Origin of the sequence: Mariniflexile sp. AS56, assembly GCF_030552475.1 — a bacterium.
GTDB lineage: Bacteria > Bacteroidota > Bacteroidia > Flavobacteriales > Flavobacteriaceae > Mariniflexile.
In genome coordinates this window covers 1-57,671 of sequence record NZ_JAUPED010000011.1, presented here as the reverse complement: position 1 = coordinate 57,671, position 57,671 = coordinate 1, and the positions used below count along the sequence as shown (strand labels likewise).

Here is a 57,671-nt window from a genome sequence, read left to right as displayed (position 1 = left end):
TAACTAAAAACTCTGAATCTGACAGTGCCTTTATCATCTCCTTCATTAGTGTTGGTTTATGTTCCATGTGGGCCACTTTGGTAAATACCGCTATGGGCGTTTCAACAGTAGATAAAGATTATATAAACGTAGCCAAAGTTTTAAAACTAGGCACCTTTCAAAAAATATTCAAAGTGATATTGCCTTCAGCCTTACCTCTCATTTTTACAGGATTAAGAATTACACTTTCGGTCTCTTGGATGGTACTTATTGCTATTGAATTATTAGCACAAAGCCCAGGTTTAGGATCGTTTGTTTGGGAAGAATTCCAAAACGGTGCCATAGATTCTAACTCCAAAATTATTGTTGCCATGTTTATTATTGGTGGTATTGGATTTTTATTAGACCGAATTATGCTAACCGTTCAAAACATGATTTCGTTTGATAAGAATGATGGCATATAAACGAGTGTTTAACTGTTGAATTATTTAAACGTTTAGGCGCAACAAACAATTCAACAAATCAACAAATAAACAGTAATAACATGGCATACTTAGAATTAAATAATATTTACAAAACCTATGGTAAGGACGGCAACGCTACCGAGGTGCTTTCAAACATTAATTTATCTATTGAAGAAGGTGAATTTGTTGCCATTGTAGGATTTACAGGCAGTGGAAAAACCACTTTAGTAAACCTCATAAATGGGTTATTACAACCTACAAGTGGTGAAGTTTTGTTTAAAGGAGAACCTGTTGTTGGCACCAGTCATGAGCGCGGGGTTATTTTCCAAAACTACTCATTATTACCCTGGTTAACGGTTGGACAAAATATTTACATGGCTGTTAAAGAGGCGTTTCCTAAAAAAAACAAAGCAGAATTAAACAGTATTGTTGCAGACTACGTAGACATGGTAAGCCTATCGCACGCTATTAATAAACGTCCGAAGGAACTATCAGGAGGTATGCGCCAACGTGTTGCCGTAGCGCGCGCATTAGCCATGAAACCTGAAATGATTATCATGGACGAACCGCTTGGGGCTTTAGATGCTTTAACCCGCGGTAATTTACAAGATGAGATTTTAAACATTTGGGGGAAAGACAAACGTACTGCCCTATTAATTACCAATGATGTAGATGAAGGTATTTACATGGCAGATCGCATTATTCCACTTCGCCCAGGACCCAATGCCACTTTAGGGCCGGAATTTAAAATTGATATTGACCGCCCACGAGATAAAACAGAAATGAACGACAACCCGCATTTCAAAAAAACCAGAAATGCCATTATTGAATATCTGATGGATATTGGGAATGAACGAAAATCGGTGTCAACAACAGAATATGTATTACCCGAGTTAAGCCCAAAAGATTTTGTAAACCGATTTTAACAAGAAAAACCAATGAGTATTATAACAGAAAACAGAACAACAACTGTGCTTGATAACGGGCTTTTCCCTTCGAATGAGGTGATGTTGGATCTAAAAGGCCTTAAGAAAGTATATCCAACACCAAAAGGTGACTATGTAGTTTTAGAAGATTTGAATCTTCAAATAAGAAAGGAAGAGTTCGTTACCATCATAGGGCACTCTGGTTGTGGTAAAACAACCATGCTATCTATGATTGCAGGACTTAACCCTATTTCTGGAGGCAACATTTCAGTATTAGGAAAATACATAAAAGGTCCAGGCCCCGATAGAGGTGTTATTTTTCAGTCGCCAAGTTTAATGCCTTGGATGACGGCACTTCAAAATGTATTACTAGGAGTTAATCAAGTATTTCCAGATGCCACCAAAACACAACGTAACGATATTGCCAAATACTATTTACAAAAAGTAGGCTTAGAGGATGCCTTTAACAAACGTGCTTCAGAACTCTCTCAAGGCATGCAGCAACGTGTTGGAATTGCCAGAGCATTTGCCATAAAACCAAAAGTATTACTGCTTGATGAACCTTTCGGAATGTTAGATTCACTAACCAGAGGGGAACTTCAAGATATCTTAATTGAGATTTGGAATAAAGAAAAAATCACAGCCGTTATGATTACCCACGATGTAGATGAAGCTATTTTTTTAGCAGACCGCGTGGTGATGATGACTAGCGGCCCCAAAGCAAAAATTGGAGATGTTTTAAACATCGATTTTGAAAGACCCCGCACCCGAAAATCGGTATTGGAACACGACGATTATTACAAATACAGAAAACATCTTATAGATTTTTTAGAACATTAAAAGATTCTATGACATATATCATACAACTAAAAAACAGCTACTTATATATTTGAATATTCAAAAACAAGTAGTATTACAAACAAAGAACAACCATAACTTAAAACATAAAAAAAATGAAAAAACAATATGTAATTCTAGGACTATTATTAGGATGCTTACAATTTGCACAAGCACAATTCACCTTAGATGGAGAATTTAGACCACGAACCGAATACCGCCATGGCTTTAGTAGTATTATTCCAGAAGCAGCCGATGCTGGTTTTGGCGTATCGACCCGTTTAAGATTAAATGCAGGTTTTACTACAGAAGCTTATAAATTCTATTTAAGCATTCAAGACGTGATGGTTTGGGGTGAAAACAGACAACTCCTTCCTTACGACCAAAACAACTCCTTTGCGGTTTTTGAAGCTTGGGCAGATATTAACCTAGGCGAAGGATTCTCTACCAAATTAGGACGACAAGCAATTTCGTATGATGACCAACGTATTTTTGGAGGTTTGGATTGGGCACAACAAGGGCGTAACCACGATGCAGCCATTATTAAGTACAATAAAGGTAAATTCATGATCGATCTGGGTTTAGCCTTTAGTCAAGATTATTCAAATCCAACCGGATTTATTAATACAGGAACAGCCTACAACACTACTGGTTACTTCACATACAAAACCATGCAGTATGCTTATTTAAAACAAGCTTGGGAACATTTCTCTGGAAGTCTATTATTACTTAACAATGGCTTTCAAAAATTTGAAGCAGATAACGTAACGCCAGATGGTGTTAATAGTTTGCAAACCTTAGGTACACACCTTGATTACAAAAAAGGTGGTTTTGGTATTGCTGCCAATGCTTTTCTACAAACAGGCGATCAAGTTGAAAGCGCATACCTTTTAGGTTTGGACTTAAGTTACAAGGCAAGTTCTAAGGTCGCTTTGGGTGCTGGTCTTGAAATTATTAGCGGTAACGATACTTCTACGGCAAAAAGTGAAGCGTTCTTTCCTTTATACGGAACCAATCATAAATTTAACGGATTTATGGATTATTTCTACGTTGGAAATCATGGAAACAATGTTGGGTTATTTGATGTGCATGTAAGTGCCAACTTCACTTTAAATGAAACGTCTAACTTAACGGTTACTGCTTTAAACTTTAGCGGACAAGAAGCATTACCTAGCGGTGAAACATCCTTAGGAACTGAAATAGATTTAGTCTATGCCAAAAAATTCAAAGGTTACAGCTTGGTTTTAGGATACTCTCAAATGTTTGCTGCCGATGGTATGTATGAACTTAAAGGCGTAACAAAAGCAAACGCTGCCGATGGGCTTAATTGGGGATGGGCGATGATTGTTATGAAGCCTAAATTCTTAAACTAAACAACTCGCTTCAACTATGAACTAAAATAGCTTTGCAGCATATTATAAATCTGAAATGAATCTCATAACTTTATGAGATTCATTTTTTTTAACAGAACTAAAATTGAGTTTAAACCGATACCTTCCTAATTGAAGCTAAATAATATTATATTTACTCCATAATTAATTTCATTTGAATTCAAAACTAATAGCAAACGGTATTTTAAGAGCAGTAGCCATTATTTTAGGTATCGCTTTGCTCCTATGGTTTTTGTATCAAATTCAATCAGTTATTGGTTATATTGCTATTGCTGCTGTTATCTCTTTAATTGGCAGACCTGTAGTGCTTTTTTTAGAACGGCGCCTTAAATTTAAAAACACCATAGCCGTTATTCTTACCATGAGCATTCTTATAGGCTTGTTTATTGGCTTAGTGGCCCTATTCATTCCTTTAATAATTAAACAAGGTCAAAATTTATCATTGTTAAATATTGATGAACTTCAAAATAATATTGAAGATTTATATTTTGAAATCACAAACTACTTTAACGTACATCAAATTGATTTAGAGCAATCTATAAAACAATCTAACCTCTTATCAAAAATAGATTATTCGCTTATTCCTAATTTTTTAAATTCGGTTGTTAGCGGTTTAGGCAGTTTTAGTATTGGGCTATTTTCAGTATTATTTATCTCCTTTTTCTTTTTAAAAGACAGCCGTTTGTTTGAAAGTGGCGTACTTACCATATTACCAGACAACAAGGAATTACGCTGGAAAAACTCTTCAACAAAAATTAAAAATTTACTTTCAAGATACTTTGTAGGGCTTATTTTCCAAATCTTAATCTTATTCATTATTTACACTATTGGTTTACTCATTATAGGTGTGGAAAATGCCATTGTTATTGCCTTTTTATGCGCGTTACTAAACCTGATTCCCTATGTTGGGCCTTTAGTTGGCGCCTTTTTAATGCTTGCTCTCACCATGACAAGTAACCTAGGAGAAAGTTTTAGCAACGTTATTTTACCTAAAACATTCTGGGTATTTATCGTATTCATCATTGGGCAATTGGTTGATAATTTTTTAAGTCAGCCCATCATCTTTTCAAAAAGTGTAAAATCACATCCTTTAGAAATATTTTTGGTAATTTTAATTACAGGGATTCTATTTGGCATTATCGGCTTAATACTTGCCGTACCTGCTTACACCGCGATCAAGGTGATTTTTAAAGAGTTTTTATCTGAAAACAAAATTGTAAAAAAACTGACTAAAGATTTATAATACCTTTTGAATACCCTTCTTTTAAATACCGAAATTCAAGAATTTATAGCAGAACATTTAAATGCTAATATTGCTTCTTTATTATTAAAAGGAACAAACTTCCCAGATATAGAAACCAAAGCTATTATCGAGCAAATTGAAGCCAAAAAGCGCTGCGAAAAGAAACTAGCCACTTGGTTTAGAGGTAAAAACATATATTACCCGAACAAACTAAACATCGAACAAACCTCTTCTGAAATTACAGCAGAGTACAAATCGAGTTTAGTGAATGGAGAATCCATCATCGATTTAACGGGTGGTTTCGGGGTAGATTGCTATTATTTTTCTAAAGTATTCAAAACCGTTGAACATTGCGAAATCAACGAAGACCTTTCCGGAATTGTAGCACACAATTACAAGCAATTAGCTGTTAAAAACATAAAAACACATAGTATTGACGGTATTTCTCATTTAAAAAACAGCAACAAAACATACGATTGGGTTTACATAGACCCGTCCCGAAGACATGATAGTAAAGGGAAAGTTTTTTTTCTAAATGATTGCTTACCAAATGTGCCAGAACATCTCGATTTACTGTTCAAACATTCAAAAAATATTTTAATAAAAACATCACCGTTACTAGATTTCTCTGTTGGAATTAATGAACTGAAGCATGTAAAAACCATTCACGTAGTAGCAGTAAATAACGAAGTAAAGGAATTACTTTGGGTTTTGGAAGCAGGGTTTACTGAAGACATTTCAATAAAAACCATCAATCTTAAAAAAGACACAGAAGATGTGTTTAATTTTTCCTTGGACAATGAAAAGGAAGCCAACTCTAGTTACAGTCAACCACTCGCCTATCTATACGAACCCAATAGCGCTGTTTTAAAGGCTGGTGGGTTTGAGTCTATTTCTAGTCAATTACAGGTTTTTAAACTTCATAAACACTCCCATTTATACACAAGCAACACTTTAATTCATTTCCCAGGAAGGCGCTTTAAAGTTGAAGCTATTATTCCTTACAACAAAAAAGATTTGAAAAAACTGGCGATTGACAAAGCGAACATTTCAACTCGAAATTTTCCAGAAACAGTAGAACAATTGCGTAAAAAGCTAAAAATTAAAGATGGCGGAAATTGCTATTTGTTTTTTTCCACAGATGCTGAAGATCATAAAATTGTACTAAAGACTTCAAAAGTGGATTAATTCGAGTTACTACTCGATACAACCTAACTTATCTATAAAAAATTCTTTGTATTCAACATTTGTAACTTCACGAGACCCTTTTGTACCTCGAAGTAGTATGGATTTGATGGGCGATTTTTCTAATAAACTCATTTGCGACTTCGATAAATTCCCTTTAAAACTATAATCACCACAATTCATATCCCATGAATGGTATAGTGTAATGGTTTGGTTGTTTTCAAGTTTAACTTTAACGGAAGACCTGTTATTAGGTAAATAACTCGCACAACCCAAATCTGCCCTCAGGTTAAAAAAGACGTTAATACTTCGCCCTCTTTTAAACAATTCGATAGTTAATTTATCATTAATATCATACGGATCTGTTCTAACTATCTTTATTCTATCAATATCGTCATACTCATTCATTGCGTAATGGCACGTATTTCTTAACTCCGCTCTATCGACTTTCTCAGTATCCTTGTTTTCTTCGATAACAGGCTTACTAACAACTTCTTTAACTTGAACCTTTTCCTTTTCGGCTTTAGCCTGAGCAATAGCTGCTTGTTTTATTATCTCGATACGTTCTGCTTCATAATCCCTTACGGTCTCCTCTTCAGCTTCAAGCAATTCGTTTTCTTTCTCTACTTTAGATTTAGCAATAGCTGCCTTTTTCACCTTCTCAACACGCTCAGTTTCTAATTTTCTAGCAGCAACGTCTTTAGCTTCTTGTATACGTTTTTCTTCTTCTATTTTAGCTTTGACAATAACAGCTTGTTTTTCCTTTTCAACACGTTCTGCTTCTAATTTTATAGCAGCAATCTCTTTAGCTTCTTGTATACGTTTTTCTTCTTCTAACTTAGCTTTGGCTATAGATGCTTGTTTTTCCTTTTCAACACGTTCTGCTTCTAATTTTCTAGCAGCAATCTCTTTAGCTTCTTGTATACGTTTTTCGTCCTCTATCTTAGCTTTGGCAATGGCTGCTTGTTTTTCTTTCTCAACACGTTCTGCTTCTAATTTTCTAGCAGCAGCTTCTTGAGCTTCTTGTAAACGTTTTTCTTCTTCTAACTTAGCTTTGGCAATAACAGCTTGTTTTTCTTTTTCAACACGTTCTGCTTCTAATTTTCTAGCAGCAACCTCTTGTGCTCCTTGTATACGTTTTTCTTCTTCTATCTTAGCTTTGGCAATGGCAGCTTGTTTTTCCTTTTCAACACGCTCTGCTTCCAATTTTCTAGCAGCAGCTTCTTGAGCTTCTTGTATACGTTTTTCGTCCTCTAGCTTAGCTTTAGCAATAACTGCTTGTTTTTCTTTTTCAACACGTTCTGCTTCCAATTTTCTAGCCGCAACTTCTTGAGCTTCTTGAATACGTTTTTCGTCCTCTAGCTTTGCTTTGGCAATGGCTGTTTGTCTTTCTTTCTCAACACGTTCAGCTTCTAATTTTCTAGCAGCAGCTTCTTGAGCTTTTTGTGTACGCTTTTCTTCCTCTAACTTAGCTTTGGCAATGGCTGCTTGTTTTTCCTTCTCAGTACGTTCTGCTTCTAATTTTCTAGCAGCAACTTCTTTAGCTTCTTGTAAACGTTTTTCTTCTTCTAACTTAGCTTTGGCTATGGCTGCTTGTTTTTCCTTCTCAACACGTTCTGCTTCTAATTTTCTAGCAGCAACTTCTTGAGCTTCTTTTATACGTTTTTCTTCTTCTAACTTAGCTTTGGCTATAGATGCTTGTTTTTCCTTTTCAACACGTTCTGCTTCTAATTCCTTAACTGCCGCAACTTCAACTTCTTTAATACGCTTTTCTTCTACTCCTTTTGCGATAGAATCTACCTTTGCTTTTTCCTCAATTTCAGCACTCCCATTATTTACAATTTCTTGTATTCTTTCCTGTCTTGCTTTATTTTGTTCTATCAACTTTATTCTTTCCTTTTCTTGAAAATCATAAAATAAATCAGACATTTCATCATTGAAAATCAAATATTCAGAATCTACGTAACCTAACCAACCGTTATACTTTATTTTAAAAACGTCCTTTCCTAAATAATCAATAACAGTACATTCTTCATCCATTTTAAACTCGGTTATCTTTCGAGTGTAAGTATGGGTTGTTTTATCGTAAACTTTATAGAAAATACCATCTAAGGAAAATTCCGCAGTTATATTTACCTCTTGCGAAAATAAGTTTGAGAAAATACTCAGAAAAAATAATATGGAATAAAAATATTTAGTCATTTATAAGCAGGTAATATAGCTGGGTGCTATTAATTCTTTAAGGTTTAGGGCATTCATTTCAAGTAATATAAAAAAGAAACTACTTACTTTTCAATTTAAGAGAACAAATAAGTTGTTATCACCCTTTTCTTCGCCAAAAGAAAAAGTATTTTCTTATTACTCAATTTAAACACACTATTTCTGTTCAATTGAACATGTACAAAAATAGAATATTAAACTATTACAAAAACAAAAAAGCCTCACTAATTAAAGTGAAGCTTTTTGTGAGCCCTGCAGGATTCGAACCTGCGACCGCCTCCTTAGAAGGGAGGTGCTCTATCCAACTGAGCTAAGAGCCCTCAACACGATAAACAAAACATTTTTTGTTTTCCGGTGTGCAAATATAAAATTAACTATACATCTACCAAAGATAAAATAGATATTTTTATCACTCATTTATTTATTTTTACTAGAAGCTTAATATTCACCCAAATACATTCATTAAATTTATTAAATTCTTCTGTATTTTCATTATAAGTCAATACCTTTATCGTTCCAAATCGTATCAAAATGATTAAAGAGTTAAAAGAAAACTATGGTTACCTGTTTGAAGATAGCCTGTTAATGGAAATAAATAGCGTTGGAACTTTCAAAGAACTACCCGAAGGTTTCCAACTTATAGATATTGGCGATTATATTAAATCGATGCCTTTACTTGTTAGTGGTGCTGTAAAAATTCTGCGCGAAGATGATAAAGGCGATGAACTTTTGCTTTATTTTATTGAACGTGGCGACACCTGCGCCATGACTTTATCGTGCTGTATGGGTCAGAAAAAGAGCGAAATAAGAGCGGTCGCTGAAACCCCAACAAAGCTAATAATGGTTCCTGTTGAAAAAATGAGCGAATGGATGGGGAAATACAAAAGTTGGCAAAACTTCATCCTTCAGAGTTACCATGATAGAATGACCGAACTTTTAGAAGCCGTTGACGCCATTGCCTTCTTAAAAATGGACGAACGCCTTTTTAAGTATTTAAAGGACAAAGCCATGGTAAACCATAACGAAGTTATACAAGTTACGCACCAGCAAATTGCCTTCGATATGCATACTTCTAGAGTTGTTATTTCCAGATTATTGAAAACTTTAGAAATTGAAGGTAAAATAGAACTTCACCGAAATAGTATTAAAATTTTAGACTTGTAGTGCTGTGTAACTAATGTTACTGACTGAGTCCTATAACTAGTCTAGTTTTGTAATATAAAACAGAACTATGGCTTTAATAGATTTTTTAGGTTTTTTTGGTGCTTTCATTATTGGAATGGTTCTCGGCCTAATTGGTGGAGGCGGCTCTATATTAACCGTTCCTCTATTGGTGTACCTTTTGGCATACAACCCAGTTACAGCCACAGCCTATTCTCTTTTTGTGGTAGGAACGTCTTCTATTTTTGGAGTTTATAAAAAGCATCAAAAAAAATTAGTCGACTTTAAAACAGGTTTAGCGTTTTCCTTTCCTTCATTTATAGCTGTTTATACTACAAGGCGTTATTTAGTTCCGAATATCCCTGAAGAACTTTTCACCTTAAATGGATTTATAATTACCAAGGAAATAGCCATCATGGTCTTTTTCGCTCTTGTTATGCTTGCTGCAGCCACTTCCATGATTAAAGGGAAAAAGGATACAAGTGGTACGTTTATAAAGCAACCCTATTACAAAACATTTGTACAAGGCTTAATTATAGGTGTTATAACCGGTTTAATTGGTGCTGGAGGAGGCTTTCTATATGTACCAGCCTTAGTACTTTGGGCAGGTTTATCTATGAAGAATGCCGTGGGAACGTCCTTAGTAATTATATCTATAAATTCAATTATTGGGTTTTTAGGCGATTTACATGCCTTAAATACAGACTGGGTATTTCTACTAACTTTTTCCGCTCTCACCATGCTGGGGGTTTTATTAGGTGATTATTTATCGAAATACATTTCAAACAAAAAACTAAAAAAAGGATTCGGTTTTTTTGTAATGGTCATGGCTATTTACATTCTTATTAAAGAATTCACTCAAAATTAGAACTGTAACTTTTGTTACTATTCAAACTTAAAAAAATACTTAATTTTACACATAATACTTATAGAATTATGAAGATCGAACAAATATATACAGGATGTTTAGCGCAAGGTGCCTATTACATAGAAAGTAACGGCGAAGTCGCTATTATAGACCCATTAAGAGAGGTTACCCCTTACATCACTAAGGCTGAAAATAATAACTCAAAAATTAAATACATTTTTGAAACCCATTTTCATGCCGATTTTGTGAGTGGCCATGTAACCCTATCTAAACTTACAGGTGCTCCCATAATTTACGGCCCTAGTGCAAACCCAACTTTTGATGCTATTATAGCTGAAGATGCTCAAGTTTTCAAACTAGGAAATATAACCATAACTGCACTGCATACACCTGGGCACACCATGGAAAGCACCACCTATTTATTGAAAGATGAAAACGGAAACGACCATGCTATTTTTAGTGGAGACACCTTGTTTTTAGGAGACGTAGGCAGACCCGATTTAGCTCAAAAAGCAGAACATATAACCCAAGAAGACTTAGCAGGAATGCTTTTTGACAGCCTTCGAGGTAAAATTATGCCTTTAGGCGATGCTGTTATTGTATACCCTGCTCATGGTGCTGGTTCCGCTTGCGGAAAAAATTTAAGTAAAAAAACGATAGGAACCATTGGTGACCAGAAGGAAACAAATTATGCTTTACGAGCTAATATGACTAAAGAAGAATTTATTAAAGAGGTGACTGATGGTTTATTACCACCTCCTCAATATTTTCCTTTGAATGTGAAAATGAATAAAGAAGGCTATGATGATGTTGAAGATGTTATTGAACGCGGTACAACACCTTTAACCCCTACCGATTTTGAGCACCTTGCAAACAATACAGGCGCCATCGTTTTAGATGTACGTCATCAAGATGAATTTGCCAACGGCCACATTCCTAGATCTATATTCATTGGTATTGAAGGTAATTTTGCCCCTTGGGTAGGCTCTTTAATTGCCGATGTGGAACAACCTATATTACTTGTTACTCCAGAAGGAAAAGAAGAAGAGACCATCATTCGTTTATCACGTGTTGGCTTCGATAAAACCATAGGCTATTTAAAAGGAGGCTTTGAAGCTTGGAAAAATGCAGGGCTAGATTACGATACCGTCACCTCTATATCTGCTTCAGAATTAAAACAAACTTTAGAAAAAGAAGAAGCACCAGTTTTTGATGTTCGAAAAGATGGTGAATTTAAATCGGAGCACGTTAAAAACGCCCAACACACTTCTCTCGATTATTTAAACGAACATTTAAATGAATTCCCAGATGATAAAACCTTTTACCTACATTGCGCAGGTGGTTATAGATCTATAATTGCTGCCTCTATTTTAAAAAGCAGAGGTATTCATAACTTAATTAATATAACTGGTGGTTTTGCCGCAATTAAGCAAACTGAAATCCCCGTAACAGATTACATATGCCCAACAACATTATAATTATGTCCTTATTTTCATTTCTTTTCGGAACCCAAGTACAGAATAGCAACATCAAAGCACTACAACCCGAAACGTTCAAAGAACAAATTACACGTAATAATGTGCAACTTATTGATGTAAGAACTCCTAACGAATTTAAATCAGGACACATTAAAAACGCTAAAAACATAGACTTTTTCTCTAAAAGTTTTAGTAATGACATCAGTAAATTGAATAAAGAGAAACCCGTTTATGTTTATTGCAGAAGCGGAAACCGAAGTAACAAAGCTGCGAACCAATTAATTAAATTAGGTTTTACTGAAATCTACGATTTAAAAGGTGGTTTCTTAAATTGGAAAGAGTAATGAGTCAATTTTCAGAAATAATAAATCAGGAAAAACCTGTTTTGGTCGATTTTTTTGCTGAATGGTGTGGCCCATGTAAAACCATGAGCCCCATTCTAAAAGAAGTCAAAGATGTTTTGGGAGACCAAGTATCTATTATTAAAATTGATGTCGACAAAAACCAAACTATAGCCTCAAAATATCAAGTAAGAGGCGTCCCTACCCTATTGCTGTTTAAAAATGGCTCTCAAGTTTGGAGACAATCTGGTGTCGTTCAGAAAAACGAATTAACAACTTTATTGCAATCACACATTTAGCTTCTGTAACAATTGTTACTGTGCACTTTAAACATTTATAATACCTTTATACCGTCTTAACAGACATCCCTAATAATGGGTATTAATAGCTCTAAAAGCATTCTTTTTATTAAGAATGCTTTTTTTTTGTTTTCAAAAAATCACAAAAAAGAATAAATCTCTGTTCAAAAAATAGCACATAAATAAACATGGTGTCGTATTTTTGCACAACAAAATTCTTTTTATGGAAGACATGCTCTTTTATGATAGAATGCAGTTTGCATTTACTATCACCTTTCACTACTTATTTCCACAATTAACCATGGGACTCTCTTTAATGATTGTCTATTTTAAATGGAAATTTTTAAGAACAAACACAGAAACCTACAACAATGCAGCAAAATTTTGGATGAAAATTTTCGCATTAAACTTTGCCATGGGCGTCGTTACGGGAATTCCTATGGAATTTCAATTTGGCACCAATTGGGCAAAATTTTCTGAACTTACCGGTGGTATTATAGGGCAAACTCTGGCCATGGAAGGGATGTTTTCATTCTTTCTAGAATCGTCCTTTTTAGGTTTATTCATTTTTGGTGAAAAGTTATTAGGACATAAATTACATTTCGTTACAGGCTTTTTAGTATTTCTAGGCTCGTGGGCAAGTGGCTTTTTAATTATTGCAACCCACTCCTGGATGCAACACCCTGTAGGTTTTGAAATTTTAGAAAACGGAAAGTTTGTATTAACTAATTTTGGTGCCTTATTTACTAATGAATGGTTATGGCCATCTTATTTACACAACCAAGCCGCTTCTTTAGTAACAGCTTCTTTTGTGGTCGCTTCAATTGGCGCTTTCTATATTTTAAATAATAAGCACAGTGAATTTGGTAAGTTATTTGTGAAAACCGGTGTCATTTTCGGGTTCTTCGCGAGTGTTATCGTGGCAGCTCCAACAGGAGATATGGTTGCTAAAAACGTGGTAAAACATCAACCTGTTACGTTTGCAGCCATGGAAGGCATCTTTGAAACTGAAGATGGTGGTTCTGAAATAGTTTTAATCGGGCAACCAGACATGAAGGAAAAAAAACTTGATAACAAAATTGCAGTACCAAACATCTTGAGTTTTTTAACTTATCAAAAATGGGATGCTGAAATAAAAGGACTCAACGAGTTTGATGAAGATGTCCATCCTACAAACGTTCCTGGTCTCTATTATGCTTATCATATTATGGTTGGTTTAGGCACTATTTTTATTGGTTTAATGTTTGCTGCGGTGGTACAATTATTCAGAAAAAAACTTTACAAAACCAAATGGATTTTATGGTCGCTTATGTTTATGCTACCATTCCCTTACATTGCTAACACAACGGGCTGGTATACGGCAGAATTAGGAAGACAACCTTGGTTGGTGTATAACCTATTAAGAACATCGGCTGGAGCCTCTCCAACGGTGTCTGCAGGTAACACCTTATTCACGTTATTAGGATTTATTGGGTTGTACTTACTATTAGGACTCTTATTTTTAATGCTTGCTGGAAAAATAATTAATAAAGGTCCAGAAACTATAACACACTAATTATGGAATTATTTTGGTATATCGTTTTAATGACCATGTTAACTATTTATATTATTTTAGATGGTTACGACTTTGGTGCAGGCATTGTTCACCTATTTTTTGCTAAAACAGAAAAAGACAAAAAAGCCATTACAAACGCCATTGGCCCCTTCTGGGATGCTAATGAAGTTTGGCTAATTGCTGCTGGCGGTATCTTATTTTTTGCATTCCCAACATTGTACGCATCTTCGTTTAGTGGGTTTTATTTACCGCTAATTATGATTTTGTGGCTGCTTATTTTTAGAGCTATTGGTTTAGAATTACGCGGACAAATACACAATAAAATTTGGGAAACCATTTGGGACAAAGCCTTTGGAATCGCTAGTTTTTTATTAGCACTCTTTTTTGGAATTGCTTTAGGAAATATAGTTAGAGGCGTTAATTTGGGTATGGTTACTAACGGTGTTTCTGCCCATGAAGCACATTACTTCTTTTTACCTTTATGGAACCCTACCTTTAGCCCTACAGCAGAGCATTTAGGTATTATTGACTGGTTTACTATTTTATTAGGAATTATTGGCGTTGTAGCTTTAACCATTCATGGTGCCAACTGGATTATTTTTAAAACCAATTCAGATTTAAACACAAAACTTAAAACAGTTATTTTCAAACTTAATTTTGCTCTACTTGTGCTGGTCATTATTTCGCTACTTGTATGGCATGTTATAGAGCCGAAGCCATTTCATAATTTTATAACAAATCCGTGGTTGTGGATATTCCCGTTAATTACTTTTACGGGTTTATTCGGGCTATTCAAAATTAAAACTTTCACCAAAGATGGTACTGGTTTTATCTTTTCATCTTTATTTTTATTTGGAGGAATCGCTTCTACTGTAGCCTCGATATTCCCTAAGTTATTACCATCAACAAACAGTACAAATCCAGATTTAACTATTTATAATATGGCTGGAGAACCTTACGGTTTATCGGTTGGTTTATACTGGTTTGTTATTGCTTTTATACTGGTAGTTATCTACTTTATAATTCAATACAAAGTATTTAAAGGAAAGATGGATGATATTGGGTATGGTGAACATTAACCGTGTTAGATTTTTCTTCTCGCAATCATAATGAATAAACTCATTTAATTGCATAAAAAAGCCGTTTTGTACATAATACAAAACGGCTTTTTTTATGTAATAGATGTCATTAGATTCCTAATCCTTGTCCACCACCTACTTGAATAGTTTCAGCTGTTAAAAATGCAGCGTCATCACTAGCTAAGAAAGAAATAACAGAAGCTACTTCTTGTGGTTGACCTAATCTACCTAATAAGATATTGTTTTTCCAAGAAGCAAACACTTCTGGTTTCGTAGACTTAATTTCAGTATGGAAAGGTGTGTCAATTGTACCAGGAGATACAGCGTTCACTCTAATACCGTATTCAGCAAGGTCTTTCGCTAATGCTCTTGTAATAGCATGAACTCCCGCTTTAGAAGTACCATAGATACCAGCTCCAGGGCCACCTGCATTCCAACCTGCGATTGAAGTATAGTTAATGATAGAAGCGTTTGTTCCTTTTTTAAGAAATGGGATAGCTGCTCTTGAAGCAAAAAATGTTGAATCAAGGTTTAATGCCATTACAAATCTGTAAAATTCAGTAGTCATTTCTTCAAATCTAGATCTTCCACCAAGTCCTCCAGCGTTGTTCACTAAAAGGTCAATTTTACCATATTTTTCACCAATCTTAGTAATATTCTCAGTTACTAATTCATCTTTAGTCACATCGAAACCATAATATTCAGCAGTAATTCCTTCTGCAGTAAGTTCTTCAACTCTTTTTGCTCCTGCTTCATCATCGATACCGTTCAATACCACGGTGTATCCGTCTTTACCTAATCTTTTTGCTACTTCGAAACCAATTCCACCTGTAGCTCCGGTAATTACGGCTACTTTTCCATTTAAATTACTCATATTATTAATTTTTGATTTGTTAATTTTAAAATCACTCTAATTCTGATACTAAATTTTTTCTTTAATTGCTTCAACTTTTGGCACTAATATCCATACACTAGCCAAAGTAAGTATAGCTAAAACAGCCCCAATAACAAATGCAGGTGTATAATTACCTCCACTTGTTAACCATGGCACTAAATAAGTTAAGCCTGCAGCGGTAAGCTTAGCTGCCATACCTGAAAACCCTGCCAATGTACCCACTGTTTTTCCACTAAAAAGATCACTAGGCAACGTTTGAACATTACCGATAGCTGTTTGGAATCCAAACAAGATTACCGCCATAATAATAACAGCTGTAGTTGGACCACCTGGATTTGCCATTGCCAATAAGGCTGGTAGCATAATTAAGCATCCAAGGGTTATTACCATTTTTCGTGTTCTGTTAACATTCCAACCTGCCTTCAATCTATTTTGTGCTAATAGTCCACCAAAATAAGCCCCTAACATAGCTCCAACATAAGGTACCCAACCATAAAGTCCAATTGACTTCACGTCCATACCATACACTTCATTTAGATAAATTGGTATCCAGAAAACGAATAACCACCATATTGGATCAATCGCCGCTGAAGCTAGAATAACTCCCCAACTTTGTTTATGCCCAAGAAGTTGTTTAGTATCTGGGTTATATTCCTTATCTGGATCTACATCTCCAGCAGTACTCTCCTTTTTTTGACCTGTTAAAATATAGTTACGTTCCTCATCGGTAATCCATGGGTGTTTTTTTGGTTCTGATTTTACTACAATCCACCAAGGGATTAACCAAAGTAAACCTGCTAAACCAATCAATATAAATATAGATTTCCAGCTAAAATAGATTGTTAAATATGCAATTAGTGGAATGGAAATAATTCCTCCAATAGCTGCTCCTGAGTTAAAAATTCCTTGAGCGAAAGCGCGCTCTTTAATAGGAAACCACTCGGCATTACCCTTAGTCGCTCCTGGCCAGTTACCTGCTTCCGAAACTCCTAATATGGCACGGAATATACCAAAACTTAAAATTCCATTAGCAAAAGCGTGTAATGCGGTAGCAATAGACCATACTCCTATTGAAAGCACAAAACCCATTCGTGTACCTACCCAGTCGAAAATTTTACCAAATATGGCCTGTCCTATAGCGTAAGAAAACACAAAAATTATTGAAATTAAAGCGTAAATAGACTTTGTTTCATCGGGTGAATGCCCTGGATATAGTTCCTTAGCTATTTCAGGCCAAAGAACACTTAATGAGGTCCTATCAATATAATTAATAATTGTAGCAATAGCAATTAATGTTACTACCCACCAACGCAGTCCTTTAATTTTCATATTTATTTGTTTATGGTTATAAGGTTGGCATTATCCAATAATAAACAATGAGAATGTAAATTAAAACATCTCCTTTCATTTATTAAATTTCCTTTTTAGATTACAAAAAAATAATGTTTAAAAAAAAGGTCTCCTTTTCCTGAAGAAACTCTTTGCAAAACAACTATTGTATTATGTAATTCTACCCTCCTAAATATTTTAATATTCTATATAAAATTGTGCACCTTTATACAGAAGTTTTTAATTATTTAACGTTATAACAATATTGATATAACACTTTAAAATGCTCTTTCATCCTTTGTTTCGCTAAAACCGGATCTTGCTTTTTAATAGCTTCATAAATAGACCTATGTTCATTAATTCTTAAATTATCAAGGTCATTATCGCAAACATGATACTTCCCAAAATCTATTATTATTTGAGGTGTAATTGTGAGCATGAATGTGTTTATGGAACTATTTTTACTCGCTTTAGCTATTGATAAATGAAATAACAAATCTTCTTGAACAGCCTCCTTACCAGACAATACCTTCTCCTCATAAGCGTCTAAAGCTTCTTTGATACTTTTTAAATCTTTATCGGTACGCCTTAACGATGCTAATCTTACTGTTTTTAATTCTAATAAAATTCTTGTTTCTACTAATGACTTAAAATCTGGTTCTTCTAATCGTAAAATATCATCAACAATACCATTCATGGCAATACCGCCTACATTCGCTACAAATGTTCCACTTTGTGGAATGGATTTTAACAAACCATAAAATTCCAGCTTTTGAATAGCGTCTCTTACCACGCCTCTACTAACCCCTAATTTATCAGATAACATACGTTCTGACGGTAATTTATCGTTAGGCTCTAGGTTTTTATAATTAATTAATTCACGTATCTTATCAATTACAGCATTCTGTAAATCTTGATTTTCGTTTATTGATAATACCTCTAAATTCATAACAATTGGCTTAAAATTAGTTCCCCACCTTTACAGCTGACAAAACTAGACAAAAACTTAAACTAATGTTCTTAGAACAATGTTTTTATTCCTAATGAGACACTTCTAATTCGTAATATTTAACTCTTGCAAAAGCACCTTCATCTCGCGATTGAAAATAATTTCCTGCTTTAAAATAATTCTCAAAAACACCCCATTTTCTCATATGAATGTCTTCATAAACTTTATACTCAGAATTATTTAAAATCACCACCATTTTCCCATCAGAAATTTTTACTTCTAGCGTGAATTTTCCAAATCCAACTGCTTGTTCAAAATCAAAACCTTTATCATCATCCCAAGCGTCTTCATGCAAAAGTTCCTCACCTGTAGCACTTAAATTTTTAAGGACTTTCGTTTTAACACGAATCTTACCATCTTGCCAATAAATTTTTAATATTGGGGGTGCATTGTTATCTTTTTGACCAATTAAATCACGTTGTGCGTCTGTTAAAACTCCATGAATTTGCATGATAATTACTTTATGATATTTACCATTTGCATCTCTTGAAACTTCGCCCATAGCCAATTTCCCTTTCATGTTTGCGCCTTGTGCAAACGTCCAGTTTATTTTATTGTTGCCAGGTACCAATTGCTCTCTTAATTCGGTTCGTGAATATTTAGTATTTGCTGTTGTAGCATCACTAGGAAAAGCATGGAAAACTAAAGCACCGTTTGTAGAATCATTATACATATAGGGTATAAGTCGTTCGTCCGTTGCATAATTTAGAATGTCTGGTGGTTGTACACTCAAAGCGCTCCCTTTTGCATTTAATTCTGGAATTGTAACACTCCAATGATTTAAGTCAATCTCTGGTAATTTGTACTTTTTTTTCTTCTTTTCTGATTTGGTACCAGAATCTGTAACACTACTTGCCTTATCTTGACAAGTAGCGTTAACAGAAACAAATAAAATTGTTAATAAAAAGATTGTTGATTTTATTTTAAAAACTCCCATTATATATTAGATTGCTGGGTAAACCTTAACATTATCAACGTATAATTCGTCATTAGTTATGGCATAAATCCATATTGAAATTTCACCTGTGGCGTTTGTAGAAAACACTTGTTTTACAACTTTAAAGTTCCCTTTGCCATTGGCTTCATTTCCAATAGTTTGTACTAAAGGAGTAGAAACAACGGCATCAGCTCCATCATTAAACCAACCATCTAAAATTTCAACTATAACTCGATCACCACCTGCAATATCAGCTACATCCGTTTTAATAGCGTAACTATATTCTAAAATATAATTAGTATTTTCAGAAAGCTTCATCTCTTGGTAAGCATATCTAGTAGAACTACTTAATAAAGGTCCTGCAGAAGTAGAACTAGTCCATTTAGCACCTGGTGTTTTACTAGCACCTGAAGGTGTTCCATCATAATTATTTGGATCTCCGTCTGAACTAGCATTAAACGCATTGGTAGTACCACCTGAAAATGAATTTGGCTTCCAATTGCTTGTTCCATCATCAAAATTTCCATTTATAACACCTGGATTAAGAGCTGGCGGCACTTCTGGCTCAATAACAATAACTTCCGAGGAATATGTATTTGTTTTTCCAAGTTTATCCGTAGCCGTTAAAGTAACTGTATAAGTTCCTTCAGCAGGAAAGGTGTTTTCGCCATCTAAACTAGTAGCTGTTTTTCCATCACCATAATTCCAAACATAATCTGTTGCACTTGATGATGTGTTGGCAAAGGTATAAGTCAGATAATCCGCCGTTACTGTTGCTTTGAAACTCGCTACTGGTGGTTTTAAATCTTCTTTTGAATTTGCTTCAGCTAAATCATATGACAAAGCATCAATAGTAGGATCGCAAGACGTAACTGCAATGCAAGCTATAAGTGCTAAAGCACCTAAGCACATTCCTGATACGCGTTTTTTTAAATTACTAATTGTTTTCATATCTTTTTTATTTAATTAATTTATCTTAATTATAGCCAGGATTTTGTGTCATCAAAGTGCTACTACTTCTGCTTAAATTTATTTCATTTTGCGGAATTGGCAACAACAAATCTGTTGACGCGAAATTAAATCCATTTGCATCTGCAAATACTGAAAGTACGGACTGTGCTGCACCAAAGCGAATTAAATCGAACATTCTTTGATTTTCAAAAGCAAATTCTACACGTCTTTCTATTAATAACGCCTCTTTAGTAAGTTTTGATGGACGATCTGTTACGGCGTTAAACCCTGCTCTAACTCGAACTTGCATATAAGAATCTATAGCATTACCGTTTGAAGTTTCTATAGCACCTGCTAAAATAGCTTCTGCACGCATTAACAGAACATCTGCATAACGTAAAACAATCCAATCATTACCTGCTAGTTGTGGCAATCCAGTAAAGGTTTGACCGTCACTTCCTCCTGATGCGCCATCAGGAAAGTATTTAGTTACTTGATATCTAATAGTACCACCAAAAAGCGTAAGAGGATCTGGTCTATATGAATCTGAAATTCTAGAACCTCCATAGGTATCAATTGCAGCAACAGCATTGGTCGTAACATAATTAACACCACTTGTATTACCAACAGCATTCATCCATTCTGCAGAAAATATTTGACTATTATCTTGAACACCGCTATTGTATCCTATTGCGAATATAATTTCAGAATTTCTCTCAGTATAAAATACATCATGGAAATTAGATTTAAGCGAATACTTTGTGCTATTTATAATTTCTTCACACAAAAGTTGTGCTTTAAGGTAAGAACCTGGTGTCGCCATTGTTAAATATACCTTTGCTAATAATGCTTGGGCAGCAGGTTTTGAGGCTCTCGTTGTGTATGTGTTATTTAATCCAGAAACAGCAGTTTCTAAATCGGCCACAATTAATTCATAAATTGAATTTGTGCCTACTCTAGTAAATTGAATCTCAGTTTCAGATGGTGCAATAATACGATCAATGAGTGGTAAATCTCCAAATAATCTTACTAGGTTAAAATAAGCATACGCTCTTAAAAATTTGGCTTCACCTTCAATAGCTTTTGCTTTAGCGCTATCCTCAACAACATCCAAATTTGCTAGTATAACATTTGCTCTGGAAATAACTTGGAAAAAACTAGTATAGTAATTATTAACAAAATTGTTTGTTGGAAGCACATTTAAACTTTCAAGCTGACCTGCATCAGACGCATCTTCTGAATCGGGACTCTTTGTACTCGTATTATCGCTACGCATTTCAGTAACGTAAAATTCCCACTGTACGCCGTGATTTTCATCTTTATCATTACTATTAATACCTTTAATAGCAGCATAAACCCCGATTAACCCTGTTTCTAATTCTTCAGCAGTGGTATAATAATTATCGGTTGTAATAGAAGAACCTGGTACAGGCTCTAAAAAGTCGCTACAAGAAACAAATACATTTCCTATTAAAATTATAGCGATATATTTTAAATATTTCATAATATTATTTGTTAAATAGTTAAAAATCTAAGTTTAAACCAAGAGATATCGTACTGTAAATAGGCGATCCTCCTCTTTGGTATCCATACTGTGTAGGACTTGTTTTGTCTAAAGCCTCTGGGTTCCATCCTGTATAATTAGCAGCCGTTTTGTATACTAAATTTTGACCTGCTGCATAAACTCTTAATCCAGAAACACCAAATCTATCTAAAACGTCTTTTGGAAAACTGTATCCAATATTTACATTTCTTAATGCAATGTATGATGCATCTTGTACAATACTATTAGTAAAATATTTATCTACTAAAAATTCTGTATTAGTTGCAGTGGCTAGTACTGTTCTATTATTATTGTTACTAAACAAGTAATGATCGGCTATATTTCTTACTTCAGCACCATGAGATCCTTGAAACATAAAAGAAAAATCAATATCACCAAAACTAAATTCATTTGTAAAACTCCAAATTAACTCTGGGTAAGGGTTTCCTAAAACTGTTTTATCTTCATCGTCTAAAACACCATCACCATTTAAATCTTTCACATATACTAAACCAGCTTCTGCACCAACATGCCTCCATGGTCTATCTCTATCTTCAAAAGCTAATTCTTTATCAACAACATAACCATAAAATAATGATATAGGCTGGCCTTCTAAGTTAACCCATTCAGCAGGTCTACTTGGGTCTAAACTTGTAATTTGCCCATTAGAATCTGCAAAATCGATCAATGTATTTTTATTAGTGGTTCCTATAAGTGTTGTACTCCATTTAAACTTTTCTGAGGTGATGTTTTTGGTTCTTAATTCAAGTTCCCAACCTTCATTTCTCACTTCACCTAAATTTACCAAAGCACCCGAAAACCCTGTAGTAACCGATATTGGATTATTAAGTAATAATTGATCACTTGTTCTTTGATACCAATCAACAGAACCTGTTATTTTATTATTTAAAATCCCAAAATCTATACCTGGATTAAACTCAATTAAACGTTCCCATTTTAATTCAGGGTTAGCAATATTCACCGGTGAAAAACCAGCTTGTACACTACCATCTACAGAATAGCTAGAATTAGCAGCTCCTAATAAAGCTAAGTGTGGATAATAATCGACTAGAATATTACCTGTACTTAATGTAGGCTCACTTCCTTGTGCATCTGCATCTGTTGACCCTGTATTTAAACGGTCGTTACCAGTTACACCATAACTTGCTCTAAATTTAAGATTGTTTACAAAACCACTTTCTAATAAGAAATCTTCTTTGGCGATGTTCCAACCAATAGATGCCGCAGGGAAATTACCATATTTATTGTTAGGGCCAAAAACAGAACTTCCAGCACGTGTCATACTCGCAGATGCTAAATACTTGCTGTCATAAGCATAATTAACCCTGGATATGTATGCTATATATCGTTTTTGCCATTCGAAGCCATTAAACTCAGAAATAGCCGTTGCGTTAGTAATTTGTTGCACAACATCATTAGTATACCCAGTGCCTTTAAAACCTGAAAAGAAATAATTTCTACTTTCAACAGAAACACCTGCTGTTACACCTAAATCATGTTTTCCAAACGATTTGTCATAATTGAAAAAGTTATCAAATATTATATAATTTTCTTTTTGTGAAATCTCCTGCATATAAGCATCGGTTATACTCTCTCTTGCTTGAGTACCCATATAATCTATTCTTTTTGTGTCGTTGTAAGACCCTGCTAATGTTGTTTTAAAAGTTAAAGCATCTGTAATATTATATTGCCCGTAAAAACTTCCATATAGTTGAAATTTTTCATCTGTTCTATTACGCTCAGTAATTCTGGCATACGGGTTGGCGTTATTACTATTACCGATATTAGATAGTCTATCATTAATTAGACCGTCTCCATCTAGATCGAAAATTATAAAATGATCTTGGCGGGCATAATCACCAACTTGCATGTTTTTATAGGCTCCATTTGGATCAACAAATTGAAGAGACTGTTCTGTATGATATATAGGCAACCAAGGCTGATGTCTGGCTACATTATGAATGTTTTCTGAAAATCTTCTTCTGTTTGTAAATGCTGGACTAAAATTACCACCAATACTAAATTTATCATTTAGTTTGCTATCTAGTTTTAAACGCGCTCCGTATTTTTTATAATTATCAACTAACATAACACCTTCGTCATTTGAATAATTTAAACTTACAGTAAATTTTGTTTTATCATTACCACCTCTTAACGAAAGAGCATGATTGGTAATTGCTCCAGTCTCAAAAAATACATCTTGCCAAGAACGATCTGTACCTATTTGTAATTGTGCTACAGTATATGGTGACAGTACTAAACCAGCGTCTGTCTGTTGTTTTGCCCATTCTGCAGTTGTATAACCATAAGCATCACTCTTTCTAGGGGTTTTCATACCTGTAAAAGTGCTGTAATTAACTCTTGTTTTTCCTGCCACTCCAGATTTCATGGTAATCATAATAATACCATTAGAACCTTTTGGACCAAAAACAGCTGAAGATGCAGCATCCTTTAATATTTCAAATGATTCAACATTATTCATATTTAAAGATCCAAGAAAACTTGAATCAACAATAATACCATCTACAACAATTAAGGGTGTAGAATCTCCTGACATAGAGCCAACCCCTCTAATAGTAATAGTTGGTGCTGCACCAGCTTCACCATCTGTGGCTTGAATATTAACACCGGATACTTGACCAATTAATGCATCATCAACACGTGATGCTGCTATTTGATCTAAGTTATCATTTACTACTTTAGAAATAGCACCCGTTAAATGTGATTTTTTTTGTGTTCCATAACCAATTACAACCACTTCGTCTAACTTAGCTAAGTCTTCAACTAACGACACATTTATTGATTTTTGGTTACCTACAATTTGAACTTGTGTTACAAACCCAATGTAAGAAAACTGTAAGACATCTCCAGCTTTTACGTCAATTTGAAATCCTCCATCAAAATCGGTAGTGGTACCTTTACTAGTTTTTAATACGATAACATTCACTCCCGGAATAGGAATGTTATCAGTTGCAGAAACAACTTGACCTGTTACAGTAGTGTTTTGTGCAAATACAGCCAAGTTAAAAAGCAATATTGCAATAAGAGCCAGCTTGTTTTTTAAATTCATAATTAATTGTTTAAAGTTTGTTTAGTTTTAGCTGTACTGGCTACATGTTTAGTACAACTTAGTTTAAATAATCACCTTTCTAAACAATTTAGGGCTGAGCATATTTTTTGTACTTTTGCCAATCATGTTTTTACTAAAGTGACAACATGTATTTTGTTTTACTTCCCTCCTAAAAGAAGTAATTTACTGTAAAAAGGATAGGTGTGCACCCGTCCTTTTTTTTTGTTGGTCAACCAAATTGGTAAACCAGTTTGGTTGACCAAATATATATAAAATTTTGTTAAAAACAATACCTTCAATTAAAAAAAAATTGTGTTCACTAATTTTTTTTAGAAAAAGCCTCTTCCTGTATTTACATTATTGCACAAAATCTTCTCTAATTGGACTAGCAGATTTTTTATTATGCCTTTTTATCACCAAAATAAGATACCCCATCACCACTTAAGAAATCCTCTCTTACAGGACTAAAAGTGTCAATTAGCATCCCTTCTTCCAAACAAACTGCACTATGCAATAAATTTGGTTCGATATATACTCCATCTCCGGCTTCTACAATTTTCTTTTCTCCATTAATTTCAAATTCAAATTTCCCTGAAACACAAAAGGTAGCTTGCGTATGAAAATGTTGATGTGGAGAACCTAATGCTCCTTTTTCAAATTTCACTTTCACCATCATTATTTGATTATCATAACCTAAGAATTTTCTTGATACGCCTCCACCTAGCTCTTCCCATGCCATTTCTTTTGTGCTGATGTACTTTTCACTAAATCGTTTCATAATTATTTATTTATTTATTTATTTCTGTTAATTGATAGGCACCTAACCATTCGTAGGTTTCATCCTCTATTTTTAATTGATGTTTACTGTTTTTTGAATTGTCTATTAATGAAAATAAGAACAGACGGCTTACATTCGGTAACGTTTCTATATTGATAGCTATATAAGCATCATCACTATATACTATTTTTAGCTTTTTAATACTGCTAAATGCATTTGTTGCTATTTCGCTAACTGGGTCGTAATGCCCATGAGACTCTATTATAGATACAAAATAAGTATCTTTACTATCTTTTTTTCTGATGATTACACCAGGATCGTTTCTCAAATTAAAACTAGGATCATTAGCTCCCACACGTGTAAACAAGATCTCGTCATCAGTTGACACTACAGATGTAAGTGTGTAAAAACGTTCTTTATTAAACCAAGAAATTTGAGCATTACTTGTTTCTGATTTACCTTCCGCTTCCTTCCACAAATGTTGATATCCATTTTTTGAACCTAAAGGTTCTAAAGTTTCGGGCTTAGTGTACTTAAAATTAGTTGACATTATTTGTCCTAAATAGTAATAAGGTAAATCGTATTGATGCTCCTTTTCTGCATTTATTTTAATAATATCTAAAAGATAAGGATTCTCGAAAGCCTCTTCATTTATAAATGCCATTGTTCTATGCATTTTGGTGCCAGGATAAGCGTTTACCTCTTTAGCACTTATTATTTGAAGGTTTGTGTTTGACACATCAAACAAATATTTTTCTGAGTGATGCATGCTTCCTGTTTCAAAATCACCTGCAAAATGCGAAGTTTCATCTTGATTTATAGTGTTATGCGCAATCGTTTGTTTCGCCCATGTGGTATTTTCTTTTAAATAATTACCGCCACCTTTTTGTTGAATGTTTACAAAGCGAGACATCCCATAATCTTGAATAACCTCGTTACCTCCTTCATATAATGAATATGATAATTTATCATAATGCCCATGACTTAAGCCTTGTGCTGAATATTTCATCACTAAACTAAGTTCACTTTTTTCTGTATTCGCTCTTAATACAGCAACACCACCTTCATCACCATTTTTTCCATCAGATAAATCGATTGATTTTTTAACAAATGGAGTTTCCAAACCATCACGAACACCCATAGCTACAGACAAGCCCGTATCATCCAACAATACCTCATCTTGTGCTTTAGCAATCGTTAATAAGTCTGTTGAGTGTCCTCCAAAATGATAACCTATGTCTACTGCTGATACTAATTCTTTTGAATAATAAGACATCCCTTTTTGTCCATCATTTAATGGAAAAAAATTACCATAGGCATCCGTTAAATTCAATAAAGTGCTTATCGACTTTAACAATACGCCATCTTTATATTCAAAAATTTTAAGTTCTGGTTTTACGTTTTCTAAAGCTTCAGCAAAAACCAAGAAAGGGTACATGGCATAACGTTGGTAATAAGGCCCTTCCGTATAATAACCGTCTGGTGAAAATGGTTCTTCTAAATTAGCAAGAAAGCCCACTTTTTGACCTTCCTTTTTTATAAACCCTCCATCATTATCTTTGGCATTAGGGTCAATATTATCTGTTTTCAAACCGTATAAAGCCGTTTGTAACAACTTATCATCATCCATAACTAAAGCGATCATACCAACAGCAACATTTCCCCAGGTACTATGATTATGTACACGATTAAAAAACTGAGGATTACCAGCTGAAATAAATTTTGCGAACGGTTTAAAAAGGTCTTTTTCTAAATGCTTACGTTCCTTTTCACTTAAGTAGTTATAAACACAGTCATAAGCCTGACTTGTGTACACCAACCAGTTGGAATCGTTTAAACATTGCCAAAACAACTTCCCGCGTGCATACGATCTTGTTTGAGGATGTACAGGTAACGTTGGATACACTTTCGCGTATTCCAAAAGCATGTCTTTAACATATTTCGCATATTTTTCATCATCTAAAATTTGATATAAAACACCCGCTTTCTGTAAAATAACAAAGTTTCTTTTATGGCGTTCATGGGTATACCCTCCAGAAAAATCTTTAGGAATAGGCACTTCGATACCGTTTAATATTTCGGCATCTACTTCTGCCTTTACGTTTGCCAAAGTTTTATCAAACAACGGTACTGTACCCAATTGTGATTTTATTTTTTCGACACCTGCTTTAGTTAACACTAAACTGGGATGTTCCTGTTTGTTAGATTTTTTTGCATTAGAAGTTGCTTTTGATTGCGCATTACAGGAAGCCACCACTAATAACAAACTAACTAAAGAAGCTTGTATCTTATTTTTTAAAAACATTGATTATTATTTATTAATTAATCCTAAATCTAAATTATCTTTTCCTTTTAGAGGAGACTTTTCTGGGAATGAAGGCGTTCCTGTTACAAAATCACGTTTCTTTTCCTAAATATATTATTATTCAAAATTTCAACAATAGGTTCACAAGCTACCAAGTGCATAATTACGGCTTTTGAATGTACGAAAATATTGTTATATATTTCATTTTATTGAAGCCTACGGAATAAAAAAGATGTATTATATTTATTTTTATTCCCATACCCACTTCATCAAATTCGTGATGTTGTAATTCTAAAGAATCTACGCAGACACTTTAAATTATCCCTTCTCTATTCCACTCTAAACGCCCCTTTTGAATGTCAAATGCAGTCATTTTTTCAAAGAATATAACTGCATTCTCATTCCCCTCAATTATTAATGATAATGAATATTTTATAAGGATTGTTTTAGTTAAATAATAAGAAGCTACTAATTTCCGTTGATTAAAACCATTAGCTTTTGACAGATGAACCCCATCGAGTACCCGACATAAACCCAGTTTCAAATACAAACCAGCTTCTAGAAGCTCTGGAATATTTGCAACCCAACCTTTCCTATTCTTCCTTTCAAAACAGAAAAAGAAGCAATAAAAAACAAGGGTAACTAACATTAATTTATTATGAATACTATACATACAACAATGTGGTTCACCAGATTGGTTTACCAAATATATGTTTATTAAATAAATTGACCAAAATTAAGTTAACATTTTAGTAGAAAAACCTATGTTTAAAACTATAAAAAAGCTCCATAGACATTGCTATCACTGCTCACAATAAAAATTAAATTAATGTTTCAAATTAAAAATTAATTGGTTTCCTGGTTCTAAAGTTGTTTTACCTTTTTCCTTAACACCTGAAATTTCCATTTGGAGTGGTTTAGTGCCTAAAGATTGAATTTTTAATCTATTATTTTTAATTTCAACAAACACATCAGCTTCTTCTGAAAATGATAATTTAAGTTTGTTTAATGCTAATGAATTCACAGAAAAGAACACTGAACGGTTTTCTTTAGTCAAAGAAGTTGACATATTGCCGTTAACTTCCCATTTGGGATTAGAGACTTGCCAACCTTTTAAATCAGTATTGGTATTAACCCCATCAATAGCGGCATCAAATGTATCAAAAGGAAAAATGACTGTGATAAAACTAAAATTTGTTTCGCTGTTTTTTGAAGCAACAGCCCATTCTTTACCTCTTGTTCCCGAAACCTCAACGGCATCTATCGTTTTCAATTGATAAATATCGCTTCCAGACCCATCATTAAAAGTAGAACGCAATAAATTTGGAGCTGCTTCTAAACTATAATGGCCTTGCCAAACTTGTTTATAAGTATGTGGTTTATCCGAATTGAAGTTATCCTTGATTATCCAGAAATCGTCTTTAAGATATATAACTTGACGGCTGTAAGTCACACCTATATTTTCAAAACCATTATGGCTTCCTATATACACATCTAAATTTTCATCACTATTCCAACCAATCGTTTTTGGTTGTGGTAATTCTTTAAATTTCCCAAAACCACTACCACCTTGATTAGATGTATATGCTTTTCCTTGTAACTCTTCATCTACCAAAGCCACGTTTTTAACCATGGAATTTTTAAAAAAACCATAATCTTTAAGTGAATAGCGCACTTGGTAATTTGGTAAAATAACTTGACCATTGGCCATGGCTTGAATACCTAACATATCACCATGTTGATGGTCTGGCTTGTCTTTATCAAGTCCGTTCGAAATCACCATCATATTATCCTTCGCCTCCCAACCTTCACGCATAATGTAATAACCCGTTTTTGGGAACACAACCGATTTAAAATTTGGGACTTTAGACTCTATATTATTAAGCATTTCTAATTGCGAATCGCTTACATACCAAAACATTTTTTGTTCCACATGTTTATTAGCAAAATAGCCCATTTCGGGATCTTCAAACAACAAATACCCTAAAGTTAAAGCGCCCGATATATCATTTTTTTCGGCCCAAGGTTCATTGGTATCATCTGAAAGTACAGGTGCTGATTTATCGGGATATGCTACTTTTGTTAAGGTTGTAAATAAAGATTTTAACTTATTCTCCCAAAAAGAACTCACTTTTAAATCACTATTTTTAGCTAATTGATACACATAATAGTAATTATCAATATCGCTCATGTGGTAATGAACAGTGCGTTCAAACTGAAAACCATCATCATTTATTTCTTTATCTAAATGGGCTTCCAATTGGTTCATAGCCAATTCATACCACTTATCTGTGCCTTTAAAGTCTCGGAACAAAATGGAAAGCATTGCTAAAGCCGACATACCCCTTGTTTGATGGTTTCCAGGTACAAACTCTGCATTCGTTTCGTATAAATGGGCACCATGCTGCAATAACGTGGCAATGGTTAATAACTGGTCGCCATCAGAATAACTGGTTTCTCCCAAAAAAATAGTATGAATTTCCAACCAATTTAAAATACGATACCCCGACCGGAACGATTCATAAATACCATTTCCATCTTCAATAGTTTCAAAACTATTAGCTTCTAAGGCTGTATTTAATGATTTTAATTGATTTTTAAAATAGTCTAAATGTGCCTTGTTTTTATTTTGATAGTTGTAGTAGAAAGCAATATCTACCATTTTATGCTGACGTGCCAAATGGCGCAAAGCATAGGCATTAACAGGAACTCCGTTTTTATAATTAAAGGGGAGTTTCCATTTTGTGGTGGCTTCAAATTTTGAAAGATGATCTAACGCCCTTTCTGTATGTGCACTTTCTGCGTTTTTATAAATAGACTTGTATGTTTCAAATCTATTATTGAAATCCTTCCAATTATAAAAATAGCGTTCAGAAAATTTTTCACGAAAGTAGTTCGCTAAGCCCGCTTTTGTAACAGATGCATCACCTTCCAAAGACTGCTGAACCTCTGTTTTTAAAAAACTTCCTAATTTATTGGTTTCAATAATTTGAGTTGAAGGGATTGTTTGAGCAGTCAACTTTTGAAAACCAATAATACAAAGCGCTAATGCAACGTGCTTTAGACCATTCATTTTAAAACTCATTAGTACATTAATTTCAATTCTAAGTTTTGTACCACTTCAATTTTACCTGAATTAACAATCGTATTTTCTCCAGGTTCTTGTCCTTTTTCACCCCAAAGGATAGCAATAATTTTTACAGGGTTATTTTTAAAAGTATTTTTAGAAAACTCTACATTTACAATTCCTCTGTTTTTTATCAAAATACTATCTTTTTCAGCTTTTGCTGAATTTGTAAACGTATTATTTTTTAGCGTTAAGTTTCCACCAATAGTCGATTCATCATAACCACCGCGATAATAATCTAAAACAACTTCTTGTATGTTATCGAAAGTTGAATTGGTAATGATCACAAATTCAGCATTATAATCACCGCCATCATTCGTTTCTTTATTCAGAATAAAACCGCGTTCACAATTTTTTATAATAGAATTGGCCACCGAAACCGTATCTGCAAACGATCCTTTCGATACTTCTAAAACAGATTTAAAATTTTTAATCTCAACACCATCTATAAATAAATTATAAGCTTTACTCATGTTTTTATCTAAAGTAGTAAAGGTGTTTTGTGACTTGTTTCCAGTTAAAATAACACCCTTTAAACTTAAATGTCCTTTTGGATGCATTTCAAAAGCTGTTTTATCTGAGGAAAAAATAAGCTCTGGCTTTCTATTCCTTTTAGCTGAAACTATTGATATCTTCTTATTTATTACCAAACTAGACTTTATTTGATACACGCCGTTTTTAAGTGAAATAATATCGTTTGAATTGGCCTTTTTAAGCGCATTTACAAGTTCTTCCGAAGTTGCAACGTTGATGGTTTTAGATTTTATTTTCCCTTCTGAAGACACAAACCAATTAGTTCCAAATTTCGTTCTATCAATTAAAACAGCATTATCCTTAATAGGATTCACAATAGCGCCTATGCTATTATTGTTTGATGTTCTGCTATTGCCAAATAAATCTGAAGTTATTGTTTCAAAATCGAAACCAGCATACACGTCATTTATGTTTTCATTTGGAACGAATAAATCATTCCCTTTTCCACTCATTGAAACAGGCTTCGTAGCTAAACCTTCTGGTTTTATCTCACTTTTATTTTCATTGGTTATGATGTTGTTTTTAAAAGTAACCCCATCCACTTTATCATAATTCACTATTGGGTTTTCATCAGCAACTTCATTGTAAATCAAATTATTAGCGAGTATAACACGTTCTGGACGCGCTGAACGAATTTCAGTTGCTGGTAATACATCACTTTGACTCACATTGGAGCCTACACTAAACTGCCAAGGCGATTCACAATCTATAAACGAATTGTAAGCTATAACCGCATCTGTAACTTGGTTGTACCTGTTTAACGGTGATTTTGGAATCCCATTCATTACTGCCAAAGCACTTCTGAATGCGTTCCCTTTTATTTTGTAGAAATAGTTATTGGTAATCCAATGTCCTGTATTTATAACTCGGATACCTCCTATATTTTCTGAATTATCATTACCTATAAAAACATTCCCATCTATGGTTGCGTAATTTCCATGTCTTAGCACCAAAGAACCTTCACTTTCAAAAAACACATTGTTTCTAAACTCGTTAAAATTAGATTTACTTGAAATAATTTCAATTTCACCATTACAACGATCAAAAAAATTGTTCGCTACTAAAGTATGCGAAGGCGTCATAGATGTACCACTATCTCCCAATTGAATAGTCTCACCGTGTGGCCCACCTTTACGAGGTCTTGGTCCGAAATGGTTATTGATGATTTTATGGTAATTATAGATATTTTCATTGCCCTCCAAACGAATCATGATGGTTGGACCAAAGTTCGATTTCCCGGTGATATAGCAATGACTTAACTCGTTGTGTCTGCCCCAAAACTCAACCCAATGATCACTTACATCACGATCTGGTTGTGTAAACTCTTCAATAACACATTGTGTTACAGTACAATTATTAGCAATTAATTGACTATCTATTTTAAACTGAATAACATTTTTAGATGGCGTGTGACCATTTTTAAAGTACAAGCCATTTACAATTAAATAACTCCCTCCTATTTTCAAATTAGAAGTCCCCTCAATGGTTACTTTTCCAATTTCTTCTGCTGTTAAAGTAATAGGTTTTTCTTTAGTTCCCTTTCCGGAAAACTTAATTTCAACGTCCTTCCAAACGCCATTCGCCATAACAATATGATCTCCAGCTTTACTCTTCTTAATAGCTTCGTTTAGCTCGTTTATATTAGAAACTTTAATGCTGTTTGTTTGTGCTACTAATTGGCATGTTACTAAAAAAATTAACAGGCTTGAGATAGAAAAAATTCTTTTCATTTGTATGGTTTTTATTCTGATTATATATTTTAAAAATTCTATTATTTTAAGCATTTTTCCAAAGTTGTTGCACTTTTTTTAAATCGCTTTTCATGGCATCGAACACTACTTTTTTATCGACCGTAATCTTTCGCTCACCTCTTTCAGCACCGCCCAAATCATATTCTAAATGCAAGGATACAGGTGGCTTTAATTGGTGTTTTTTAAGCAACTTAAAGTAGGTATCAAAATCGACCATACCCTCTCCAATAGGCACGTTTATGGCTTGCCATTTCCCATTTACTTGTCCCCATTTAAAATCTTTTAAAACAATCACTTTAATGTTGGGGTGTAGCAATTTAAATCCGTTTTCCCAAGAATACCCACCTTCTACCATAGCATGGCGAATATCATATTGAGTTCCAAAATATTTAGGATTTGTTGTTTCAAGTATTTTTTGAATTTCCCAATAAGATGCGCCTACGCTTACACCTGCATGGTTTTGATAACAACCTATCAACCCTAATTTTTCATTTAAATCACCTAATTTTTTTACTTCATTTTGATAGAATAATAAAGAATCCTGCATGGATGCATCCTCTTTATATTTGAACCAATTGGTTCTGTAATAATTAATGTTTTCTGAAGCCGCAGCTTCTAGAATATCTACGTCTAACTTGTTATTAATACTTTCAATACTAGTAGTCATCATATGGCAATGAATACCACTTGCTTTAATAGCTTTCACTGCTTTTGGAAGATCCGTTTTTACCAATTCTGGTAAAACATGCCCGTTGGGGCGCACCGTTAAATCTACACCAGAAAATCCTATTTCGGCAGCCATTTCACCTGTTGCCTTATAATCTAAAAACTGAAGATGTTTTGAGAAAATATTAATATCTAATCCGCTTTCTGATGCGCTACCCATAAACTGTTGTAATGGAAAAGCAGACAATGGTAATAAACTTGCTGCACATGCTGTTTTAGATATGAAATCTCTTCTTGTTATCATTTTGTTCACTTTTAAATTGTAATATAATAAATTTAACTAGTATTTATTACAAATTAAAAAGCCTTATAAATTTATAAGGCTTTTTTATATTAATTATTAAGCTACTAATCAATTAATATCTTTCTTGTAGCGCTGCTATCTTCTGTATTTACCTTTAAAAGGTACATGCCTTTAGATAAATCTGACACATTTAATTTGTTATCTTTTAAAACTGACTGCGATTTTACTTTTTGACCAATAAGGTTATAAAGTTCTACAGATGAAATTTTAACACTATTAGATTCAACCGTGATAAAATCTTGAGCTGGATTTGGGTAAATTTTTAATTTACTATCTAAATTATTTTTAGAAACCCCTAAGGTTGGATTCGTAACAACTGATGCCCAAGTTTTACCAATTCTAATCTCATCGAAAACTGTTGTAGGAGTATTAGCATTAGACTCTAAACTCATTCTAACTACAACAATATCATTTCTTGTTCCTGTAGCTGCATCAGTAGATGTATTTAAAGTAGGAACTGGTTCTGTACTTGCAGATACTGATGCGGGATTTATCCACATATAAGATGTTTGATTTGCAATATCATAACTAATCACTATAAAATAATCTGTATTAATATTAAATGCAGTAGGAGAAAAAGCAGCAACAGCTGAACTATTCGTTTCAGACACCCCTATATTAAATTGAGTAGCACTAATTTTTCTAATATAAACCGCCGAAGCATAGTTAAACCCATTCGAATTGGAGTTAACCTTACCGAAAGAGTAAATAAAACCACCCGATGTACTCGTTACTGAGGATTGATCTGTTATTTTAAAAACAAATGAAGAGTAAATAGACCCTGTGTCTCCTTGAGCAGCAAAAGTAATTACTGGATCATCAGACCCTCCTTGAAATTCAATAGCATTTCCAGCAGCAGCAGGTAAACCTGTTGGCAAAGTCCAAGTAGGCGAGGCCACAATAACCGGATCTGTATTAATATTTGTTGTGTACGTACTAAGCCATGGCCCTAAATTACCTGTGGTGGATACTAGACTTCCTCCGACAGTATAATTAAAGCTTTCATAATAAGGCAATGAAACTTGCGCATTCATTTCACTAATAGTGAAACATAAAGTAAAAATAAAAAGTAATGTTTTTTTCATGATTTAATGTTTTAAAAGGTTTATTTATTTAACAATTAAACCATAAATAGTAGGTTGTTGGCAGTAGATTTTTTTGGCAAACAAAACTGGTTTACCAATTTGGTTTACCAAAAATAAACAAATTTTTATATTATCCAAACATTTTTAACACAAAGATGATTTTTATTACAACAGATAAAATAACCACCCACAAAAAAAGAAACAAAATCGCTATTCTCCTATACTTCAAATACATATTAACCTAATTAAACAGGCATTGAGAAACCCACTTATTTTAATTAGACAAATACCTCATTCCTTTTAGAAGCAACAAACTAAAAACAAACACTAAAACCAGTTTCTTTGAAACCCTTTATTTTCTTTCATTTAAAAACAAAAAAAAAACTAATAAATGAAATTTTATATTTCATTTATTAGTTGATATCCTTCAAACAGTTTCTATTTTAAATGCTAATGTAATTTTCCAAGCTCTACTCGTAACTTAGATGCTGAAATAGGTTTGACTATAAAATCACTAACCCGCTCATAACTTTCTGCTCTTCTAAAATCATTGGGATCTATAGAACTCGTTACTATGAATATTAATATTTCTTTTTCAACTTTAATCTTGGTGAATTCATCAAGAAAATCCCAGCCATCCCAAATAGGCATATTAAGATCTAAAAGTATTAAATCGGGTAAATTTTCTGGATTAGAACAAATATCTATCAGCCTATCGTAGGCTTCTTTTCCATTATTATAAACAAGAATAGTCTCACACAAACCACTCATTTTAAGTTCCTTCTTTGTAATATATACATGTGCAGGATCATCGTCAATAATACAAACAGTATCAATTTTACTCATATTTAAAATGTATTTTAAAAGTAGTTCCTACATTAACTTCGCTATCAACTTCAATATCACCTCCCATAGCTTCTATTTGATTTTTGGATATAAATAACCCTACACCTCGAGCGTCTTCATGCTTATGAAATGTTTTATACAAGCCAAAAAGTTTTTTGCCATGCTTTTTAAGGTCAATACCTCTCCCATTATCTTCCACATTTAAAGTTATGTAATTCTCATGACTTTCAACGCATAATCTTACAAAACTTTCTCGTTCGTGAGAAGAATACTTAATCGCATTCGTTAAAAAGTTAAGGACTATACTATCTAGATAAGCATGTATACCTTGCACAAAGACCTCATCTTTAACATCATTCACTATTTCTACATTTGCCTTTTTTGATAATGCACCTACGTTTCCTATAGCATTTACAATAGTTTGCGTTAAATTAACCGTTTCAAGTTGCTTAATTCCCGTGGCACTAAGCATGGCTACTTCTGACAGGTGTGCAATAGTATCTCTAAGGTTGTGAGCCGCGGTTACAAGAAAGTTTATCAACTCATCCCCTTTAAGTTCTGGCTTTTCTTCCAGTAAAATATCAAGTAACGAATTCATATTACCAGAATGACTTCTTAAATTGTGCGACACAATATGTGCAAAGTTTTTAAGCCTTTCGTTTTGGTTGTTAGCTAACTCCAACATTTGTTTTAGCTCATTTTCAACCTTCTTAATGGCACTAATATCTATAGCAACCCCCAGAAAACCTAAAACAACATCACCACTTTTTATAGCCGTAACATTGAGTAATACGGGTACATGACTGCCGTTTTTACGCACATAAGTCCACTCTCGAGATTCCGATTTTCCTTGTCGTGCATATTCCACAAAAGCATCGAACCCTCGTATTTCTCTATTAAACAAGTTACTAAGGTCTTCACCCCGTTCAACAACTTCATTCTCTAAATGAATTATTTCTGGGGTATTTATGCCTATCATTTCAGATTCATCATAACCCAGTAGGTCTTCTGCACCCTTACTAAAATGTGTTATGGTTCCGTCTAAAGCTGTTCCTATAATAGATACATTACTAGCATCTAAGATAGCATTCAACTCACGGTTTGCCTTAATAATCTCTTGTTTAGCTAATTTGTTCTGAGTAACATCTGCGGTAAGCATAATAATACCACCAATTTTACCATCAGCCACATACCAAGGTCTTACATCCCAAGATAACCATTGTTCTTTTCCATCTTTCCGCAAAAAACATACTTCGTCTTTTTTACTAACGGCTCCTTTTAAACAATTATTATAGATGGCTTTCCACTCATCTCCTATTTCAGGAAAAACATCATAATGTGATTTACCTAAAATATCTTTATTAACTAAGTCATAATCTTCAAGCCATTTCCCAGATGCTGATAGATACTTCATATCCAAATCGAACATCGCAATGGCCGAAGGTGCTTGTTCTATAAACAATTCGAATTGTAATGATGCTAATTTTGATTTTGTAATATCTTGTTGGGTTCCATACATCATTTCTGGCTCCCCTTGGTGTGTCCAGTTAAAAATTTTACCTCTATTATACACCCAAATCCAACGACCATCTTTATGCTTCATTCGGGTTTCTAATTCATAGAAATCTGTTTTTTTACTAAAACAATCTTTCAGCTTATTTTTAGACAACACTAAATCATCAGGATGCGTTAAGTTATACCAAGTATTTATATTTATGGGAGCTAACTCATCAAGCGTATACCCTAAAATTTCGGCCCAACGTTTATTATAAACGGTTTCACCCGTTTGTACATTCCATTCCCAGGTTCCTACATTGGTACCTTCTATTATATTTTGACTTTTTTCTTTTTCTCTTGAAATAGCAATTCTATGCGTTTCCTGCTCATCTATGTCTTGAAAGGTTCCGAATAAACGAATGCAACTACCGTCAACCATTTCTGTATCAATAATAGACCGTACCCATTTCACATTTCCTTTGGCTGTGACAATTTGAAGTTTAAGATCGTAAGATCCGCCTTCTGCCATAGCCTTCCCTACTATGCCAGTAATTAAATCACGGCTTTCACCTTCCTTATAGAAATTCATCGCTTCATCTAAAACCGGAACATAATCTGCTTCAGCCTCATGTATTTTCCTGGTGACATTAGACCAGTAGATAGTACCCTTTAAGACATCAAAATCCCAAGCACCTACCATAGCCATTTCACCAGCTCTCTCTAAAAAGTTGGTGGTTTTTTTAAGCGTGTTTTCTATGGTTCTTTGTGTTGTTATATCGGAAGCAACTCCTTCTATAATAAACTCATCCCCTTCGGATATTAAATTTATACTTCTATCATGCAACCACTTCCAATTACCAGATTTAGTCTGAATTCTATAAACAATATCTATGGGAACCCCTTTAATGGCCTCACTCAAGCTTTTACTCACCATATCGATATCGTCTGGATGTATGTTTCCAAACCACAGACTTGGGTCTTCAAATAATTCTGAAGGCGAAAATCCTAAAATTTCTGTAACTCTATTGGAGTTGTAATTTAATTTTTTATCCGACGAATAGCGGTATATAATATCTGGAGATAGATCGCAATAGCGCTGAAACTGCTCTCTACGTTCCTCGCTTTCTATATTCTTCCTTCTAAGTTCTAATAAATTAACAACCTGTTTTCCTAATAATTGAAGGGATTCTAATTGATAACTTGAGAGCTCCTTAGGCTCATCATCTATGGCACAAAGAGTTCCTAATGGAAACCCTTTTGAAGTTACTAAGGGTACACCAGCATAAAAAATAACCTTGGGACCGCCTACCACTAAAGGATTGTCGTGAAAACGCGCGTCCAACCTAGCATCATTTACCACCAAGACTTCAGACGGCTGGTTGATGGCATGCGCACAAAAAGCAAGCTCTCTGGCTGTTTCTGTTGCATCTAAACCGTGGTGAGATTTAAACCATTGGCGGTCTTTATCTATTAAACTAATTAATGAAATTTTTGTTCCACATATATCAGATGCCATTTTGGTTAGAAAATCATAATCTTTTTCTTCTAAAGTATCTAAAATATTGAAAGATTTTAATTCTTCTAAACGCTCCTTTTCATTTTTTGGGAAAATAGGTTTTTTCATCTATTGCATAATCAAATTAAAAATGTATTAAATAACTAAGGTTATAAGGTCTGTCTATTGCAATTTTAGTGAAAAAAATATCTAAATAAAAAATTATAGTCACTAACATTAAGACTTTGTCTAAATTAAAATTAAATGTAATAATTTGGCTATATAGAAGTGAAATTTATCTAACAGAAATAATATACAAAACCAAACGACAGCAAATTACAGTATTAACCCTATAAACATATTATAAAACTGCTTTTAAAGAAGCCATCTTAACTAAGGTAAATGGTTTGGTAATAATACTACTAACTTGCTTGTTACTAAGGGCTCTATCGTGATCTTCTTGATCTACTGAAGAGGTTATTAAATAGATAATTTTATCAAATTTAAAATTCTCTTTTTCAATATGTTGTAAAAATTCCCATCCATTCATTTTTGGCATATTGATATCCAAAAATATAATATATCGAATTTCTGATGGCGCTTCTAGTTTTAAAAACTCAAAAGCTTCGGATCCATCTTTAAAAACCAATGGCTCTACAGAAAAACCTGTAATTTTTAACATACGGGCTGTAAGCTTTCTTATAACGGGATCATCATCTACAATGAGTATTTTATCTTTCATTAAATTAAAATTTATTAAAATACGATTCTGTATAGCTATATAATTTTAATCCCTCTATTGTTATATACTATGCGTTGTTGAAATGTAATTATTTTTTCACAATTACAAAATTATTTGAGTTTTAAATTTGAGAAGTTTTTAAAACATGGTACTAAATTAATGGTTTTGTTTTTTCTGAAATATCGCGTATTATGTCATCAATTTCATTGGCCGACTCTAAAACATGGCCCAATAGTTCTTCTTTTTCCGCCACATCTAAATCACCATTTTTCACAAGATCTATAATGGCCATTAAACGCGATAAAGGCGCTCTAACCACATGCGATTGTGTCCAAGCTATATCTTTTAATCGAATATTTTGATTTTCAACCGCTTTAATGTAATCAAGTTTTTCAGTAATATCTGTCGCTAAAACAATTTCAGCTTTTCGCCCTTCAAAATCGATAACATTACCTCTAATTTCTACGTAAATTAGCTCCCCATTCTTTTTTAAATGCCGGTAGGTGTTTCCAAAATAATTAGCCGCTTGTTTTTTATTATTTAAAATAGTTTGCATGAAAATTTCGTGATCTTCTTCCGGTCGAATGTCTTTAAGCGTCATGGTTAAAAACTCATCTTTAGCATAACCATAATGCTTAACAGCTGCCTTATTTACATTTAAAAACGTAAGTGTTTCCAGGTCGTACACCCACATAGGAATTGGACTTAAATGAAACAAATCCATATAACGTTGGTTAAGCACCTTTAGTGACCTAAATATTCTAAAACGTTCAATACTATACACGATGCTTTTATAGAGTACGGTGCTTGTTATATGGTCTTTTATTAAATAATCTGAAAAGCCCATGGTTAAAGATCTTATAGCAAGATCTGTATCACTAAAACCTGTAAGCACAATAATAGGTAGGTTTTGGCAAAATGATTGCGTTTCAACAAATAAGGCTTCTTTATCAATATCTGGTAAAGAAAGGTCTAGCAAAACAACATCGAATGTATTGGACTTATTATTTAAGAAATTTTGAGCTTCTTTAAAGTCTTTTGCATGACTTAATTCGGCATTTATAATAATGTCGTGTATATAGTCTGAGGCCAATAAATAATCCCCAGAATTATCTTCAACAATTAGTATTTTGTATGGATGATTATCTATAACCATAAATTAGTTGCTACTTGGTAATTTTACTAGGCTTAACCAAAAGTCTTCTATACTTGTTACGGCTTTAATAAACTCGTTAACTTCTACTGGTTTTGTTATATAACAGTTGGCGTGATGTTTATATGCCAAATTAATATCCCTTTCTGATGAAGAGGTCGTTAACATGATAATAGGAATATGTTTTACATCATCATTTGTTTTAATAGCTTCTAAAACTTCATGGCCATTTTTTAGCGGTAAATTAATATCCAACAGAATTAAATCAGGAAGTTTCACATCGGTATAGTCGCCTTTCTTAAAAACATAATTTAAGGCCTCTTCTCCGTTTCTAACAATACTAATTGTATTGATTATTTTACTTTCTTCTAAGGCTTCTGTGGTTAAAACAATATCGCCTTCACTATCTTCTACTAACAGAATATGTGCAGATTTCACACTCATATTTATTTGTTTTTGGGGAGGGTAAAATAAAATGTACTCCCTTTATTTTCTTGGGACTCCAACCATATTTTACCATTTAAATTATCTACTATTTTTTTAATTATTGACAGTCCTATTCCTGTTCCTTCATAGTCGTCTTTATTATGAAGGCGCTGAAATATAATAAAAATTTTCTCGTGGTACTCTTTTTCTATACCAATACCGTTATCACTAACCGCAAATTCCCAGGTATCATTAACCAGTTTACTTGATATACTTATTTCTGGAGTTACACCTACTTTTGCGTATTTTAAAGCGTTGCTTATAAGGTTTTGAAAAACTTGAAGCACCGGTGCTCTATAGGAATTTAAAATTGGTAATTCACCAATATTAAAGATTGCTTTCTTCTCTGTAACCCTTTTATTGTTTAAAGCGATTGCTTCATCGACCACTTCTTTTGTGTTTACAAGTTCTATAATATTATCTTGCCTACCAACCCTAGAATATTCCAATAAATCTAAAATAATTTGGCGCATACGACTTGCTCCATCAACCGCAAAGTAAATATATTGTTGAGCCTTGGCATCTAGTTCATCTTTATACTTTTGTTCCAGTCGCGTTAAAAAACCTGTAATCATTCGCAATGGTTCTTGTAAATCGTGCGAGGCGACATAGGCAAACTGTTCTAAATCGGCATTTGATATGAGTAATTCTTTTGTTTGATATTCTAGCGACTCATTTAGTGCTTTCAATTCTTGCTCGTGCTCAACACGGTGTGTAATATCGGCAATAGCACCAACCATTCTAATAGCTTTTTTATGCTTATCTCTAATAATAGCACCTCTATCTATAACATGAGCGTAGGTATTATCTTTTTGATTTAAATATCGGTATTCGTGCTGCCAATGTTCATTATCACCATCTTTTGTTGCATTATGTAAACTTAAAGTCGTTTCTTCATAATCATCTGGATGAATATTATCTTCCCATAAGTTTAGAGTTGGCTGTATTCCTATTGCTTCTTGTCCAAAAAACGTTCTAAAACCCTCACCTAGATACAGTTTATTATTCGCTATATCCCAATCCCAAATAGCATCATTAGTTGCTTGAGATACTTTCTCAAACCGTTCATTACTTTCTTTAATTTCTTTTTCAACAAATTTCCTACTACTTATATCTTTAAAATAAACCGAAATACCTGTGTTTGATGGATATGCACTAACTTCAAACCATCGATTAACAGTTGGATAATATTCTTCAAAATGCACAGCCACACCTTGTTCTTTCGCTCGATTATAGTTTGTATAGAAAAGTGAATCTATAGCGTCTTCAAAAACTACCCATAGGTTTTTCCCTAAAACATCCTCTTTAAGGGTGTTTGTTAATTGCTCTGCAACGCCATTCCAATAAATTACATTCCAGTTATTATCCATGGCGAAAAAGGCATCTCCAATACGTTCTAGAATTTCATTTTTCTCTTTAAAAGCCCTTTTTAATTCAATCTCAGACGTTTTACTTTTATGAATGTTTTGAAAACTACCATACAAGCGTTTGCATTCACCATTTACAAATTCACATTGACCGATGGACCGAATCCATACTTCATTACCTTTTCCTGTAATAATAGGATATTCAAAATCCCATTGCGAACCGTTCTCAACCGCTTCGTTTACTTTTTCAAGAATCTTTGGTCTAACATCTTCTCTATAAAAGTTAATACCATCCTCCAGATTTGGCACATAATCATCATCAACTTCATGAATATCTCTAGTTATTTTTGACCAGTATACAGACTTAGAGCTCATGTCGATCTCCCAACCTCCAATTTGAGCTAAGGACGTTGCTTTATCTAATAAATCTTGAAGATTCACCGTTTCTGTAACATCTCTAGCAACGGCATATATGAGTCGTTCTTCTTTTGAAAAAGTATAGTTCCAATCTAACCAAATGATTTTACCAGATTTTGTTATGTACCTTGTAACAATTTGCTGCTTACTAGAGTCTATAGCGTTAGTGGCAATATCAGACAACGCTTTTAGGGTTTTTTCAGTATCATCTGGGTACACCAAATCCATAAAAGGAAATGTTCCTAATTCCTCCTCTGTGTATTCCAATAATTTGCATCCAGACGGATTTATACGTTTCACCCTACCTTCAAAATCAAATAAACAAATCATTACAGGCGCTAAACTAAAAATACGATCCATTTCTTCTTTAAGCTGCTTTCTCTTAATATCAGCACCTAATGGTGTTGTAATTTCTTTCCAAACGCTTTGTAAATTGGTGAAACTTTCATTTTTAAATTTGGATAAAAACACCAACACGCCCAAACATTCATTATTAACATAAATTGGTAAGCCAACAGCGTTTTTTATACCAGATTCAATACCACTTTTTTGTTTATTTATAGCGGCTGTATTCCACAAAACAGGCTGTTTTTTCTCCCATACCAATCCCGGTAAGCCTTCACCATAATTAATCATGGCCGTAGCGCTACCTTCTTCAAAATGTGGATTCTTGTTGTCATTACTTGAAGCCATTAAAAGAAGTTTTGTGCTATCTCTATTGGACAACCAAACTTCTATACCATCAAAATGACTGTAAGATGAAAACGATTGTAAAGATTTATTTTTAACTACCCCTTGTAACGCCTGATAAAGAGTTTCGCTTTCATTGAATATGATATTGAAGTCTGATAAAACTTCTTTATTTAAACTATCTAATTTTGATTTTGTAGCATCACTTAAAACACCTATCATTCTTACAGCTCTACCTTTGGCATCTCGAATAACATAGCCATAAGATTTAACAAATACATACGTGTTATCCGATTTTTTTAAGTAATATTCAAACTGCCAATTGTTTTGTTCTGGATCTTTTAAAAATGTTATTAATGACTTCTTTGAACTTTCATAATCATTACTATGAATTAAATTTTTCCATACATCATCATTATTAAGTTCACTATCTATCTTATGTCCAAAAAGCCTTTCGAAACTTTTTCCCCATTGGATAAAGTCTTTTTGTAAATCCCAGTCATAAATGGCATCACTTGTCGCCTGATTCACATAATTATATAATTCTAGATTAGACTCTATCTTTTTCCTATTACTGTCATTTTCTAAAATGATAGAAATAAAAGATGCCGATCTATTGAATAATTCAAGTTCTACTCGCGTTGGTTTTTTAGTGGTTAAATAATAATTTGCAATGGTTGCAATAACATTACTATTAGAATCCATTACAGGGTACGACCAACATGCTTTTAACCCAAAGCCCAATGCAAAACCTTTAAAGTTTTCCCATAAAGGGTCTGAACTGATGTCTTCTACAATCACCATATTTTTCGTGTAGGCAGCTGTACCACAAGACCCTACCTTAGCACCAATCTCCACTCCATTAAAACCAGTCATATACGCACTAGGTAATGAATAGTAAGCTAAATCGCTTATTTTCTTATCTGCAATAGCCAAAATTGACACCTTGACGTCAGGAAAAATAAACTCCAAGCCTTTTACATAATCATTTAGCACTTTTTTCACATCAAAACTAACAGCAGCTATCTGCTTCATAATTTCAAGCTCAAGACTTTCAAGTTGTTGCGCTATAAAACTATCCGTTACATCTAAGCAAGTCACTAAAATACAATTACATGCACTAACATTTATGCGTTGTTCTGAAATTTGCATTTTAATCGTTTTGCCATTTTTAGTTGTTTGATCTAAAACACCCAACGCGATACTTTTTCCTTTTTTCGCATTGTTTTCGCGGGCCTTTGTTGCCGTAGCTAACCCTTTTTCACCATAAAGATTATCTAGTGAGAGTGCCAAAAATTCTTTTTTTGAGTAGCCATAACACTTTAATGCGCCTTTATTAACATCTAGGATGGTGGATGTCCCTTCATCATAAATCCATTTTGGCGTATTATTCTTTGTAAAAAGCGATCTGTAAGCATTTTTAAATTTAGATGCTGCCCCTTTTATTTTTAATTTTGAATTTGAAACATCTACACCTGTTGCATACCAACATTGGGAGTTGGAGTCGTATGAAAAATTCCATTTCAATTCCAGCGATAACGAATTTCCCACTTGGTGAACGCACTTAAAACCACCCGTATTTGATAACTTTAAAGCAATTTCTTGTAACGTTTCCTTAAAAATTTGATTGTAATTGGACGGTAAAATATCACTAAACAAAATAGGGTTTGGAGGTGTTTTGGGTAACCCCAACTGTTTTGAAGCCATTTTATTGACCCAAATAATTTGATGCTTCGCATTTAAGATACAGCATACATCGGTAGACCGATCTAAAACAGATTGAAATATTGAATTTGTACTCATAAAAAGGTAGGTATTGAGGGCTATATATTTATATTTTTAGCATATTATGGTTGAAAATTTAATACACTAAAACAGAAAATACACCCTAAAAATAGCACAAAAAAGACAAACATCAATATAAATACTCCATATTTAATTAAAAACCGTACAAAACACACCCCATTTATATGGTTAAAATAATAAGATTAATAGTACTAAAGGTCGCAGATTAGATTAAACCTTTAGAGTACCTCTCATTTAAACTTCATAAAAATCAATCAGCTAGAGTCTCATGTTCAAAATAAATGAATATTTAAAATAAAAATCGATGAAGTGTACAAATATCCAGTTAAATTACCGATATTTGTTGTTTAAGCGAAATCCCTGTCTTCGTAATTTTAAAAAAGTAAAGGGTTTTGCACTAACCAGAATCTTAACCTATGAAAAAATCTTTTACTTTAAAAGAAGAGTATAATGCGATGCTTCAAGAGCATTCACACTTATACGACTGGTTAACAGAAGATATTCTTTACGGTGTTTGGTATTGCAACTTTCAGAATCCTGAAACCATATTTATTAACGATTCTTTTAAGAAAACCTTGAAGTACCCTACTGCTGTAACTAAAGAGCCGTTAGATATATTCGACAATATTTTAACTCCATTTGACAAGAAAAACATAGATAAGCAGATTCTTGCTTGTAAAAACAGTGCTTCAGAAAATCTTAACAGCATGTTTCATTTTAAGAATTATCTAAATGAAACTATCGCACTGCAAGCTATAGGTAAAACGATTACCGACTCTACAGGAAACAAGAAAGGGCTTTTTATTAAATTTTTGAAACCTGAAGATGCAGAAATACAAACTCCCAATTCAGAAGAAGAAATACTTGCTTTAAAAAAGCTACATGGCATTTACGATGAAACTAATGAAATTGCCCGAATTGGTGGTTGGGACATAAATTTAATTACAGGAACACTTGTTTGGACCAAAGTGACTAAAGAAATTCACGAAGTAGCACCAGACTATACTCCCGAGCTATCTGAAGGAATCAATTTTTATAAAGAAGGTTATGATAGAGAGTTAATAACCCAATTATTCAATGACGCTGTTGAAAAAGGCATTCCGTTTGATCAAGAACTTAAATTAATTACAGCTAAAGGAAACGAAATATGGGTGAGAGCCTTTGCTAAACCGGAATTCGAAAACGGAAAATGCATCCGAATTTTTGGGGCATTTCAAGATATAAACGAGAAAAAGAAACAGGACCTTCAAATGAAGGAAACCAAAGAACGTTTCGAAAAAATTTTTACAAATTCCTCTATAGGAATGCTACTTGTAAATACAGACAACAAAGTTTTAATGGTGAATCGCGCCGTTCTTAAAATTTTCGGCTTTAAAAAATCTAATAAAGATGCTATATTAAATTTAACTTTTAAAGATTTAATTCACCCCGATTATTTAGAAAAAGCAGCATTAAACCGACAAAAACTTCTTGCTGGAAAAATTAACAGTTACAAGTTAGAAGCGAAATATTATACTACTGACGGCACATTAATTTGGTGCACCTTAAATACGTCTATGGTGCGCGGTCATGACCATTCTGACGATCTTATTATTACCCAAGTTGAAGATATAACCGAACGAAAGGAACTGGAACGCATTGCTTTAGAAAACTCCAATAAGTTCATGAATGCTTTTGAATATTCACCAAACGGCATGGGCGTTGTTTCTATAACCGGAGAATGGCTTATGGTTAACAAAAACCTGTCTCAAATGATTGGTTATAGTAAAAAGGAACTTTTACTACTACGATCTAAAGACATAACTCATGAAGATGATTTATATAACGATACCGAGTTTTTAAAGGAACTAATTAGTCAAAAACGCGAGTCGTACAGCATTAAAAAAAGATACATACATAAAAGTGGTAAAATAGTATACTGTTATTTAAATGTGTCGTTATTAACTGATAAATACGGCAAACCTACTTCACTTATTGGTCAAGTTGTAGACATGACCGAGAGTATAAAGTCTGAAAGAGTATTGCAAAACACTCTAAACGATTTACAAAGCCTTCTTGCTGCAACCACACATGTCTCTATAATAGAAACAGATTTAAACGGTATTGCACGTAAATTCAATAAAGGTGCAGAAAACTTATTAGGCTATAGTGCTAAAAAAGTAGTAGGTTCTCTCAATGTGGGTTTATTACACGACCCTGAAGAAGTTGCTAAAAAAGGTAAAGAATTATCAAAAATATATAAACAAGAAATAACAGGTTTCAATGTATTTATACACAAAGCGAACTTAGGAGAACACGATTCTAGCGAATGGACGTACATACGCAAAAACGGAAAAAGATTCCCGGTACAACTTGTGGTTACAGCAATTAAAAATCATGAAGGACACACAACTGGTTATTTAGGTGTAGCAACAGATATTTCCAAATTAAAGGAAATGGAAACATCTTTAGTAAAATCGAAACTAAAGGCGGAAGCTGCCAACAAATCTAAATCGGAATTCTTGGCTAACATGAGTCATGAAATTAGAACACCCCTAAATGGTGTTATAGGTTTTACCGATTTACTTATGAAAACCAAACTGTCTACCGTTCAAGAAAAATATATGCATACTGTATATAATTCGGCAAATGCCTTGTTGGATTTATTGAATGACATTCTAGATTTTTCAAAAATTGAAGCTGGAAAATTAGAAATAAATAATGAAAGAACCGACTTGGTTCAACTTTGTGGTCAGACTATTGAAATTATTAGGCATCAAGCCCACGAAAAAGGACTTGAAGTATTACTCGACATTCCGCCAACCACAAATAAGTTCATCCAAGCAGATTCTGTGCGTTTGCGCCAAATCCTAACTAATTTATTAGGGAATGCCGTAAAATTCACCGAAACTGGAGAAATTGAACTTAAAATAAGAACCGAACCCAACCCTGCCAACGAAAAAGAAATGCTTTATAAGTTTTCTATAAGAGATACAGGTATAGGTATTGACCCCAATAATTTAAAGAAGATTTTTTACGCCTTCGATCAAGAAGACGCTTCTACTACCAGAAAATATGGTGGTACAGGCTTAGGCTTAACTATTAGCAACAAATTACTGCAATTAATGAGCAGCCAATTGCATGTTGAAAGTAAATTGGGAACTGGTAGTGTTTTTTCATTTTCAGTGAATTTTGAAATAGAAAATCAGGAAAGTCACAAAGTCACAAAAACAAAATCGGTTAAAAATGTTATGATTATTGATGATAATTTCAATAACAGAACCATTCTAGAAAACATGTTGGCTATTGATAAAATTAATACCACATCGTTTGCAAACGGTATAGACGCTATTGAATCATTAGAAAAGGAAAACCCTTTCGATTTGGCTATTATAGATTACCACATGCCCTATTTAAATGGTTTGGATTTAATAAGGCATCTTAGAGAAAAAATGGAATTAACCTCTAAAAGTCTCCCTATTATCTTGTTACATAGTTCTGGTGAAGACAAAAAAATACAGCAACAATGTAAGGAGCTAGATGTGCAATTCAATGTGGTTAAACCAATTCAAATGAATAATTTATTTGAATTGATTGCCAATATCGAAGACCCAGTACTTAAAAACAACGAAACTGCAGATGGCCACGAAAGCATCGATTTATCTCAATTAACCTTCAACATACTGGTAGCAGAAGATAATCCTGTAAATAAATTTTTATCGAGAACTATATTGAGTAAAATCCTTCCGAAGGCAAACATTTTCGAAGCTAATGATGGTCAGGACGCTGTAAGTCTTTATGAAACAGAAGATATCGACCTTATTTTCATGGACATACAAATGCCTATTTTGAGTGGTTTTGAAGCGACCGAACAAATAAGACTCTTGGAGAAAGATGGCGACCACTTACCTATTATTGCATTAACAGCAAGAACAGTAAAAGGTGAAAAAGAACGCTGTTTAAGCCATGGAATGGACGATTATATTACAAAACCAGTAATATTAGATAGAATGAAAAAAACCATCATAGACTTTTTGGTAAAACCACAGGTACAAAACCATGCTAACAAAAAAAACGTAAGTAATAACACAGCCCAGTATTAAACAAAATTAGTGAGCACCCCAAATATTAAATAGAACATGAACCTACTATCCAAATCCTCACCACAAATCAAGATTTTACTTGTGGAGCAAGATACCGAACACACCAACACGTTTCTGCGATTAGCAGAGATGAACAATTGGCTTGTTTACACATGCGAAGGAAGTATGCAAGCCATACGCTGGATTAAGGAAAACGAGGCTCCACATGTAATGATTATAGAAAAAGAGGCTTCACCACTTAATGGTTTTCAAACACATGATTACATTCAATCAGAATTGAAAATAACTATTCCTGTATTAATTTCCAGCGACATAAATGCTATCTCAAATAACAGAAACGGACTCGATTTTATTAACAAACCATTTTCTAAGGAATCTATAACTACTATTAATTCAAAAATTAAAGAAGTGGGTAGCCCCAACGAACTAGATGATAAAGACTATTCTCTAGATTATTTAATAAATTTATCTGATGGTAATGAAGAGTTTATACTCACATCCTTGAATATTTTTAGAGATTCTGTAGCAGTTAAACTCGCTGAGATAAATGAAGCACTTCTAATTAATCAATTTAATACCATTCGTGAAATAGCACACAATATTAAACCTTCTTTTGAAATATTAGAGAGTACTATAGGCAGGGACCTTTGCAACGACCTTGTTTATAAAGCAACTGAAAATAATATACCAGAGCTCGTACAGCAATTACATGAACTGTACACAACCATTGATTTGCAACTTAAAAATGATATCCCTAAATACGCTTAAGCATGAAAAAAAGAATTTTAATAGTAGAAGATAATCCCATGGTTGTGAAATCATTGGAATTTAAATTAATCAAAGATGGTTACACCGTAATCATTTCAAGTGATGGCAGAGATGCTTTAGAAAAATTGAAAACAGAAAATTTCGACTTAATACTTACAGACCTTATGCTTCCATTTGTTTCTGGAAGTCAAATTATAGAATATATAAAACAAAACATACCAGGAATGCCCATTATTGTGCTTTCTACATCGAATCAAGAAGATATAATCACCGATGCCTTTACAATGGGTGTGGAAGATTTTATAACAAAACCATTTAGCCCAAACGAGCTTTCTCTTAGAGTTAGACGCACTTTGGCACAATATTAAAAACAGTCACAGCATACCGTTTTAAATTAAGTTTTAATCGACCCCCAAGTCACTTAACACCTACAACCTATGAATTTTCACTCCTCACCCTTTGAGGCATGGCCATTTATTTTAAAGCTAAACTTTGTTTTAAGCCTTTGCTTTTTTTGCCTATCGTTAATTCTTATTAGCGCTTTGTATTACCAACGATTGAATAAAAATTTAAAGCTTAAAAGAAGAAAAGCTTTAGAAAACATTCTATTGGATTTTATAAATTCTTATTTATTTGATGAAGATTTCGATAAAAACGAAGAGGTATTCAAACTCAAAAAAGAACACCTACCTACTAACTTTCATTTAAAAATAGCGCTTAAACAACTCTTAATATTCAATGAAAACCTAAAAGGGGAATCTACAGCAATGATTAAAAATCTTTTCATATCCTTAGGTCTTTATGATTATATAGTATCTGAATTAAAATCGAACGCATGGCAGCGAAAAGCAAGAGCCCTTTTTGTGCTTTCTCAATTATCTATAGAAATTCCTGAAGGACTTATTGACCCCCTTATTAACGATAAAAAAATTGAGGTTAGGCAACAAGCCATCTTATACATATTAAATTTATCTGAAGCTAACCCATTGGGATTCCTAAACAAAATAAAAAGTCCATTAACATTGTGGCAACAAATTTATATTGAGAATAGTTTAAAGAATGCCTATAAAGGTGAAATCCCCGATTTTTCACAGTGGTTAAACCACGACATGTGCAGTGTAGTCGCATTTTCAATAAGAATGATGTCGGAATTTAATCAATTTCAAAACATCCCCGTACTTATGGCTTTTATTGACCATAAGGAAGAAGCTATAAGAAAAGAAGCCATACGCAGCCTTGGGAAAATGGAACATAATGAACTTTTACCCATTTTAATTTCTAAATTTCACAATGAAACACAACTTATAAAACAAGAAACACTTAAAACCATCAAGCACATTGGTACTTACAAGCATTTAGCAGACTTAGGTTTAGGTATCTACCAAGAAAATAACAGTGTAAAAGTTACTTATTACAATCTAGAACGCTATTTTAGGTCAAAACCATCATTTAACATAGATAGCATTGATTTAATATTAAAATCACCCTTACTAACCCCCTAGATTTTGTTTTTTATACCTGCTTAGCGGTATTAAAAAGACTTAATTTTTAACCCATTAAAAACAAAACTAATTTTGAATATTAATTTTCATCAGATCATAGAAATTGCCAGTTGGGTCTTTTTGGCATATGGTCTCATTATTTGTTCAGGATATATTTTCTCTGCCATTTTTTCTTTAATTGAACTAAGAGATTACAAAAAGAAAAACAATTTTCAAGATGAGATTGCCCTTCTTAAATCCTCAAACTTACCGTCCATTTCCATCCTCGCTCCTGCTTATAATGAAGAAGCTAATGCTGTTGAAAATGTTCGGTCTTTATTAACTTTAGATTATCCTTCCTTTGAAATCATCATTATAAACGACGGAAGTAAAGATGGTACTTTACAGAAGCTTTTGGATACTTTTGATATGGTACTAGATGATTCATTATACCATAACGCCATTCACACCGAGAAAATAAGAGGTGTGTATATCTCCAAACAAAAAGCCTATAAAAATTTAAAAATTGTAGACAAGGAAAATGGTGGAAAAGCAGACGCTTTAAACGCCGGCATCAACATTAGTAATAACCCTAAAATATGCTGTATTGATGTGGATTGTGTTCTGGAAAGAGATGCTTTATTAAAACTTATAAAACCATTTTTAGATAATGATAAAAAGGTTATCGCTTCTGGCGGAATAATAAGAATAGCCAATTCGTGTATTATTGAAGATGGCCGTATTATAGAAGTACGATTACCAAACACCTTTTTAGCACGTGCTCAAATTATTGAATATTTTCGCGCCTTTTTAATGGGCAGAATGGCATGGTCTAAAGTTGATGGTTTACTACTTATATCTGGAGCTTTCGGTATGTTCGATAAAGAAACCGTTATAGAAGCTGGGGGTTACAACCCAAATACCGTGGGGGAAGACATGGAGCTGTTGGTACGTATGAGACGTATGATGCAGGAAAAGAAAGTGGACTATACCGTAGCCTTTGTTCCAGACCCTTTATGCTGGACCGAAGTACCTCAACAATGGAAAATATTATACAGACAACGAAACCGCTGGACACGTGGTACTATTGAAACACTTTTGCTACATAAAAAAATGATTTTTAACCCTAAATACAAAGTATTAGGACTATTAAGTGCCCCTTACTGGCTCTTTTTTGAATGGCTTGCACCTATTATAGAATTTCTTGGTATTCTATTTTTCATCGTGCTTGTGTTTTTTGGTCAAATTAACTGGTTGGTTTTTCTAATATTTTTTGGAGTAGTTTATAGTTTTGCTATTCTATTTTCGTTTACAGCGCTTTACTTTGAAGAAATTTCGTTTCAACAATACAAAAAATCAAAGCATATATTGATACTTATCGGAACAGCGCTTTTAGAACCCTTAATTTACCATCCATTCGTTATGTTTGCTGGTATAAAAGGGAATATCGATTTTTTATTAGGCAAGAAATCTTGGGGAGAAATGAGTCGTACAGGATTAACAAATCATCAACCCGTCGAGGATAAATAGACACTTTAAATTAAATGAAATTCAGCCTAAAAAACAAAGCAACATTAAACTACCTGTACACTGTATTGGCGCTGATTTGCACCTTTTGGTTTATAAGCAGCTACGAACTTTATTTAGGCAACCCCAGGCTTGATGCACCTCATGGAGTAATCACTTTAGGCTACAAATTATTGAATGATTTTTGGAGCGGATTCATAATAGGCATCTTGTGCTTCCCCATATTCATACTCATCAATATTATTCGAGAAAAGGTTGCTTTTATAGTAATCAGCATGCTATTCGTTTTACTCGTAATACTTCAATTTGCACTTGTAAAATATAGTTTAACAACGCTCATAAATTTAGGTGCCGATATTTTAGGGTATTCCTATGACGATATTTTTAGCACCGTTTCAGGCTCAGAGCCCTTATCAGTTATTTACTTTCTGCCATTTATTCTTTTTGTAATCTTATTTTACCTTATTAATTTTTTAATTAAAACCTATTCTAACACACGATTCATTCTTGTTTTTGTAGCTTCATTACTTGTAGTACTTGGTGCTTTAAAATTAATATTACCGAATACAGCTAGTGATACACATCAAAACAAAACAGCTTATTTGGTGAAAGATATTATAAAGTTTCAAAGCGAAAAAAGCAAACTCAATGCTTTTAATACTCAAGATAGAAATGATTTTCCGTTATTAAAACCATTCAATAATGAAGATGTTTTATCGCCTTTTATAGAAGCAGGCCCAGATAAACCTAACATTGTGGTTATGGTTGTTGAAGGTTTAGGCGGCGAATTTATAAATGGCAATACCTATAGTGGGTTCACTCCTTATTTGGATGAATTGGCATCAAAATCACTATTCTGGGAGAATTTTGTTAGCACAACAGGCCGCTCCTTTGGTATATTACCGTCTTTATTTGGGTCCTTACCTTATGGAGAAAAGGGGTTTATGGAACTTAAAAAAATGCCGTCACACCATTCTTTAATTAGTATACTAAAAGGCAATGGTTACTACACCTCATATATTTCAGGTGATGCATCAAGCTTTGACCGGAAAATAAATTTTTTAGAATATAATGGTATCGACACCCTTGTAGATGAATCTAATTTTGGAGACGGTTATGCAAAAACTAAAGGAAATTCCGGTGGTTTTTCTTGGGGCTATCCAGATAGTGAAATTTTTAAGAAAGCCATAGCTTCTATGGACGTTGAAAAGCAACCTCGCTTAGATATTATTATGACGCTTTCCAATCATGAACCGTTCGAATTTCCGGGAAAAGACATTTACATGGAAAAGGTTGACCGTTTATTGAATAATTCTAAAAAACCAGAAGCACTAAAAAACGAGATTTTAAATCATAAAGCTATTTTCGGAAGTCTTTTATATACTGACGATGCTATTAAAAATTTCATGGAATCATATTCCAAAAGACCCGATTATGCTAATACTATTTTCATAATTACTGGAGATCACAGACTGATTCCTATTGAACAAAAAGATAAACTATGTAGGTTTCATGTGCCGCTACTCATATACAGTCCGATGCTAAAAAAGGCCGAATCTTTTAAATCGGTATCTTCACACTGGGATGTAACCCCTAGTTTACTTAGTTACCTAACGCATAATTATAAATTCAAACCCTTAAAAAAAACAGCTTGGATGGGGAAAGGTTTGGATACGGTCAAACATTTTAGAAACGTGAATAGTATACCGCTTATGAGATACAAAGGCAATGTTAGTGACATGATTTACAAAGACTATTTCATAAACAATAAAGAATTATTCAAAATCACTGAAAATTTCGGGACTTACAAAGTAACAGATGAAGCGTTGGTAAAAACTATTTCAGACTCATTATTCGCCTTTAAAAAAATGAACGCATACGTTACCCAAAGAAATAAAATATTCCCCGATTCTTTAAATATTTATGTAACCGCCAAATTTAAATTTTCAGAAGCACAACAAAAAACGATTAATAGATACACCAAAGGAAAAACCTTCGATGAGACCCTGTTAATAGCTAGAGATTTGGCTTTTAACAAAAAGTACAAAACAGCACAATTACTATGTGATTATATTTTAAATGAATACCCAAATTATTCAGACGCTATCATATTAAAAGGGCGCACACTCGCATGGCAACACGATTATACAAAGGCTGAAAAGCAGCTGTTAAATGCTTTAAAATGTGCACCATATTACGATGATGCCTATTTGGCACTATTAGATTTATATTGGTGGTCTAACCAAGAAAATAAATCGATCGCCATTTATCAAAAAGCTTTAGAAAACAAGGTGATTAATCCTGAAATTAGCTTCAAAATGGCAGAAGCTTATTTTCGAATGGAGAACAAGAATGAAGCTAAAAAGATAATGGATAGTATCACTAAAACACATCCAGACAATTCAGAATATTCAACCTTCAAACAAACCTTAAAATGATAAATAAGAATGAAATAAGAACCTATTTAATGGCAGTACTTTTATTTGTATGCGCATTATCATATGGGCAGGAAGTGTTTGAAGGCGACCCCGATAAAGCCTTTGAAACTGCGCGCGAATTAGCCTTTAACAAACAACGCAAACAAGCTCAAGACACCTTATTACTAATATTAACAAAGTATCCAGATTATCATGACATCAGATCGTTTTTAGGGAGCACCTATTCATGGGATGGGGCATACAAAAAAGCGAAAATAGAATTTGAATACGTTTTAAAGAATAGTCCTGAAAGATTAGATACTTGGGAAGCCGCTATAAAAAATGAACTTTGGAGTAAATCACCTTTTAGCGCACTAGAAATGTCTCAAAAAGCATTAAAACATTTTCCTGACAATCCAGACATTTTGTATTTAAAAGCGAGTGCTGAAGCTGCTTCAAACAACCATGAAGAAGCCTTACTTACAGTAGCATCTATTTTGAAAAACCACCCCGATCATGAAAAATCAATAACATATAAATCTAGCTTAATTGATGAACTTAGTAACAATGCCATTGGAGTGCGAAGTTCGGTTGATCTATATTCCGAAAATTTCGATCCCATGCAATATTACACGGTTAAATATGTGAGACAAACCAAATATGGTAGTATTCACAGTAAAGTGAATTTAAGCCATCGTTTCGCTTCTACAGGCGCTCAATTTGAAGTAGATATGTATCCTAGAATTACCAAAGGTTTATACGCTTATGCCAATTTAGGAATTTCAAATTCGTTTTTATATCCCGACTTCAGGTATGGTGCCGAACTATATAAATCATTACCAAAAGGTTTTGAGGCCTCATTAGGTTTTAGAGCCTTAAAATACAGTACAACAACTACAATTTACACAGGATCTGCTGGTTGGTATACGGGAAATAGTTATTGGTCCTTTCGTACCTACATAACACCAGGCGATTCTGGAGCAAGTCAATCTGGCGAACTTAATTACAGAAAATACAGAAGTAATGCCGACAACTATTTTAGTATTGCTGCAGGTATAGGTTTTTCACCAGACATTTACCGATTTGATTTTGAAGGAAACGAAAACTCCATCATAAATTTACAATCTCAAAAATTAAATTTGGGCTACTATTTTACTACAAATAACAATAAAAATTCTTGGGGTGTACAAGCAGGTGTATCACATCAAGAAATTAGTTTTGATCCAGGTTCTTATTTTTGGATTTATTCTCTGGCCTTATCATGGGATATGAAATTTAGGTAACACATCAAAAATCGCATTTTAAAAACGACTTATAACGGATCAATGCATATTTCTGGGGAGCCGTATAAATTATGCATTGATCCTGTTTGTGCTCATATAGGGTCAAACATAAAAGTTAGGGAGAATGTTATCTTTGAATAAAAGGAGTTTAGATTTTGAATATAGAATTAGCCCGTTATTTATTACCAGAAGGCCTGTTAGAATATTTTGATATTGTTTCTGA

At 33.6% G+C, this 57,671-nt stretch carries 41 protein-coding genes and 1 tRNA gene (1 of these 42 running past the window's edge); 20 read left to right on the top strand and 22 right to left on the bottom strand.

What is annotated here, in order from left to right; translation table 11 throughout:
• The 6 genes from Q5N74_RS13960 to Q5N74_RS13935 all read left to right on the top strand — a co-directional run.
• On the top strand, positions 1-443 hold the 3' portion of the coding sequence (locus Q5N74_RS13960) for an ABC transporter permease (RefSeq protein ID WP_304389508.1). It extends 664 nt beyond the left edge of the window; 443 of the gene's 1,107 nt are visible here — the last part of the coding sequence; the start codon falls outside the window, past its left edge; the stop codon is at positions 441-443.
• A gap of 80 nt (positions 444-523) precedes the next feature.
• Entirely contained in the window at positions 524-1,369 is an 846-nt protein-coding gene (locus Q5N74_RS13955) for an ABC transporter ATP-binding protein (protein ID WP_304389506.1), read from the top strand.
• Positions 1,370-1,381: 12 nt separating this feature from the next.
• Positions 1,382-2,209 carry an ABC transporter ATP-binding protein gene (locus Q5N74_RS13950; RefSeq protein ID WP_304389505.1) on the top strand — a complete coding sequence of 276 codons (828 nt, stop codon included), beginning with the start codon at positions 1,382-1,384 and terminating at the stop codon, positions 2,207-2,209.
• A 113-nt stretch (positions 2,210-2,322) separates the two neighbouring features.
• On the top strand, positions 2,323-3,579 hold the full coding sequence (locus Q5N74_RS13945) for an alginate export family protein (RefSeq protein ID WP_304389504.1): 1,257 nt from the start codon (positions 2,323-2,325) through the stop codon (positions 3,577-3,579).
• A 172-nt stretch (positions 3,580-3,751) separates the two neighbouring features.
• Positions 3,752-4,840: an AI-2E family transporter gene (locus tag Q5N74_RS13940; RefSeq protein ID WP_304389503.1), complete on the top strand. Its 1,089-nt coding sequence runs from the start codon at positions 3,752-3,754 to the stop codon at positions 4,838-4,840.
• A 6-nt stretch (positions 4,841-4,846) separates the two neighbouring features.
• The gene (locus Q5N74_RS13935) at positions 4,847-6,028 is read left to right on the top strand and encodes a class I SAM-dependent methyltransferase (RefSeq protein WP_304389502.1); all 1,182 of its coding nucleotides are present in this window, start codon (positions 4,847-4,849) and stop codon (positions 6,026-6,028) included.
• Positions 6,029-6,037: 9 nt separating this feature from the next.
• Here the strand turns inward: Q5N74_RS13935 and Q5N74_RS13930 are convergent, their stop codons facing one another.
• Entirely contained in the window at positions 6,038-8,227 is a 2,190-nt protein-coding gene (locus tag Q5N74_RS13930) for a hypothetical protein (RefSeq protein WP_304389501.1), read from the bottom strand.
• Between the two features lie 264 nt (positions 8,228-8,491).
• Positions 8,492-8,565: transfer RNA gene (locus tag Q5N74_RS13925), tRNA-Arg, on the bottom strand.
• Positions 8,566-8,776: 211 nt separating this feature from the next.
• Between Q5N74_RS13925 and Q5N74_RS13920 the strand changes: the two genes are divergently transcribed.
• The 7 genes from Q5N74_RS13920 (at position 8,777) to cydB (ending at position 15,026) form a co-directional block, all read left to right on the top strand.
• Positions 8,777-9,409, top strand: coding sequence for a Crp/Fnr family transcriptional regulator (locus Q5N74_RS13920; protein WP_304389500.1), 633 nt, complete (start codon positions 8,777-8,779; stop codon positions 9,407-9,409).
• Between the two features lie 67 nt (positions 9,410-9,476).
• Entirely contained in the window at positions 9,477-10,274 is a 798-nt protein-coding gene (locus Q5N74_RS13915) for a sulfite exporter TauE/SafE family protein (protein WP_304389498.1), read from the top strand.
• A 68-nt stretch (positions 10,275-10,342) separates the two neighbouring features.
• Positions 10,343-11,752 (top strand): rhodanese-like domain-containing protein, encoded by a 1,410-nt coding sequence (locus Q5N74_RS13910; protein WP_304389497.1) that lies wholly within the window; start codon positions 10,343-10,345, stop codon positions 11,750-11,752.
• A gap of 2 nt (positions 11,753-11,754) precedes the next feature.
• Entirely contained in the window at positions 11,755-12,096 is a 342-nt protein-coding gene (locus Q5N74_RS13905; RefSeq protein WP_304389496.1) for a rhodanese-like domain-containing protein, read from the top strand.
• Positions 12,096-12,392, top strand: coding sequence for a thioredoxin (gene trxA / locus Q5N74_RS13900; RefSeq protein ID WP_304389495.1), 297 nt, complete (start codon positions 12,096-12,098; stop codon positions 12,390-12,392). The genes Q5N74_RS13905 and trxA overlap by 1 nt, the downstream gene beginning before the upstream one ends.
• Positions 12,393-12,615: 223 nt before the next feature.
• Complete coding sequence (locus Q5N74_RS13895) at positions 12,616-13,947, top strand: cytochrome ubiquinol oxidase subunit I (protein ID WP_304389494.1); 1,332 nt, start codon at positions 12,616-12,618, stop codon at positions 13,945-13,947.
• 2 nt (positions 13,948-13,949) lie between these two features.
• Entirely contained in the window at positions 13,950-15,026 is a 1,077-nt protein-coding gene (gene cydB / locus Q5N74_RS13890; RefSeq protein ID WP_304389493.1) for a cytochrome d ubiquinol oxidase subunit II, read from the top strand.
• A gap of 109 nt (positions 15,027-15,135) precedes the next feature.
• Here cydB and Q5N74_RS13885 read toward each other — a convergent pair whose 3' ends face one another.
• The 20 genes from Q5N74_RS13885 to Q5N74_RS13790 all read right to left on the bottom strand — a co-directional run bounded on the left by Q5N74_RS13885 (position 15,136) and on the right by Q5N74_RS13790 (position 45,887).
• Positions 15,136-15,900, bottom strand: a complete 765-nt coding sequence (locus Q5N74_RS13885) for an SDR family NAD(P)-dependent oxidoreductase (RefSeq protein ID WP_304389492.1) — start codon at positions 15,898-15,900, stop codon at positions 15,136-15,138.
• A gap of 48 nt (positions 15,901-15,948) precedes the next feature.
• A complete protein-coding gene (locus tag Q5N74_RS13880) occupies positions 15,949-17,250 on the bottom strand; it encodes an MFS transporter (RefSeq protein ID WP_304389491.1) in 1,302 nt (433 codons plus the stop codon).
• Positions 17,251-17,494: 244 nt separating this feature from the next.
• Positions 17,495-18,199, bottom strand: coding sequence for a FadR/GntR family transcriptional regulator (locus Q5N74_RS13875; protein ID WP_304389490.1), 705 nt, complete (start codon positions 18,197-18,199; stop codon positions 17,495-17,497).
• Between the two features lie 91 nt (positions 18,200-18,290).
• Positions 18,291-19,196 carry a polysaccharide lyase family 7 protein gene (locus Q5N74_RS13870; protein ID WP_304389488.1) on the bottom strand — a complete coding sequence of 302 codons (906 nt, stop codon included), beginning with the start codon at positions 19,194-19,196 and terminating at the stop codon, positions 18,291-18,293.
• Positions 19,197-19,202: 6 nt separating this feature from the next.
• Complete coding sequence (locus Q5N74_RS13865; RefSeq protein ID WP_304389487.1) at positions 19,203-20,147, bottom strand: PKD domain-containing protein; 945 nt, start codon at positions 20,145-20,147, stop codon at positions 19,203-19,205.
• Between the two features lie 25 nt (positions 20,148-20,172).
• Positions 20,173-21,651 carry a RagB/SusD family nutrient uptake outer membrane protein gene (locus Q5N74_RS13860; protein WP_304389485.1) on the bottom strand — a complete coding sequence of 493 codons (1,479 nt, stop codon included), beginning with the start codon at positions 21,649-21,651 and terminating at the stop codon, positions 20,173-20,175.
• A gap of 19 nt (positions 21,652-21,670) precedes the next feature.
• Positions 21,671-24,781: a TonB-dependent receptor gene (locus tag Q5N74_RS13855; protein WP_304389484.1), complete on the bottom strand. Its 3,111-nt coding sequence runs from the start codon at positions 24,779-24,781 to the stop codon at positions 21,671-21,673.
• A 400-nt stretch (positions 24,782-25,181) separates the two neighbouring features.
• Positions 25,182-25,559 carry a cupin domain-containing protein gene (locus tag Q5N74_RS13850; RefSeq protein ID WP_304389483.1) on the bottom strand — a complete coding sequence of 126 codons (378 nt, stop codon included), beginning with the start codon at positions 25,557-25,559 and terminating at the stop codon, positions 25,182-25,184.
• Positions 25,560-25,569: 10 nt separating this feature from the next.
• Entirely contained in the window at positions 25,570-27,864 is a 2,295-nt protein-coding gene (locus tag Q5N74_RS13845; RefSeq protein ID WP_304389482.1) for an alginate lyase family protein, read from the bottom strand.
• A 313-nt stretch (positions 27,865-28,177) separates the two neighbouring features.
• Positions 28,178-28,537, bottom strand: a complete 360-nt coding sequence (locus Q5N74_RS13840) for a hypothetical protein (RefSeq protein WP_304389481.1) — start codon at positions 28,535-28,537, stop codon at positions 28,178-28,180.
• Between the two features lie 153 nt (positions 28,538-28,690).
• Positions 28,691-30,949 carry a heparinase II/III family protein gene (locus Q5N74_RS13835; protein WP_304389480.1) on the bottom strand — a complete coding sequence of 753 codons (2,259 nt, stop codon included), beginning with the start codon at positions 30,947-30,949 and terminating at the stop codon, positions 28,691-28,693.
• Positions 30,949-33,255 (bottom strand): chondroitinase-B domain-containing protein, encoded by a 2,307-nt coding sequence (locus tag Q5N74_RS13830; protein WP_304389479.1) that lies wholly within the window; start codon positions 33,253-33,255, stop codon positions 30,949-30,951. The genes Q5N74_RS13835 and Q5N74_RS13830 overlap by 1 nt, the downstream gene beginning before the upstream one ends.
• Positions 33,256-33,301: 46 nt before the next feature.
• Positions 33,302-34,246: a sugar phosphate isomerase/epimerase gene (locus Q5N74_RS13825; protein WP_304389478.1), complete on the bottom strand. Its 945-nt coding sequence runs from the start codon at positions 34,244-34,246 to the stop codon at positions 33,302-33,304.
• A gap of 104 nt (positions 34,247-34,350) precedes the next feature.
• On the bottom strand, positions 34,351-35,391 hold the full coding sequence (locus tag Q5N74_RS13820; RefSeq protein WP_304389476.1) for a T9SS type A sorting domain-containing protein: 1,041 nt from the start codon (positions 35,389-35,391) through the stop codon (positions 34,351-34,353).
• 450 nt (positions 35,392-35,841) lie between these two features.
• The gene (locus tag Q5N74_RS13815; protein WP_304389475.1) at positions 35,842-36,237 is read right to left on the bottom strand and encodes a response regulator; all 396 of its coding nucleotides are present in this window, start codon (positions 36,235-36,237) and stop codon (positions 35,842-35,844) included.
• Complete coding sequence (locus Q5N74_RS13810) at positions 36,230-39,358, bottom strand: PAS domain S-box protein (protein ID WP_304389474.1); 3,129 nt, start codon at positions 39,356-39,358, stop codon at positions 36,230-36,232. Before Q5N74_RS13810 ends, Q5N74_RS13815 begins: the two co-directional genes overlap by 8 nt.
• A gap of 232 nt (positions 39,359-39,590) precedes the next feature.
• Entirely contained in the window at positions 39,591-39,971 is a 381-nt protein-coding gene (locus Q5N74_RS13805; protein WP_304389472.1) for a response regulator, read from the bottom strand.
• Positions 39,972-40,122: 151 nt separating this feature from the next.
• Entirely contained in the window at positions 40,123-41,127 is a 1,005-nt protein-coding gene (locus Q5N74_RS13800) for a PAS domain S-box protein (RefSeq protein WP_304389471.1), read from the bottom strand.
• Between the two features lie 3 nt (positions 41,128-41,130).
• Positions 41,131-41,568 carry a response regulator gene (locus tag Q5N74_RS13795; protein ID WP_369686034.1) on the bottom strand — a complete coding sequence of 146 codons (438 nt, stop codon included), beginning with the start codon at positions 41,566-41,568 and terminating at the stop codon, positions 41,131-41,133.
• A 2-nt stretch (positions 41,569-41,570) separates the two neighbouring features.
• The gene (locus Q5N74_RS13790) at positions 41,571-45,887 is read right to left on the bottom strand and encodes a PAS domain S-box protein (protein ID WP_304389470.1); all 4,317 of its coding nucleotides are present in this window, start codon (positions 45,885-45,887) and stop codon (positions 41,571-41,573) included.
• A 419-nt stretch (positions 45,888-46,306) separates the two neighbouring features.
• On the opposite strand from Q5N74_RS13790, the gene Q5N74_RS13785 reads away from it, so the two are divergent.
• The 7 genes from Q5N74_RS13785 to Q5N74_RS13755 all read left to right on the top strand — a co-directional run bounded on the left by Q5N74_RS13785 (position 46,307) and on the right by Q5N74_RS13755 (position 57,448).
• A complete protein-coding gene (locus Q5N74_RS13785; RefSeq protein WP_304389469.1) occupies positions 46,307-49,972 on the top strand; it encodes a PAS domain S-box protein in 3,666 nt (1,221 codons plus the stop codon).
• 36 nt (positions 49,973-50,008) lie between these two features.
• Complete coding sequence (locus Q5N74_RS13780) at positions 50,009-50,740, top strand: hypothetical protein (protein ID WP_304389468.1); 732 nt, start codon at positions 50,009-50,011, stop codon at positions 50,738-50,740.
• 2 nt (positions 50,741-50,742) lie between these two features.
• Positions 50,743-51,108, top strand: a complete 366-nt coding sequence (locus Q5N74_RS13775) for a response regulator transcription factor (RefSeq protein ID WP_304389467.1) — start codon at positions 50,743-50,745, stop codon at positions 51,106-51,108.
• Between the two features lie 189 nt (positions 51,109-51,297).
• A complete protein-coding gene (locus Q5N74_RS13770) occupies positions 51,298-52,242 on the top strand; it encodes a HEAT repeat domain-containing protein (RefSeq protein WP_304389466.1) in 945 nt (314 codons plus the stop codon).
• Positions 52,243-52,320: 78 nt separating this feature from the next.
• Positions 52,321-53,751 (top strand): glycosyltransferase family 2 protein, encoded by a 1,431-nt coding sequence (locus Q5N74_RS13765; protein WP_304389578.1) that lies wholly within the window; start codon positions 52,321-52,323, stop codon positions 53,749-53,751.
• A 14-nt stretch (positions 53,752-53,765) separates the two neighbouring features.
• Positions 53,766-56,186: a sulfatase-like hydrolase/transferase gene (locus Q5N74_RS13760; protein WP_304389464.1), complete on the top strand. Its 2,421-nt coding sequence runs from the start codon at positions 53,766-53,768 to the stop codon at positions 56,184-56,186.
• A complete protein-coding gene (locus Q5N74_RS13755; RefSeq protein WP_304389463.1) occupies positions 56,183-57,448 on the top strand; it encodes a YaiO family outer membrane beta-barrel protein in 1,266 nt (421 codons plus the stop codon). Before Q5N74_RS13760 ends, Q5N74_RS13755 begins: the two co-directional genes overlap by 4 nt.
• Positions 57,449-57,671: the final 223 nt, after the last annotated feature.

Excerpts from the sequence above, each read along its gene's own strand:
- Q5N74_RS13920 (WP_304389500.1), top strand. The coding sequence starts at position 8,777 with ATGATTAAAGAGTTAAAAGAAAACTATGGTTACCTGTTTGAAGATAGC.
- Q5N74_RS13775 (WP_304389467.1), top strand. The coding sequence starts at position 50,743 with ATGAAAAAAAGAATTTTAATAGTAGAAGATAATCCCATGGTTGTGAAA.
- Q5N74_RS13955 (WP_304389506.1), top strand. The coding sequence starts at position 524 with ATGGCATACTTAGAATTAAATAATATTTACAAAACCTATGGTAAGGAC.
- Q5N74_RS13860 (WP_304389485.1), bottom strand. The coding sequence starts at position 21,651 with ATGAAATATTTAAAATATATCGCTATAATTTTAATAGGAAATGTATTT.
- cydB (WP_304389493.1), top strand. The coding sequence starts at position 13,950 with ATGGAATTATTTTGGTATATCGTTTTAATGACCATGTTAACTATTTAT.
- Q5N74_RS13870 (WP_304389488.1), bottom strand. The coding sequence starts at position 19,196 with ATGGGAGTTTTTAAAATAAAATCAACAATCTTTTTATTAACAATTTTA.
- Q5N74_RS13875 (WP_304389490.1), bottom strand. The coding sequence starts at position 18,199 with ATGAATTTAGAGGTATTATCAATAAACGAAAATCAAGATTTACAGAAT.
- Q5N74_RS13905 (WP_304389496.1), top strand. The coding sequence starts at position 11,755 with ATGTCCTTATTTTCATTTCTTTTCGGAACCCAAGTACAGAATAGCAAC.
- Q5N74_RS13895 (WP_304389494.1), top strand. The coding sequence starts at position 12,616 with ATGGAAGACATGCTCTTTTATGATAGAATGCAGTTTGCATTTACTATC.
- Q5N74_RS13830 (WP_304389479.1), bottom strand. The coding sequence starts at position 33,255 with ATGAAAAGAATTTTTTCTATCTCAAGCCTGTTAATTTTTTTAGTAACA.
- Q5N74_RS13880 (WP_304389491.1), bottom strand. The coding sequence starts at position 17,250 with ATGAAAATTAAAGGACTGCGTTGGTGGGTAGTAACATTAATTGCTATT.
- Q5N74_RS13800 (WP_304389471.1), bottom strand. The coding sequence starts at position 41,127 with ATGGTTATAGATAATCATCCATACAAAATACTAATTGTTGAAGATAAT.
- Q5N74_RS13850 (WP_304389483.1), bottom strand. The coding sequence starts at position 25,559 with ATGAAACGATTTAGTGAAAAGTACATCAGCACAAAAGAAATGGCATGG.
- Q5N74_RS13930 (WP_304389501.1), bottom strand. The coding sequence starts at position 8,227 with ATGACTAAATATTTTTATTCCATATTATTTTTTCTGAGTATTTTCTCA.
- Q5N74_RS13915 (WP_304389498.1), top strand. The coding sequence starts at position 9,477 with ATGGCTTTAATAGATTTTTTAGGTTTTTTTGGTGCTTTCATTATTGGA.
- Q5N74_RS13785 (WP_304389469.1), top strand. The coding sequence starts at position 46,307 with ATGAAAAAATCTTTTACTTTAAAAGAAGAGTATAATGCGATGCTTCAA.
- Q5N74_RS13950 (WP_304389505.1), top strand. The coding sequence starts at position 1,382 with ATGAGTATTATAACAGAAAACAGAACAACAACTGTGCTTGATAACGGG.
- Q5N74_RS13845 (WP_304389482.1), bottom strand. The coding sequence starts at position 27,864 with ATGTTTTTAAAAAATAAGATACAAGCTTCTTTAGTTAGTTTGTTATTA.
- Q5N74_RS13815 (WP_304389475.1), bottom strand. The coding sequence starts at position 36,237 with ATGAGTAAAATTGATACTGTTTGTATTATTGACGATGATCCTGCACAT.
- Q5N74_RS13795 (WP_369686034.1), bottom strand. The coding sequence starts at position 41,568 with ATGAGTGTGAAATCTGCACATATTCTGTTAGTAGAAGATAGTGAAGGC.
- Q5N74_RS13825 (WP_304389478.1), bottom strand. The coding sequence starts at position 34,246 with ATGATAACAAGAAGAGATTTCATATCTAAAACAGCATGTGCAGCAAGT.
- Q5N74_RS13945 (WP_304389504.1), top strand. The coding sequence starts at position 2,323 with ATGAAAAAACAATATGTAATTCTAGGACTATTATTAGGATGCTTACAA.
- Q5N74_RS13835 (WP_304389480.1), bottom strand. The coding sequence starts at position 30,949 with ATGAGTTTTAAAATGAATGGTCTAAAGCACGTTGCATTAGCGCTTTGT.
- Q5N74_RS13855 (WP_304389484.1), bottom strand. The coding sequence starts at position 24,781 with ATGAATTTAAAAAACAAGCTGGCTCTTATTGCAATATTGCTTTTTAAC.
- Q5N74_RS13755 (WP_304389463.1), top strand. The coding sequence starts at position 56,183 with ATGATAAATAAGAATGAAATAAGAACCTATTTAATGGCAGTACTTTTA.
- Q5N74_RS13790 (WP_304389470.1), bottom strand. The coding sequence starts at position 45,887 with ATGAGTACAAATTCAATATTTCAATCTGTTTTAGATCGGTCTACCGAT.
- Q5N74_RS13840 (WP_304389481.1), bottom strand. The coding sequence starts at position 28,537 with ATGTATAGTATTCATAATAAATTAATGTTAGTTACCCTTGTTTTTTAT.
- Q5N74_RS13810 (WP_304389474.1), bottom strand. The coding sequence starts at position 39,358 with ATGAAAAAACCTATTTTCCCAAAAAATGAAAAGGAGCGTTTAGAAGAA.
- Q5N74_RS13820 (WP_304389476.1), bottom strand. The coding sequence starts at position 35,391 with ATGAAAAAAACATTACTTTTTATTTTTACTTTATGTTTCACTATTAGT.
- Q5N74_RS13760 (WP_304389464.1), top strand. The coding sequence starts at position 53,766 with ATGAAATTCAGCCTAAAAAACAAAGCAACATTAAACTACCTGTACACT.
- Q5N74_RS13910 (WP_304389497.1), top strand. The coding sequence starts at position 10,343 with ATGAAGATCGAACAAATATATACAGGATGTTTAGCGCAAGGTGCCTAT.
- trxA (WP_304389495.1), top strand. The coding sequence starts at position 12,096 with ATGAGTCAATTTTCAGAAATAATAAATCAGGAAAAACCTGTTTTGGTC.
- Q5N74_RS13885 (WP_304389492.1), bottom strand. The coding sequence starts at position 15,900 with ATGAGTAATTTAAATGGAAAAGTAGCCGTAATTACCGGAGCTACAGGT.
- Q5N74_RS13805 (WP_304389472.1), bottom strand. The coding sequence starts at position 39,971 with ATGAAAGATAAAATACTCATTGTAGATGATGATCCCGTTATAAGAAAG.
- Q5N74_RS13865 (WP_304389487.1), bottom strand. The coding sequence starts at position 20,147 with ATGAAAACAATTAGTAATTTAAAAAAACGCGTATCAGGAATGTGCTTA.
- Q5N74_RS13780 (WP_304389468.1), top strand. The coding sequence starts at position 50,009 with ATGAACCTACTATCCAAATCCTCACCACAAATCAAGATTTTACTTGTG.